Below are 57,671 nucleotides of genomic sequence, written 5' to 3' on the forward strand. Positions count from 1 at the left end.
ACCCGGAAGCTAAGCCTTACAGCGCCGATGGTACTGCAGGGGGGACCCTGTGGGAGAGTAGGACACCGCCGAACAAATATTATAGAAAACCCCCGTACCGTTAATTCGGTACGGGGGTTTTCTGTGTTCCGACGTTGAATTGACGGGCTCTCCTAGGGGGAGCCCGTTTTGCGTTACAGGCGGCCGGCTGCTTTCAGTGCCAGATAGGCGTCTGCCAATGCCGGGGGGAGTTCCTCCGGCATGGCGTCGACGACGGTGACGCCGTGGCGGCGGAGTTGTTCGGCTGTGCGGTGGCGTTCGGTCTGGGCCTGGGCGGCTGCTGCGGCCTCGTACACCGCTTCGACGTTGCCGCGTGAGGTGGCCATGCGGGCGATGTGAGGATCGGCGACCGATGCCACCAGGATCGTATGGCGTTGGGTGAGCTGGGGGAGGACGGGGAGGAGGCCTTCTTGGACCGGGGCGGCGTCGAGTGTGGTCAGTAGGACGATGAGGGAGCGGCGGGGGGCCGTGCGGAGGGCTGCGGCGGTGAGGCCACGGGCGTTCGTTTCGACGAGTTCGGGTTCGAGGGTTGCCATGGCGTTGACCAGGGACGGAAGCACGTCGCGTGCGGTTCGGCCCTGGACCAGGGCGCGTACTCGGCGGTCGTAGGCCAGGAGGTCGACGCGGTCGCCGGCTCGGGATGCCAGGGCTGCGAGGAGCAGTGCGGCGTCCATGGAGGCGTCGAGGCGAGGGGCGTCGTCGACGCGTCCTGCGGAGGTGCGGCCGGTGTCGAGGATTAGGAGGATGTGGCGGTCGCGTTCGGGGCGCCAGGTGCGGACAGCGACCGTCGAGTGGCGGGCGGTGGCTCGCCAGTCGATCGAACGGGTGTCGTCGCCGGGAACGTATTCGCGCAGGCTGTCGAATTCTGTGCCCTCGCCGCGGGTCAGGACGCTGGTGCGGCCGTCCAGTTCGCGCAGGCGGGCCAGTTTCGACGGGAGGTGCTTGCGGCTGGTGAACGGGGGCAGGACGCGTACGGTCCAGGGGACTTTGTGGGTGCCTTGGCGGGAGAAGAGGCCGAGGGGGCCGAAGGAGCGGATCGTGACGCGGTCGGTGTGGTGGTCGCCTCGGCGGGTGGGGCGCAGGCGGGTGGTGATGCGGCGGCGTTCGCCGGGCGGGACCGTCAGACGGTGGCGGGAGGCTTCTGTCTCCGTGCCTGGTTGCCAGCTGCTGGGGGGCCAGGCGTCGCGGAGGTGGGCGCGCAGGGGGCGGCCGGACGGGTTGGTGATGGTGAGGGTGATGTCCGCCGGGTCGCCGAGGCGGGCGGTGGTGTCGCCGGAGCGGGTCAGGCCGAGTCGGCGTACGGGGGCTGCCAGGGCGAAGTCGCAGGCACAGGCGACGGCGAGGGGAGCGTTGACGGCGAGGATGCCGGTCCAGCTGGGGTCCCAGATGCCGATGGGGAGGGAGCCGAGGGCGGCGATGAGTGCGGTGCGTCCGGTGAGTGCCATCAGCGGGGGACGGGGACGTGGGCGAGGATCGCGTTGATGACGGAGTCGGCGGTCACGCCTTCCATCTCGGCTTCCGGGCGGAGCTGCACGCGGTGGCGGAGGGTGGGGAGCGCGAGGGCTTTGACGTCGTCGGGGATGACGTAGTCGCGGCCGGTCAGCCATGCCCAGGCGCGGGCTGTGGCCAGGAGTGCGGTTGCGCCGCGGGGGGAGACGCCCAGGGTGAGGGACGGTGATTCTCGGGTGGCGCGGCAGATGTCGACGACGTAGGCCGTGATCTCGGGGGAGATCGTCGTCTTGGCGACGGCTGCGCGGGCGGCTTCGAGGTCGGCGGGGCCTGCTACGGGGCGTACGCCGGCGGCGCGCAGGTCGCGTGGGTTGAAGCCTTCGGCGTGGCGGGTGAGGACGTCGATCTCCTCCTGGCGGGAGGGGAGGGGGATGGTGAGTTTGAGGAGGAAGCGGTCCAGCTGGGCTTCGGGGAGGGGGTAGGTGCCCTCGTACTCGACGGGGTTCTGGGTCGCGGCGACCAGGAACGGGTCGGGGAGGGGGCGGGCGGTGCCGTCGACGGTGACCTGGCGTTCTTCCATGGCTTCGAGGAGGGACGACTGGGTCTTCGGCGGGGTGCGGTTGATTTCGTCGGCCAGGAGGAGGTTGGTGAAGACCGGGCCGGGCTGGAAGGAGAACTCGGCTGTGCGGGCGTCGTAGACGAGGGAGCCGGTGATGTCGCTCGGCATGAGGTCGGGGGTGAACTGGATGCGCTTGGTGTCGAGTTCGAGTGCGGATGCGAGGGCGCGGACGAGCAACGTTTTGGCCACTCCGGGGACTCCTTCGAGGAGAACGTGTCCGCGGCAGAGGAGAGCGACAACGAGACCGGTCACGGCGGGGTCCTGGCCGACCACGGCCTTGGAGATCTCGGCGCGCAGGGCTTCCAGGGAGGCGCGGGCCCGGCCCGGGTCCCCGGTGTTCCCGGCGTTGTCAGTGGTCGGGTCCATCATGGACGGCGTACCTCTCTTTCGAGGGCGTCGAGTTGGTCGGCGAGTGCGATCAGGGCCGCGTCGTCGCCGGGCGGTGGGCCGAAGAGGAGGGAATGCAGGGACTGTCCGTCGCCGTGGAGGTGGGCGGACAGGGTGGGGACGAGTGCCTCGGGCGCGTGCGCCTGGGTGACGGGGACGCCTAGGAGAGGGGCGAGGCGGGTGCGGGTGGTGGAGCGAAGAGCGGCGGCCGCGCGGTCGCGGGCGTCCGCTTTGCGGTAGAGACGGGCGCGGCCTTCGACGGTTTCGGAGGCGTGGATCGCCACGGGGAGTTTTTCGGGCACGAGCGGGCCGAGTCGGCGTGCCCGCCAGAGGGCGGCGAGGGCTGCCGCGATGAAGAGCTGCAGTGTGCCCCAGAGCCAGCCGGAAGGGAGTAGGTCGAAGAAGCTTTTTTCGTCGTCCGGGTCGGTCGCTGAGGTGTCGGAGAGCGAGGGGAGGTACCAGACGAGATGGGTGCGGGAGCCGAGGAGTTGGAGGGCGAGCGAGGCGTTGCCCTGCTTGTCGAGGCGCTTGTTGTAGAGGATGTCGGGCGCGCCGAGGACGATGGTGTCGCCGTCGCCGGTGGGGTCCGGGATGCGCAGCAGGGTGGCCAGGCGCTCGCTGGGGTAGCACTGGTCGGCGGCGCGGTGGCGGGTGGTGTAGCGGATGCCGCCGGTTTCGGCGGTGCCGGCGCGGCGGGCGGCGGGCAGTGCGCAGTCGGGGGAGAGTGCGGCGCCGCGGCTGTTGGCAGGGTCGGCGCTCACGCCGGGGGCGAGGGTGCTCACGGACCAGCTGCCGGGGGCGACGAGGAGAGTGCGGCCGCCGGAGCCCGCGATCGACGAGCGCAGCTCCCGTTGTTGATGTTTCGTCAGGAGATCGGGGGCGGCGATCAGGAGAGTGGTGTCGGGGCCGGCTGCGGCGCGGGCCGCGGTCAGGGTGGTGACCACGCGGGTGGACACGCCACGGTCGGCGAGGAGTGCGGCGGCGGCGCGGCTGCCGTAGGGGTCGGGGGAGCGGGGGTCGAGGGCGCCGTGGCGGGCGTCGGACCGGAGTGCGGCGAGGGTGACGGCCGCGGTCAGGAGGAGCACGAAGGCGAGGGCGAGTCCTCGCGCGCGGGTCCACAGCCGGCGGGCGGTGGGCGAGGCCGAGGTGGACGGGAGCGTGACCTCGGTCGTCATTCGGCGGCTCCCTGGCGGGCGGGGTGGGCCGCGGTGTGGGTGCTGCTCGCCGTGAGTCGGGGTTTGGTGCGTTCCAGGTCGAGGTCGAGTTCGGCGATGCGTCCGTACGACGGTTCGGTTGCTTGGCGGCCGCCGTATGTGACGTCGTCGAAGTCGCGGGCGGCGGCGCGGAGTCGGTCGGTGTGGGCGGGCAGGGTGCGGCCGGCTTCGGCGGCGGCCTCGTCGGCGGTGCGGCCGGGGCGGGCGTCGAGGAGGGTGCGTTCCTCCAGGGAGCGGACGATGGCGCGCATGCGTTCCTGGACGGCCTGGTTCCAGTGGCCTTGGGCGGCGTGTGCCTCGGCGGCGGCGCGGTGTTCGGCGGCGCTGCGGGGACGGTCGTCGAACAGGGCGGTGGTGGAGGAGGGGGCGCGGCGCGGGGTGCCCAGGCGCCACCACAGGGCCGCGACGACGGCTACGGCGGCGAGGATGACGACCAGTAGGCCGAGTGTGCCACCGGGGGTGGCCGTCGAGGCGGTGCCGAGGAGGCCGCCGATCCAGTCCCAGAGGGTGTCCAGGGCGCGCTGGAGGAGGCCGGGGTCGTTCTGGTGGTACATGTCCTTCGACAGCTCGCGGCGGGCCGCCTCCCGCGCGGGGTCGCGGGGGATGGTGAGCGGCGGTTCGTCGCCCGAGCGGGCCAGTGACAGCATGGTGCCGTTGCCCGCCCGCGCCAGGGCTTCCACGGCCCGGTCGGCGATGCCGGGCAGCGCCCTTGCGGGCAGGCCGCCCGGGAGTGGTGCCGCGGTGAGTGCTCCCCCCGTCAGGCTCACCGCATCAGCTCCCCGGAGTCGTGCCGGGTGCGGGGGAGCCGTAGTCCTGGAGGCCTGCGGCGCGGGCCAGGTCGAGGTCGAGGGCCTCGCGGCGGATGCGCTGGTCGATGTAGAGGAGCACGATGACGCCTGCCGCGATCGGGAAGGTGATCATGGAGCCGATGACGGAGCCGATGCCGCTGACGATCAGGTAGGTCCAGCCGTAGTCGCCGCCGGCTTCGACCATGTTGCCGACGCCTCCGTCGCTGAGGGAGGCGCCGAGGAGGGCGAACGGCACGACGATGATCAAGGCGACGATGTTCGCGATGATCAGGGCGAGCAGTTGGATGCCGAAGACGCGCCACCAGGCGCCGCGGCTGAGTTTCGCGGAGCGGTTGAACGCCTTCCTGATGCTCTGCTTCTCCAGCATCAGCGCGGGCGAGGCGAGGGAGAAGCGGACCAGCAGCCACAGGATGACGACGACCGAGCCGAGGACGCCGAAGGCCTTGAGGGCGGAACCCGCGTCGGCGTTTCCGGTGGCGCTCACCAGGATGCCCGGCAGCAGACACGCGAGGGCGATGCCGGCGGCCATGAGCATCAGCAGGAAGATCAGGCCGAACAGCTTGGGCACCTGGGGGCGGGCGTCGCGCCAGGCCTCCCCGAGGGTGACCGGTTTGCCGAGCACCGCGCGGCTGGTGACGGCGGTGAGGAGGGCGGTCGCCGTGATGGTGCCGAGGAGGGTGATCAGGAGGACGGGGCCGGAGGCGCGCATGGCGTCGCCCATGGCGCTGAGCTGCTCGTCGACGGTGGCGCTCGGGTCGCCGAGGGCGGTCGTGTCCGTGCCGCTGAGGATCAGGCCCTGGAACAGGACGACGAGGATCTCGGTGACGACCGCGACGGTCAGCGAGATGCCCAGGACCGTGCGCCAGTAGGTGCGCATGGTGGCGACGGCGCCGTCGAGGATCTCGCCCACGCCGAGCGGCCGCAGCGGGATCACGCCGGGCTTGGCCGCGGGCGGAGGACCGCCCCAGCCGGCGCCCCAGCCGCCGGGGGCTCCGTAGCCGCCGGGAGGGCCGTAGCCCCCGGGGCCTGCGGGGCCGCCGGGGTGTCCGCCGCCCGGGCCTGCGGGCGGGTAGGGGCCCCAGCCCTGGGCGGGGGCCGGCGGCGGAGGGGGCGGCGGGGACTGGCCCGGGTTCTGGGGGCCTGTCGGCGCGGACCACTGGGCGGGTGGCGGCTGTTCCTTGGACCACTTCGTGCCGGGGCTCTGTGGGTTCGCGCCGGGCTGGTCCGCGGGCTGGGCGCCGGCGGGCCGGTCGGCGGGCTCGGCGGGGTGGGACGCGCCGGGCTCCTGTCCGTCGGACGGGGCGGATCCGGGCGATGCCCAGCCCGGAGTGTCTTTCATCGTCGCTCCTTCACGGTGCCCGTCCGCGGTCGCGGCGGCAGGTTGGGAGCCATCGTGCCATGGGGGGCTCACCGGTGGATGGGCCGCGGTATGGGCTGCACTCCTTCAATTGTCCGCCGGATCGGGGGCAGACTGACGACATGGCTGATCAGTACGCGCAATCCGGCGAGGACAAGCGGCCGACCGGGATACCCGCGATCCGTTGGGAGGAGCCGCCCGAGGGTCCCGTACTGGTTCTTCTCGACCAGACGAGACTGCCGGCCGAGGAAGTCGAACGGGTGTGTACGGATGCGTCTGCGCTGGTGGAGGCGATCCGCTCGCTCGCCGTGCGCGGGGCGCCGCTGCTCGGGATCGCCGGGGCGTACGGCGTCGCGCTCGCCGCCGCGCGCGGATTCGATGTGGACGAGGCCGCGAACGCGCTGGCGGGCGCCCGGCCCACCGCGGTGAATCTGTCCGTCGGCGTGCGCCGGGCCCGGGCCGCGTACCGGGCGGCGCTCGCCGAGGGCGGCGATCCGGGGCAGGGGGCGCGGGCCGCGCTGGCCGCCGCGCGGCAGCTGCACCGGGAGGACGCCGAGGCCAGTGTCCGGATGGCCGGGCACGGGCTGGCGCTGCTCGACGAGCTGCTGCCGGGCGGCGGGCACCGGGTCCTCACGCACTGCAACACCGGGGCGCTGGTGTCGGGCGGGGAGGGGACGGCGTTCGCGGTGGCGCTCGCCGCGCACCGGGCCGGGCGGCTTCGGCGGCTGTGGGTGGACGAGACGCGTCCGCTGCTGCAGGGAGCCCGGCTCACGGCGTACGAAGCGGCGCGCAACGGCATGGCGTACACCCTGCTCACGGACAACGCGGCGGGCTCGCTCTTCGCGGCGGGGGAGGTGGACGCGGTGCTGATCGGGGCGGACCGGATCGCGGCCGACGGATCGGTGGCGAACAAGGTGGGGAGTTATCCGCTCGCGGTGCTCGCCCGGTACCACCATGTGCCGTTCATCGTGGTGGCGCCGGTGACGACGGTGGATCCGCAGACGCCGGACGGGGCGTTGATCGAGGTGGAGCAGCGTCCCGGGTTCGAGGTCACGGAGGTCATGGCGCCGCAGGCGCCGGTCACGGGAGCGGGAGGAGGGATGGCGGTGGCGCCGCTGGGGACTCAGGCGTACAACCCGGCGTTCGACGTGACGCCGCCCGAGTTGGTCACGGCGATCGTCACGGAGGAAGGCGTGGTCTCGCCCGTCACGGCCGGCGCGCTTGCCGGGCTGTGCGGCAGGGCGCGCCAGGACTTGGGCAGGACCTGACAGGACCTGAGCGCCTCCCTGCGCGTTCGTCGGCGGTCCGGGGCGGTGGTTCGGGGCGGTGGTTCGGGTCATGAGCGGGCGGGTTGGTCGGCGATGAGGAGGGTGGTGCCTGTGGGGCGGAAGCCCAGGCGGGCGTAGATGCGGGCGACGGTGTCCTGCGCGTAGGCGAGGAAGATCGTGTCGACGCCGTGGGCGCGGGCGTGGGTGACCAGGGCCGCGGTCAGGGCGGCGGCCAGGCCCTGCCGGCGGGCGGAGGGGAGAGTGCCGACGCCGCCGATCTCCGTGGTGCCGGTCGCCGGGTGGTAGTGGCCGGTGGCCAGGGGGGTGCCGTCCGGGGCGAGGGCGGCGAGGAGTGTCTTGTGCCCGGCGCGGAGTGTGGGGCGCACGGTGGCCACCGTGCCGTCCTCGGTGAGCTCAGCGGCGATTCGCGACAGCTTCGTGCGGTCCGAGGGGCGGTCCGACGGGTCCGTCGCGGGGTCGGGGGCCTCGGCGAAGGCCAGGCGGGGGAGGGCGAGGGCGGCGGGCAGGACGGGGTCGTCCTCGGTCAGGGCGCGCAGTGTCACGCCGTCCGGGAGGGGCTGTGGGGGGAGGGGGTGGTGCGGTGGGATCGCCATCAGCGGGCGGCGCAGCACCTTCAGGCCTGCGGCCTCGATGAGGGGGCGCAGTTCAGGTGCCGACTCGGCCAGCCATTCGAACGCTTCCGGTACGCCGAGCTCGCGCTGCCGGGCGCGCACCCTGGCGATGTCGGCGGCGCCGACGCGGGCCGCGCCCTCCGTGGTGGGCTGGGCGTGACCCGGGCCGCCGTAGTAAGGGGCGCCCGGCTCCTTGCGGACGAACAGGCGCAGCGGGCCGAAGTCCTCGGCGTCGGAGAAGAGGAGGGGGACGGTGGCGTAGTACTCCTGGATGCGGTCGCGCAGCGGGTCACTCATACGGCGTATCCCACCACTGCAGGGTGCCGCACAGCAGCGAGATATGCCGCCGGGATCGGTGCTGACCTCGGCGCTGACATCGACGTCGGGGGACCGGGGCAGACAGTGACGGTCCAGTACGACTATGGTCACAGGCCGGTGACCCTGCTCACCTGCGTGTCCTTCACCGTTATGAGAATGGGATGATGTCGTTTATGAAGGGACGAGTCCTTGTCGTCGACGACGACACCGCACTGGCCGAGATGCTCGGCATTGTGCTGCGTGGTGAAGGTTTTGAGCCGTCTTTCGTAGCCGACGGCGACAAGGCGCTGGCTGCGTTCCGTGAGGCGAAGCCCGATCTGGTGCTGCTGGACCTGATGCTGCCCGGCCGGGACGGCATCGAGGTGTGCCGCCTGATCAGGGCGGAGTCCGGAGTGCCGATCGTGATGCTCACGGCCAAGAGCGACACGGTGGACGTGGTCGTCGGGCTGGAGTCCGGCGCCGACGACTACATCGTGAAGCCGTTCAAGCCGAAGGAGCTGGTCGCCCGGATCCGGGCGCGGCTGCGGAGGTCGGAGGAGCCCGCGCCGGAGCAGCTCGCCATAGGCGACCTGGTCATCGATGTGGCCGGTCACTCCGTGAAGCGGGACGGGCAGTCGATCGCGCTGACCCCGTTGGAGTTCGACCTGCTGGTCGCGCTCGCCCGCAAGCCCTGGCAGGTGTTCACCCGCGAGGTGCTCCTCGAACAGGTGTGGGGCTACCGGCACGCGGCGGACACCCGCCTGGTCAATGTGCATGTACAGCGGCTGCGCTCCAAGGTCGAGAAGGACCCGGAGCGGCCCGAGATCGTGGTGACCGTACGTGGCGTCGGATACAAGGCAGGGCCCAGCTGACATGTCCGGGGACAGTGCCGCTTCGGCTCCCGGCCGGTCCGGGGCCCGTCCGGAGCGGCCTGTCGGCCGTAAGAAGCCGGGTTCACGCTTCGCACGCCTCCTCGAAGGCGGACTGCTGCAGGGCGGGGTGCAGGGCAGCCCCGTCCTGAGGCTGCTGCTGCGCTGGGTGCGCCGGCCGCTGCTGCCCGTGATGCGGTTGTGGCGGCGCAACATCCAGCTCAAGGTCGTCGCCACCACGCTGCTGATGTCGCTGGGCGTCGTCCTGCTGCTCGGTTTCGTCGTCATCGGGCAGGTCCGCAACGGGCTGCTGGACGCCAAGGTCAAGGCGTCCCAGAGTCAGGCCACCGGCGGGTTCGCCGTGGCCAAGCAGAAGGCCGACGAGGCCGCCAGCGCCGTCGCCGACGACGGAACCCCGGCCAACGGCCGCGGCTCGCAGAACGTCATCGAATGGATGAGCGAGCTCGTGCTGTCGCTGTCCAGCGGCGGCCAGGGCGCCTTCGACGTGGTCACCCTGCCCCCCGGCGACGACACCGAGGGCGGCCGCGGGCCGCGCGCCTCCGGGTTCGTCGACCCCAACAAGAGCGTCCCGGAGAACCTCCGCGCGCGCGTCAACACCAGCACCGGCGCGGTCCAGAGCTACTCCCGCATCATCTACCTCAGCGACAAGGACTCCCAGCCGGCCCTCGTCATCGGCAAGCAGGTCAACGACCCCAACGGCGACACCTACGAGCTGTACTACCTCTTCCCGCTCACGCAGGAGGAGAAGTCGCTGAGCCTGGTCAAGGGGACGCTGGCGACCGCCGGGCTCTTCGTCGTCGTACTCCTCGGGGCCATCGCCTGGCTCGTGGTGCGGCAGGTCGTCACCCCGGTGCGGATGGCCGCCGGGATCGCCGAGCGGCTGTCCGCAGGGCGGCTGCAGGAACGGATGAAGATCACCGGCGAGGACGACATCGCACGCCTCGGCGAGGCCTTCAACAAGATGGCGCAGAACCTCCAGCTGAAGATCCAGCAACTGGAGGAACTGTCGCGGATGCAGCGGCGGTTCGTCTCCGACGTCTCGCACGAGCTGCGGACGCCGCTGACGACCGTCCGCATGGCCGCCGACGTCATCCACGACGCACGGGTCGACTTCGACCCCATCACCGCGCGGTCCGCGGAACTGCTCGCCGACCAGCTCGACCGGTTCGAGACGCTCCTCGCCGACCTGCTGGAGATCAGCCGCTTCGACGCCGGCGCCGCCGCCCTGGAGGCCGAGCCGATCGACCTCAGGGAGGTCGTGCGGCGGGTCGTCAGCGGGGCCGCGCCGCTCGCCGAACGCAAGGGGACGAACGTACGCGTCATCGGCGACCAGCAGCCCGTCGTCGCCGAGGCCGACGCCCGGCGGGTGGAGCGGGTGCTGCGCAACCTCGTGGTCAACGCCGTGGAACACGGCGAGGGCAAGGACGTCATCGTCAAACTGGCCGCCGCCGGCGGGGCCGTCGCCATCGCCGTGCGCGACTACGGCGTCGGGCTCAAGCCCGGCGAGGCCACCCGCGTCTTCAGCCGGTTCTGGCGCGCCGACCCGGCACGCGCGCGTACCACGGGCGGCACCGGCCTGGGGCTGTCCATCGCCCTGGAGGACGCGCGACTGCACGGCGGCTGGCTGCAGGCCTGGGGAGAGCCCGGCGGCGGCTCGCAGTTCCGGCTGACGCTGCCCAGGACCGCCGACGAGCCGCTGCGGGGCTCACCGATACCGCTCGAGCCCAAGGACTCCCGCCGCAACCGCGGGGACCTCGACGAGGCCGGTCTGCCGCGCGGCGGAGGCGAGAAGAGCGCGACCGTGCCGGTGCAGCCCGCCGCCGAACAGCTCTCGGCCGCCCGGACCCCGCTCGCGCCCAGGAACGCCGCCGTCCCGCCCACGGCCGACCCGACGGCGCTGCCCGGCAACGGCGCGCGCGTGGTGTCGCGGCCCGCCTCGGGCACGAACGGCGTACGACGACAGGAGGAGGCGCCCGCCGCCGGGACGACGGCAGACGGCGAGCGCCCGCAGCAGCCGGCGCGGACCGGGCGGGCGGGAACCGCTGACACGGGCGACATCGACGGCGCGGGTGACCCGGCGCCGAGGGGGACTGCGGACCGGCCGGGCGCCGGGGCGCAGCGCGCGGACGAGCATGGGGAGGCATTTCGTGGGCGCTGAGCAGCGCGAGGGGGGAACCCGGCGCACGCCGGGGCGTGTGGTGGCGTACGCCGCCGGCGGCGCCGTACTGCTGGCCGGGTGCGCCTCGATGCCCGACAGCGGGGATCTGCGCGACGTCGAAGCCACCCAGCGCCAGGACACCCAGGTACGGGTGTTCGCGATGCCGCCTCGCGACGACGCACCGCCCTCGGAGATCGTCCAGGGCTTCCTCGAGGCGCTCACCAGCGACGACCCGGGCTATTCGACGGCCCGGCAGTACCTGACCGGGAAAGTCGCCCAGAAGTGGGAGCCGGAACGGTCCACGACGGTCCTGGCGGACGGGCCGGCGGCCGAGGTCGGACCCGCCGGGAGCCGGGAGGACGGCAACGACTACTCGGTCGTCCTGACCGGCACCAGGGTCGCCACCGTCGACGCCCAGCAGTCGTACACGCCCGCCTCGGGCAGATACGGGCAGACGGTCCACCTCACGCGCGACAAGAAGACCGACCAGTGGCGCATCGACGCGCTCCCCCCGGGCGTCGTCATGGGCAAGTCGGACTTCCAGCGCAACTTCGTGTCCGTCAACAAGTACTACTTCGCCTCCAACACCGCGGCCGACGACTCCGGCCCGCCCATGGCCGTCGCCGACCCCGTCTACGTGCGGGAACGGGTCGACCCCATGACGCAGGTGGTGCGGTCCGTGCTCAGCGGACCCACCAGCTGGCTCCGCCACGTCGTCAGATCCGGCTTCCCGACGGGAGCCGCACTGCCCAAGGGCGTCACCTCGCTGACGCCCGACGACCAGAACAAGCTCACCGTGCCGCTGAACGACAAGGCCGCCGACATCGGGCACGGCAAGTGCGAGGAGATGGCGGCCCAGCTGCTGTTCTCCCTGCAGAGCCTGACCCCCACCGTCGACGAGGTCGCGCTGCGCGCGGGCGGCACACAGCTGTGCTCCGTCAACGAGGAACGGGCCGCGGCCGTCGCCGCGCGCGGCTCCGAGACCGACCCCGACTTCCTGTACTTCATCGACGGCCAGCACCGCCTCGCCCGCATCTCGAGCGGCGGCAGCACCGGCTACGCCAAGGCCGTCCCGGTGCCCGGAGCGCTCGGCGACGGCGCCAAGCAGCTCAGCTCGGTCGCCGTGGCCCGCGACGAACACAGCGCCGCCGGAGTCGCCCTCGACGGCAAGACGCTCTACGTCACCTCCACCGTGTCGGGCAGTTCCATCGGCGACCCCGTGCTGCAGAGCAAGGGCAAGACCGAGGCCGACCGGCTCACCACCCCCAGCTGGGACGCCCAGGGCAACCTGTGGGTGGCCGACCGCGACCCCGAGGACCCCCGTCTGCTGCTGCTCGAGAAGGGCGGCGGCCAGCCGCTGGAGGTGCTCACGCCGGGTCTGGACGGCCGTATCAACGCCGTGCGCGTGGCCGCCGACGGGGTGCGGATCGCGCTCGTCGTGGACAAGGGCGGCAAGCAGTCCCTGCTGATCGGACGGATCGAGCGCAGCGCGGGCAGCGGCGAGCCGGCCTCCGTGTCGGTCCAGGAACTGCGCTCGGCGACACCGGAGTTGGAACAGGTCACGGCCATGTCGTGGGCCGGGGACAGCCGGCTGGTGGTGGTCGGGCGCGAGTCCGGCGGCGTGCAGCAGGTGCAGTACGTGGAGTGCGACGGCTCGATCCCCGAGGCGGGCACGCTGCCCGGCCTCACCGAGGTCACGAGCATCGCCGCTTCCGAGGACAGCGACACGCCGCTCTTCGCGACCTCCAAGGACGGACTGCTGTGGCTGCCCGGCGGGAGCGGCTGGCGGACGTTGAAGGAGACCGCGTCGGTCGCGTTTTACCCGGGGTGATCTTTTCTCTCCCGGCTGTCGCTGTTCCGGCGCTCCCGGCTGTTCCCGGCATTCCAGGGCGCAGTCCATTGGAACTGCTTTCCGCCTGAACCTTTCTGCGTGCCTTCGCGCGAGTTTTCCACAGGGTGTGGCCGGAGTTCCGGACGGTTTTCCACAGGGGTGGCAGGCCGCTTCGGACCTTGGCAGAGTGATCGACGTGGAAGGCGTTCGCAGGTGGTGGCAGGAACTCGCCGGCCTGGTGCTGCCCGCCGCGTGCGGAGGCTGCGGAAGCGCGCGTACGGTGCTCTGCCCGCAGTGCCGGGCGGCGCTGGGCGGGGCCGTGCCGTTCCGGGTGCGGCCCGTGCTGGAACCGCCAGGGCTGCCCGCCGTGCACGCGGCGGCCCGGTACGCGGACGAGGTACGGGCGGTGCTGCTGGCCCACAAGGAACGCGGCGCGCTGGCGCTCGCACGACCGCTGGGCGAGGCGCTGGCGGGGGCGGTGCGGGCGGGGGTGAGGGAGGCGGGGGAGGGGGTGGGGGTGGGGGAGGGGCCCCAGTCCCCCGGAGGCGTACTGCTCGTCCCCGTCCCGTCCGCCCGCGCCGCCGTACGCGCGCGTGGGCATGATCCGGCGCGGCGGATCGCGCTCGCGGCGGCCGGTGAGCTGCGGCGGGCCGGGGTGCCCGCGCGGGTGGCCGCGGTGCTGCGGCAGCGGCGGGCCGTGGCCGATCAGGCGGGGCTCGACTCCCGGCAGCGGCTCGACAACCTGGTGGGCGCGCTCGGGGTGGTGCCCGGGGGCGCGCGGGTGCTGTGCGGTGCTCCGGTGGTGCTCGTCGACGACCTCGTCACCACGGGCGCTTCGCTGGCGGAGGCGGCGCGCGCGGTGCGGTCGGCGACTGTGGCGGAGCGGGTTCAGCGGGCTGGGCGTGCTGGGCGAGCGGAACGGGTGGGACAGGTGGAAGGTGGGGAGAGGGGGGAACAGGGGGCGGCGTGGGGCGGAGGTGGAGGTGGAGGTGGAGCGGCTGTGTACGGCGGTGTCACTCGGGAAGACGGAGATCACGGAGATTACCGGGACGGCGGAGCAGGCCGTGCGGAGCGGGCGGTGGAACCGTACGGAGCAGATGAGGGAGGCGTGGGCGGGGTGTCGGCGCGCGTGGGCGGTGGCGGTGACGTGCTCTGCGCGGCCGTGGTCGCGGCGGCGCCGGGGTCTTTCGAAATAAACCGGAACTGAGTGAGAACTTGCGTCGTTGCAGGTAATGAGAGGGCCAATTCACCTGGATGGAGGTACGCGGCAGTAGAGGGTGACGACATCCGTCCGGGCGAGATATGTTCGGTTGTGAGGGAAAGCCGCAGGCCACACCTCTCATATCCGAATGCCGTGCTGCGGTTTTCGTAATCTTCCGCGGCACCTGGGGTGTAGATCTCGCCCATGGGGGAGGAGGAGGTGGAAGTCACCGAGTCAGCGGTTCCGGTGCTCACCGGGGCCTGGTGCAAAAGGGAGATGCTCCGCCGTCGAAGCGGAGTGATCCGGGAACGGAGTTCTGCGTGGACATCGTCGTCAAGGGCCGCAAGACCGAGGTGCCCGAGCGGTTCCGCAAGCACGTGGCCGAGAAGCTGAATCTGGAGAAGATCCAGAAGCTCGACGGCAAGGTGATCAGCCTCGACGTCGAGGTGTCCAAGGAGCCCAACCCCCGACAGGCCGACCGGTGTGACCGAGTGGAGATCACTCTGCGTTCCCGCGGCCCCGTGATCCGGGCGGAAGCGGCGGCCAACGACCCGTACGCGGCACTCGACCTGGCGGCGGAGAAGCTGGACGCCCAGCTGCGCAAGCAGCACGACAAGCGATACACGCGCCGCGGCGCCCGCAGGCTCTCCGCGGCAGAGGTTCCCGACCACGTTCCGGGCGTGGCGACGCTCAACGGCAACGGCCGTCCCGTCCCGGCCGGTGAGTCGGACAGCGTGCCGACCAGGAAGATCGGCTCGCTCGAGGTGCAGGGCGACGGCCCCCTCGTGGTCCGCGAGAAGACGCACGTGGCCGCCCCGATGACCCTTGACCAGGCCCTCTACGAGATGGAACTGGTCGGACACGACTTCTACCTGTTCGTCGACTCCGAGACGAAGCAGCCCAGCGTCGTCTACAGGCGGCACGCCTACGACTACGGCGTGATCTACCTCGACACCGACCCGATGGTGGCTCAGGCGCACGCACCCGAGGCGGGTGGTGCGCTGGGCGGCTGACGCTGCCCGGTGACAGCTGAGACCTTGCCCTGGTGACAGCCGGCGGTGTGCCCCTGGAAGCGCTTGTGCGCCCCCAGGGGCACCCTCGTGCGACCCCTTGGGACATCGCTCTGTCATCGCGTTGTCGGTCGGGCATGGAATCATGGCAGGGCGGTTCAACCGGTGGGCCGCTGCCTTGGGTTGGCGATGGCTCAGGACCAGGCCACAGCCTTCAGGGGGAGGAACGATGGCGGACAGCTTCGGACCGATGCGGGACGAGGGCGCCGGCGACGGCGTCGTCGGCATGGGCCCGGACGGGGGCACTGCACGCAAGGAGCCGATCAGAGTCCTTGTCGTGGACGACCACGCCCTGTTCCGCCGGGGACTGGAGATCGTGCTCGCGGCCGAGGAGGACATCCAGGTCGTCGGTGAGGCGGGGGACGGCGCGGAGGCCGTGGACAAGGCGGCCGACCTGCTGCCGGACATCGTGCTGATGGATGTGCGGATGCCCAAGCGCGGCGGTATCGAGGCGTGCACCTCCATCAAGGAGGTGGCCCCCAGCGCGAAGATCATCATGTTGACGATCAGCGATGAGGAGGCCGACCTCTACGAGGCGATCAAGGCGGGCGCGACCGGCTATCTCCTCAAGGAGATCTCCACGGACGAGGTGGCCACCGCGATCCGCGCGGTCGCGGACGGGCAGTCGCAGATCAGCCCCTCCATGGCGTCGAAGCTGCTCACCGAGTTCAAGTCGATGATCCAGCGGACGGACGAGCGGCGGCTCGTGCCCGCGCCGCGGCTGACGGACCGGGAGCTGGAGGTGCTCAAGCTGGTGGCCACGGGGATGAACAACCGTGACATCGCCAAGGAGTTGTTCATCTCCGAGAACACCGTGAAGAACCATGTGCGCAACATCCTGGAGAAGTTGCAGCTGCACTCCAGGATGGAGGCGGTGGTGTACGCGATGCGGGAGAAGATCCTCGAGATCCAGTGACCCGGCGGGCCGGCTTGCCCCGCCGGCTCCGCTCGCCCCGTCGGCCCCGCTCGCTCCAGTGGGACTGCTCGCCCCGGCGGGTCCGGTCAGGCCAGTGCGCGGGCGAGTTCGCGGGTGAGGGGCTCGCGCAGGTCCGGGGCGTCCACGCGCTCCACGCGGACGTCCGTGCAGTCCACCCAGGTCGCGGCTTCCAGGAGGGCCTGTGCGACCGCCGGGACCGCCTTGGGGCCGTCCAGGGTGACCTGTCTGGCGACGAGGGTGCGGCCCTCGCGGGCCGGGTCCACGCGGCCGACGAGCCGTCCGCCGGCCAGGACCGGCATCGCGAAGTAGCCGTACACCCGCTTCGGCTTGGGGACGTAGGCCTCCAGGCGGTGGGTGAAGCCGAAGATCCGCTCGGTGCGCGCTCGTTCCCAGACCAGGGAGTCGAAGGGGGACAGGAGCGTGGTGCGGTGGCGGCCGCGCGGGGGCGTCTCCAGGGCCGTGGGGTCGGCCCAGGCAGGTTTGCCCCAGCCTTCGACCGTGACCGGGACCAGGCCCGAGTCGGCGATCACCGCGTCGACCTGTTCGCCCTTGAGGCGGTGGTAGTCGGCGATGTCCGCGCGCGTGCCGACGCCGAGGGACTGGCCGGCCAGGCGGACGAGGCGGCGCAGGCACTCGGTGTCGTCCAGCTCGTCGTGCAGCAGGGCGGCGGGTACGGCGCGTTCGGCGAGGTCGTAGACGCGCTTCCAGCCGCGGCGCTCGACGCAGACCACCTCGCCGTACATGAGCGCGCGTTCCACGGCGACCTTGGTGCCGGACCAGTCCCACCACTCGCTGGTCTTCTTCGCTCCGCCCAGGTCGGTGGCGGTGAGGGGGCCTTCGGCGCGGAGCTGTTTGACGACCTGGTCGTAGGTGCCGTGCGGGAGGTCGTGGTTCCAGTGCGGTCGGTTGCGGTAGGCGCGGCGGCGGAAGGCGAAGTGGGGCCATTCCTCGATGGGGAGGATGCATGCGGCGTGCGACCAGTACTCGAAGGCGTGCGTGTCCTGCCAGTAGGAGTTCTCGACGGTCTTGCGGCCGACGGCGCCCAGGCGGGCGTAGGGGATCAGCTCGTGGGAGCGGGCGAGGACGGAGATGGTGTCGAGCTGGACGGCGCCGAGGTGGCGCAGGACGCCGCGGACGCCGGCTTTGCGGTCGGGCGTGCCGAGGAAGCCCTGCGCCCGTAGGGCGATGCGGCGGGCTTCGTCTGCGGAGAGCTCGGTGGCGGGGCGCGGGGTCGTCATGGCTCGCACGATAGGGGGTGGGTCTGACACTGCGGGGTGAGCTGGGGGTCTGTGCGGTCGGGGGCCGGTGGAGGCGGGTCTCAGGCGTCGGTGGGGGCCGGGAGGTACGGCGCCGTCGACGGGAGGCCCAGGTCCGAGGGGAGCAGGGAGGCCAGCCAGCAGTCTCTTCGTACGCCCTTGTTGTTGATGGCCGAGCGCAGGGTGCCCTCCAGGGTGAAGCCGGCGTTCTCGGCGACCGCGCGGGAGGCCGTGTTGCCGATTTCCGCCCGCCATTCGACGCGGTCGACGCGCAGGGTGGTGAAGGCCCAGTGGGAGGCGGTGCGGGTCGCCTCGGTGGTGTAACCGCGGCCGCGGTGTTCCTTGGCGGCCCAGAAGCCGACCTCGGCGGTGCCCAGGGAGCGCATGGTGAGGCTGAGGAGGCCGGTGAGGCTTCCGTCGGGGAGGAAGACGCCGAAGGTGAACATCGCGCCGGTGGCCCAGCCTTCCGGGGCGAGTAGTTCGGTGAAGCTCTGCGCGTGTTCGGGCAGGTAGGGGGAGGGGATCGTGGTCCAGCGCTGGATGTCGGGGTCCTGGGCGGCGGTGTACACGGCGTCGGCGTCCTGGGGACCGAGGGGGCGCAGGACGAGGCGTGCGGTGGTGAGGGTGACGGGCTCGGGCTCCATCGGCCGATTCTGCTTCGGGCGTCCGGTGGGCGCCATCGTTTTGCGGTGCGTGAGCGTGTGATCACAATTCGCGCAATTCGTCCGGCGGGCGCGGCACCATCGGCGGGGCCCGGCCGTTGTCCCCTTTGAAGAGATTTTTGGAGCAGGTGCGCAGCAGTGTGCGGTCCTCGTCACGGCAGGCCTCCCGGCGTGGTGGGGTCCTCGCATACGATGGCCGTTGCTCAGTTAAGTCACATGGAAATCGACCGTCCCAGGCCCGACCGGCAAGGAGACCAACCCCCGTGTCCGTCCTCTCGAAGATCATGCGTGCAGGCGAAGGCAAGATCCTGCGCAAGCTGCACCGCATCGCGGACCAGGTCAACTCCATCGAAGAGGACTTCGTCGACCTCTCCGACGCCGAGCTGCGGGCCCTCACCGATGAGTACAAGCAGCGGTACGCCGACGGTGAGAGTCTGGACGACCTGCTTCCCGAGGCCTTCGCCACGGTGCGCGAGGCCGCCAAGCGCGTCCTCGGACAGCGCCACTACGACGTCCAGATGATGGGCGGCGCCGCTCTGCACCTCGGCTATGTGGCCGAGATGAAGACCGGTGAGGGCAAGACCCTGGTCGGCACGCTGCCGGCGTATCTCAACGCCCTGTCCGGCGATGGCGTGCACCTGATCACCGTCAACGACTATCTGGCCGAGCGCGACTCCGAGATGATGGGTCGCGTCCACAAGTTCCTGGGGCTGGAAGTCGGCTGCATCCTGGCCAACATGACGCCGGCCCAGCGCCGCGAGCAGTACCTGTGCGACATCACGTACGGCACGAACAACGAGTTCGGCTTCGACTACCTGCGCGACAACATGGCGTGGGCGCAGGACGAGCTGGTGCAGCGCGGCCACAACTTCGCCATCGTCGACGAGGTGGACTCGATCCTGGTGGACGAGGCCCGTACGCCGCTGATCATCTCCGGCCCGGCGGACCAGGCCACCAAGTGGTACGGCGACTTCGCCAAGCTGGTCACGCGCCTCAAGAAGGGCGAGGTGGGCAACCCCCTCAAGGGTCTTGAGGAGACGGGCGACTACGACGTCGACGAGAAGAAGCGCACGGTCGCCATCCACGAGGCCGGTGTCTCCAAGGTCGAGGACTGGCTGGGGATCGACAACCTCTACGAGTCGGTGAACACGCCGCTCGTCGGCTACTTGAACAACGCCATCAAGGCGAAGGAGTTGTTCAAGAAGGACAAGGACTACGTCGTCATCGACGGCGAGGTCATGATCGTCGACGAGCACACGGGTCGTATCCTCGCGGGCCGCCGCTACAACGAGGGCATGCACCAGGCGATCGAGGCGAAGGAAGGGGTGGACATCAAGGACGAGAACCAGACGCTCGCCACGATCACCCTGCAGAACTTCTTCCGCCTCTACAGCAAGCTCTCGGGCATGACCGGTACGGCGATGACCGAGGCCGCCGAGTTCCACCAGATCTACAAGCTCGGCGTGGTCCCGATCCCCACGAACCGGGCGATGATCCGCAAGGACCAGTCGGACCTGATCTACCGCACCGAGGTCGCGAAGTTCGAGGCGGTCGTCGACGACATCGCCGAGAAGCACGAGAAGGGTCAGCCGATCCTCGTCGGCACGACGTCGGTCGAGAAGTCCGAGTACCTGTCGCAGCAGCTGTCCAAGCGGGGCATCCAGCACGAGGTGCTGAACGCGAAGCAGCACGACCGTGAGGCGACGATCGTCGCCCAGGCCGGCCGCAAGGGCGCGGTGACGGTCGCGACGAACATGGCCGGCCGTGGTACGGACATCAAGCTCGGCGGCAATCCCGACGACCTCGCCGAGGCGGAGCTGCGGCAGCGCGGTCTCGACCCCGAGGAGCACATCGAGGAGTGGGCCGCTGCGCTGCCTGCCGCGCTGGAGAAGGCGGAGAAGGCCGTCAAGGCGGAGTTCGAGGAGGTCAAGGACCTCGGCGGGCTCTATGTCCTCGGCACCGAGCGGCACGAGTCGCGGCGTATCGACAACCAGCTGCGCGGTCGTTCCGGCCGGCAGGGCGACCCGGGCGAGTCCCGTTTCTACCTGTCGCTGGGCGACGACCTGATGCGGCTGTTCAAGGCGCAGATGGTCGAGCGCGTGATGTCGATGGCGAATGTGCCGGACGACGTGCCGATCGAGAACAAGATGGTCACGCGCGCGATCGCGTCGGCGCAGTCGCAGGTGGAGCAGCAGAACTTCGAGACGCGTAAGAACGTCCTGAAGTACGACGAGGTGCTCAACCGGCAGCGTGAGGTCATCTACGGCGAGCGGCGTCGCGTCCTGGAGGGCGAGGACCTGCAGGAGCAGATCCAGCACTTCATGGACGACACGATCGACGCGTACGTCGGCGCGGAGACCGCCGAGGGCTTCCCGGAGGACTGGGACCTGGACCGGCTGTGGGGCGCGTTCAAGCAGCTCTACCCGGTGAAGGTCACGGTGGAGGAGCTGGAGGAGGCGGCCGGTGACCGGGCCGGTCTGACCGCCGAGTTCATCTCCGAGTCCATCAAGGACGACATTCGCGAGCAGTACGAGTCGCGGGAGTCGCACCTCGGCTCCGAGATCATGCGTGAGCTGGAGCGCCGGGTCGTGCTGTCGGTGCTGGACCGCAAGTGGCGTGAGCACCTCTACGAGATGGACTATCTCCAGGAGGGCATCGGCCTGCGTGCGATGGCGCAGAAGGACCCGCTGGTCGAGTACCAGCGCGAGGGCTTCGACATGTTCTCCGCGATGATGGACGGCATCAAGGAGGAGTCCGTCGGCTACCTGTTCAACCTGGAGGTCCAGGTCGAGCAGCAGGTCGAGGAGGTCGAGGTCGCGGACCGCGAGCCGGTCGACATGGAGAAGCAGGACGTGGTGCCGGCGCAGGCGGGTTCGCGTCCGGAGATCCGTGCGAAGGGGCTGGACGCGCCTCAGCGCCGTCAGCTGCACTTCTCGGCGCCGACGGTGGACGGGGAGGGCGGCACGATCGAGGGCGACTTCGAGAGTGACGACGACGAGCCGGTCCGCTCGGAGGCCGACGGTCTCACGCGCGCGGAGCGCCGCAAGCAGGCGAAGGCCGGGCGGCGTCGTAAGAAGTAGGAAGAAGTAGTCACGGTTGCCGGTGGCGCCGTGGGTTGCGCAGCGGCTTGAGGGGCCGGGTCACCTTTGGGTGGCCCGGCCTTTTGCGTGGCGGGTGACGGTGGCGACGGTGGCCGCCTCAGTCGTCCTGGGGGTGGGGCCTGCGGGTGCCGTCGACTTCGACCGCGGTGCAGCGCCAGCGGCGGTCCGTGCCGAGTTCCAGGCGGAAGGCCATCGCGCGGAGGCGGTCGCCGGCGCCGATGCGGGCGAAGGCCTCGATGGCGCCGGGGCGCGGGACGTAGTAGCCGATGTCGCGGACGACGGGGCGGGCGCCGTGGGCGGTGGTGCGCAGCGGGCCGCGTTCGGCGAGGTGGGCGAGGTCGTCGTAGGCGCGGCCGAGGGTGTGCCGGAGCATGAAGTGGACGGGGCGTCGGCCGGTCAGGACGGCCAGGAGGCGGTCGGCGAAGAGGTCGGTGGGGCGGGGCTGGGTGAGGGGGCGGCGGGGGGTCTGCGCGGGGACGGTGGGGGCGGCGGGGGCGTGGGTGAGGGGACGGGGGGTGGTGGGGCGGTTGTCGGTGGGGCGGGCGCGGGTGGGGGAGGTGGTGCCGGGTGCGCCGGGCGGTCGGCTGCCGTTCGGGGGCGTGCGCGGGGCGCCGTTGGCGGTGTTGCGGGGTGGGGCGCCGGCGGGGCGGCGGGTGTCGCGGCGGCCGGGAGGGCGGGTGCCGGGGTGGGCCTGCGTCCTCGTCATGACCTTGTTCATGGGGGTCCCCGTTCGGTGGGCGGCGTGGGTGGGCGACTCCGGTCGGCTACCGCTCGGTAACTTGCCGTTGCGGATCTTGTACGGGGTCGCCGTCCGTGGGGGCAAGCGGGCGCTGCGCCTGTGGTGGGGGCCCGGGAAGTTCACCTATCAGGGGTGGGCGAGGGTGCGGAAAGCCCGGGGTCACAGGGGGTGGCCGTGTGAGTTCCGGGGTGTGGGGTTGACGTCTGCGGGGGTCGGGGCAGGGACCCGAAAGGGGACGTCCGCACGTATCCTGAAGGCCCTCAGGGAGGCGTGGAACCGCCCTCCCGGGGGCCGAGTCCGAGCCTGCGACCACGAAGAGAGCGGCCACCCATGCGTGTCTACGTCCCCCTGACCCTCCCCGCTCTCGCCGAGGCGCACAAGACGGGCGGGCTGACGGGTGAGCCGGGATCCGGGCCGCTCCTCGCGTACGCCGTCACGCCCGCGTTGCGCGAGTGGTATCTCTCCGACGACCTGGAGGAGCTGGAGTACGCGGCGCTCAGCAGGGCCGCGCTGGCCTCGCTGCGACTGCTGGCGGCGGATCCGGGCGCCCCTCGGCGGCGGGTCGTGGTCGCCGTGGACGTACCCGACCGCGCGACCGCCGTGGACCCCGACCGCGGGCTGGATCCGGCGGCGCTGGGCGAGGTGCGGGTGAGCGGCGTCGTGACGCTGGCCAAGGCGGCGGCGGTGCACGTCGACGCCGGGGACGCGCAGGTGGAGGCGGACGTGCGCGCGGGCGCGCGGGCGCTCGCGGCGGCGGACGGCGGGGACGACGACGCGCAGTTCGTCGTGGACGGGGCCGAGGACCATGAGCTGCTGTGGTTCGCCCCGCAGGAGATCGCGGGCCTGGTGGGTTCGGGGGACTGAGCTCGGCGCTGGGCCGGGCCGGGCTGGGCTCGGGCTGAGCTCCAGCGGTGGGGGGTGTCCTGGGCTCGCGTCGAGCTCGTGCTGAGTCTGTGTCGAGTTCGCTCACTTGATTGTCAGTGGCGGCGGGTACGTTTGCAGGCATGGGGAAGCACGAAGCGGCGCATATCGTCTGGGACTGGAACGGGACACTGCTCAACGACAACGACGCGATCATCGGGGCGACGAACGCGGCATTCGCCGAGCTGGGGCTGGAGCCGCTCACGCTGGAGCAATACCGGGCGCTGTACTGCGTGCCGGTGCCGAAGTTCTACGAGCGGCTGATGGGGCGGCTGCCGACGGACGCCGAGTGGGAGGTCATGGACGAGATCTTCCACCGGTACTACGCCGAGCACCGGGTGCGGTGCGGGCTCACCGAGGGCGTGGAGGAACTGCTCGCGGGGTGGCGGTCGGCGGGGCACAGTCAGTCCCTGCTGAGCATGTACGTGCACGAGGAACTCGTGCCGCTGGTCCGGGGCTTCGGGATCGAGCCGCACTTCGTACGGGTCGACGGGCGGACCGGGCCCTCCGGGGGCAGCAAGGCCGAGCACATGGTGCGGCATCTGCGAGCGCTGAACCAGGTCGAGCCGGAGCGCACGGTGGTGATCGGGGACGCGGCGGACGACGCGGTCGCCGCGCTGCATGTGGGGGCGCGGGCCGTGCTGTACACCGGCGGGTCGCACAGCCGGGCCAGCCTGGAGGGGGTGGGGGTGCCGGTGGTGGACACGCTGGGGGAGGCGGTCGAGGTCGCGGGGCGGTTGGCCGCGGCGTAGGACTCCGTCGGTTCGGCCGGGGTTTCCTGGGGTTTCCTGAGGCTTCCTGGGGTTCTCGGGCTTGGGCTCGGGTTCCTTGTGCGGTCGTGGGTGCGGGTCAGGTCGCCGGGGCCTTTGCGCGGAGCACGCTCAGGAACTCGCGCATCCAGGCGGAGTGGTCGGGCCAGGCGCGGGCGGACACGAGGGTGCCGTCGACGACTGCCTCGGCGTCCTGGAAGGTGGCGCCGGCCGACTGCATGTCCAGCTCCAGGGCCGGGTAGGCGGTGACGCGTCGGCCGCGGAGGGCGTCTGCGGCCGCGGTGAGCAGGGGGCCGTGGCAGATCTGGGCGACGGGCTTGTCGGCGTCGAAGAACGACTTGAGGATCTTGCGGAGTTCCGGGTCGTTGCGGAGGTACTCGGGGGCGCGGCCGCCGGGGATGACGATCGCGGCGTACTGACCGGGGTCGACCTCGGAGAAGGCGAGGTCGGCGGGCCAGGTGTAGCCGGGCTTCTCGGTGTAGGTGTCGAAGCCGGGTTCGAAGTCGTGGACGACGAACTGGAGCTTTTTGCGGGTGGGGGCGGCGATGTGGACTTCGTAGCCTTCCTCCTGGAGGCGTTGGTAGGGGTAGAGGACTTCCAGGGACTCTGCTGCGTCGCCGGTGACGATGAGGATTTTCGCGGGCATGGTGGGCGGCTCCTCTCGGGCGTGCGGGGTCGTTTGCAACGTGCCTCTTGGGGGTGCGGTTGCCAAGAGGGGGCGCTCTTTCAGCGTCCCGCGGTGGGAGGGCGGCGTCGACTTTTTCTCGCCCCCGCCGCCCCTACCCGTCCCATCCCAGGGGCGGAGCCCCTGGGACCCGGCAGGGCTTTCCGCCGGTGCCCCCCGTTCTGTGCAGAACGGCAAAGTTTGTGGCCATGTTTTGTACACATACGGCTCATGACGGCGGGGCCGTGGGGGGAGATAGCCTTAGTGGCGTGATCAGCGCGATATCTCGCGGGGGCGTTGTCGCCTCTGCCCTGCGCCCGGTGCTTGCGGACCATCTCCGCGGCCGGGTGGCGGACGCTGGTCGGCGCGGGCGGGGCCGGGGCGCAAGGGGCTCCAGGACGCCGTGCACACCCGGGACGAGAGCGACGCGGAGAGCAGCGTCACACCTCCTGGTGGTGTCGAGAATGGCTGATAAGCCCCCGCTCATCTCACCTTGCGGCATAGCGTCGAAGCAGACCGGAGACCCCGGGCCGTGGCGTCGAGCCGCAGGGGAAGAGACCGTACTTCCTTCTACGTCACGCAACGGCGCGCGACAGGAGTCAGAGGACAATGCAGACCAAGCTGGACGAAGCCAAGGCCGAGCTGCTCGAGAGGGCGGCCCGGGTCGCTGAGAACAGTCCGGTCGGGGGGCACCTACCGACCGGGACGACGGGCGAGGGCACGCCAGGCGGCGCCCCAGGCACGCCAGGTAGTCCGGATCATGATGTTCTTCTTGCGTTCCTCCAGCGCTACTACCTGCACACCGCCCAGGAGGATCTGAGCGACCGCGACCCGGTCGACGTCTTCGGAGCGGCGCTTTCGCATTACCGGCTCGCCGAGAACCGGCCGCAGGGCACCGCCAATGTGCGGGTGCACACGCCCACGGTCGAGGAGAACGGGTGGACCAACAGCCATTCCGTGGTCGAGGTCGTCACCGACGACATGCCGTTCCTCGTCGACTCCGTCACCAACGAGCTGACCCGGCAGGGGCGGGGGATCCACCTCGTCATCCATCCGCAGGTCGTCGTGCGGCGTGATGTGGCCGGCAAGCTCGTCGAGGTGCTGAGCGTTCCGCCCGCCCCCGCGGAGCTGCCGCACGACGGGCATGTCGAGTCGTGGATCCATGTCGAGATCGACCGGGAGACCGACCGCGCCGATCTGAAGCAGATCACCAACGATCTGCTGCGGGTGCTCTCCGACGTCCGGGAGGCCGTCGAGGACTGGGAGAAGATGCGGGACACCGCGCTGCGGGTCGCCGATCACCTCCAGGAGGAGCCCGCGCCCGGCGATCTGGCGCGGCCCGACATCGACGAGGCCGGCGAGCTGCTGCGCTGGCTGGCCGCCGACCACTTCACCTTCCTCGGCTACCGCGAGTACGAGCTGCGGGGCGACGACTGCCTCGCCGCCGTCCCCGGGACCGGGCTCGGCATCCTGCGGTCCGACCCGCACCACTCCGAGGGCGACGGCCACCCCGTCAGCCCGTCCTTCGAGCGGCTCCCGGCCGATGCGCGGGCCAAGGCGCGTGAGCACAAGCTGCTGGTGCTGACCAAGGCCAACAGCCGGGCCACCGTGCACCGGCCGTCGTATCTCGACTACGTGGGCGTGAAGAAGTTCGACGCCGACGGGAACGTCGTCGGCGAGCGGCGCTTCCTCGGGCTGTTCTCCTCCGCCGCCTACACCGAGTCCGTGGTGCGGGTGCCGGTCGTGCGGCGCAAGGTCCAGGACGTGCTCAAGGGCGCCGGCTTCTCGCCCAACAGCCACGACGGGCGCGATCTGCTCCAGATCATGGAGACCTACCCGCGCGACGAGCTGTTCCAGACTCCGGTGGACGAGCTGCGGGCCATCGTCACCTCCGTGCTGTACCTGCAGGAGCGGCGGCGGCTGCGGCTCTATCTGCGGCAGGACGAGTACGGGCGCTACTACTCCGCGCTCGTCTACCTGCCGCGTGACCGGTACACGACCGGGGTGCGGCTGCGGATCATCGACATCCTGAAGGAGGAGCTGGGCGGGACCAGCGTCGACTTCAGCGCCTGGAACACCGAGTCGATCCTGTCCCGGCTGCACTTCGTCGTCCGGGTCCCGCAGGGCACCGAGCTGCCCGAGCTGTCCGACGCCGACAAGGACCGCATCGAGGCGAGGCTCGTCGAGGCCGCCCGGTCCTGGGCCGACGCCTTCGCCGAGGCGATGAACGCCGAGTGCGGCGAGGAGCGGGCCGCCGAGCTGCTGCGGCGCTACAGCAACGCCTTCCCCGAGGGCTACAAGGCCGACCACACCCCGCGCGCGGCGGTCGCCGACCTGGTCCATCTGGAGCGGCTCAGCGGGGAGCAGACCTTCTCGCTCAGCCTGTACGAGCCGGTGGGCGCCGCGCCCGACGAGCGCCGCTTCAAGATCTACCGCAAGGGCGACGCGATCTCCCTGTCGGCGGTGCTGCCGGTGCTCAACCGCCTCGGCGTCGAGGTGATCGACGAGCGGCCGTACGAGCTGCGCTGCGTGGACCGCAGCAACTCGTGGATCTACGACTTCGGTCTGCGCATCCCCAAGTCACTGGCCGGTTCCGGCGGTGACCTCCTCGGCGACGGCGGGCGCGAGCGGTTCCAGGAGGCGTTCTCGGCGACCTGGACCGGCAAGGCGGAGAACGACGGGTTCAACGCGCTGGTGCTGGGCGCCGGGCTGAACTGGCGGCAGGCGATGGTGCTGCGCGCGTACGCCAAGTACCTGCGGCAGGCCGGGTCCACGTTCAGCCAGGACTACATGGAGGACACCCTCCGCACGAACGTGCACACGACCCGGCTGCTGGTGTCGCTGTTCGAGGCGCGGATGTCGCCGGACCGCCAGCGCGCCGGGCACGAGATCGTCGACGCCCTGCTGGAGGAGCTCGAAGCCGCTCTCGACCAGGTGGCCTCGCTCGACGAGGACCGGATCCTGCGCTCGTTCCTGACGGTCATCAAGGCGACGCTGCGCACGAACTTCTTCCAGGAGCGGGTCGGCGGCCTGCCGCACGACTACGTGTCCATGAAGTTCGACCCGCAGGCCATCCCGGACCTGCCGGCGCCCCGGCCCGCGTTCGAGATCTGGGTGTACTCGCCGCAGGTGGAGGGCGTGCACCTGCGGTTCGGGAAGGTCGCGCGCGGTGGCCTGCGCTGGTCGGACCGGCGGGAGGACTTCCGCACCGAGGTCCTCGGCCTGGTCAAGGCGCAGATGGTGAAGAACACCGTCATCGTGCCGGTCGGCGCCAAGGGCGGCTTCGTCGCCAAGCAGCTGCCCGACCCGGCCGAGGACCGTGACGCGTGGCTGGCCGAGGGCATCGCCAGCTACAAGACGTTCATCTCGGCGCTGCTCGACATCACCGACAACATGGTCGGCGGGGAGGTCGTGCCGCCGGCCGACGTCGTGCGGCACGACGAGGACGACACCTATCTGGTGGTCGCGGCCGACAAGGGCACGGCGACGTTCTCCGACATCGCCAACGAGGTCGCGCAGTCGTACGACTTCTGGCTCGGGGACGCCTTCGCCTCCGGCGGCTCGGCCGGCTACGACCACAAGGGCATGGGCATCACCGCCCGCGGCGCCTGGGAGTCCGTGAAGCGGCACTTCCAGGAGCTGGGCGTGAACACGCAGGCCGAGGACTTCACGGTCGTCGGCATCGGCGACATGTCCGGTGACGTGTTCGGCAACGGCATGCTGCTCTCCGAGCACATCCGCCTGGTCGCCGCCTTCGACCACCGGCATATCTTCATCGACCCGACCCCGGACGCGGCGACCTCCTACGCCGAGCGCCGCCGGCTGTTCGAGCTGCCCCGCTCCAGCTGGGCCGACTACGACACCGGCCTGCTGTCGGCGGGCGGCGGCGTCTTCCCGCGCACGGCGAAGTCGATCCCGGTGGGCGGGCACATCCGGGAGGCCCTCGGCATCGAGGCGGGCGTCGCCAAGCTGACCCCGGCCGACCTGATGAAGGCGATCCTGCGGGCGCCGGTGGATCTGCTGTGGAACGGCGGCATCGGCACCTACGTGAAGTCGGGCACCGAGTCGAACGCCGACGTCGGCGACAAGGCCAACGACCCGATCCGGGTGGACGGCGCCGACCTGCGCGTCAAGGTCGTCGGCGAGGGCGGCAACCTGGGCCTGACCCAGCTCGGCCGGATCGAGTTCGCGCTGCGCGGCGGCGGGATCAACTCGGACGCCATCGACAACAGCGCGGGCGTGGACACCTCCGACCACGAGGTGAACATCAAGATCCTGCTCAACGGCCTGGTCGCCGAGGGCGACATGACGGTCAAGCAGCGCAACAAGCTGCTCGCGGAGATGACCGACGAGGTCGGCGCGCTCGTCCTGCGCAACAACTACGCGCAGAACACGGCGATCGCCAACGCGCTCGCCCAGTCCAAGGACATGCTCCATGCCCAGCAGCGCTTCATGCGCCACCTGGTGCGGGCGGGCCATCTGGACCGGGCGCTGGAGTTCCTGCCCACCGACCGGCAGATCCGTGAGCGTCTCGGCTCCGGCCAGGGCCTGACCAGCCCGGAGACGGCCGTCCTGCTCGCCTACACGAAGATCACGGTCTCGGACGAACTGCTGGCCACTTCGCTGCCCGACGACGAGTACCTGCGCAGCCTGCTGCACGCGTACTTCCCGACGGCGCTGCGCGAGCGGTTCGCCGAGGGCATCGACACGCACCCGCTGCGCCGTGAGATCACCACGACCGTGCTGGTCAACGACACGGTCAACACGGGCGGGACGACGTATCTGCACCGGCTGCGCGAGGAGACGGGCGCGTCGCTGGAGGAGATCGTGCGGGCCCAGACCGCGGCCCGGGCGATCTTCCGCTCGGCCCCGGTGTGGGACGGGGTGGAAGGCCTGGACAACCGGGTCGAGGCCGCCGTCCAGACCCGGATCCGGCTGCACTCGCGGCGGCTCGTCGAGCGCGGCACGCGCTGGCTGCTGAACAACCGGCCGCAGCCGTTGCAGCTCGCCGAGACGGTCGACTTCTTCGCCGAGCGCGTCGAGCAGGTGTGGTCGCAGCTGACGAAGCTGCTGCGCGGCGCGGACCTGGAGTGGTGGCAGCGGATCTACGACGAGCTGACCGCCGCCGGGGTCCCGGACGAGCTGGCCACCCGGGTGGCCGGGTTCTCGTCGGCGTTCCCGGCGCTGGACATCGTCTCGGTGGCCGACCGCATGGGCCGCGACCCGCTGGAGGTCGCCGAGGTGTACTACGACCTCGCCGACCGGCTGCACATCACCCAGCTGATGGACCGCATCATCGAGCTGCCGCGCTCGGACCGCTGGCAGTCCATGGCGCGCGCCTCCATCCGCGAGGACCTGTACGCGGCGCACTCGGCGGTGACCGCGGACGTCCTGGCCGTCGGCAACGGCAGCTCGACGCCCGAGCAGCGCTTCAAGGCGTGGGAGGAGAAGAACGCGGCGATCCTGGGCCGCGCGCGGGCCACGCTGGACGAGATCCAGGGCTCGGAGACGTTCGACCTGGCCAACCTGTCGGTGGCCATGCGGACGATGCGCACGCTGCTGCGGTCGCACTCGTAGGCCGCCTTGCCCGGGCCGTGGGCCCGGGCGGCTGACGCCACAAGGGCGCCCCCCGATCCGTCGGGGGGCGCCCTTGTCGTGTGTCGAGCGGTCCGGGCTCACGGCCCGGACGGGCTACTTGGCGGCCGCCGCGGGCTTCTTCTTGGCCTTGGGGTCGGTGAAGGCCTCGTACGCCTTGATGACCTCTTCCGCGGTTCCGTCCATCTGCAGTTCGCCGCGCTCCAGCCACAGGGCCCGCTCGCAGGTGTCGAGGATCGAGCTGTTGCTGTGGCTGACGAGGAACACCGTGCCCGCGTGCTCCCGCATCTGACGGATGCGCTCCGCGGAGCGGTTGCGGAACTTGGCGTCGCCGGTGGCCAGGGCCTCGTCGATGAGCAGGACGTCGTGGTCCTTGGCGGCGGCGATGGAGAAGCGCAGCCGGGAGCCCATGCCGGAGGAATACGTGCGCATCGGCAGGGAGATGAAGTCGCCCTTCTCGTTGATGCCGGAGAAGTCGACGATCTCCTGGTAGCGCTCCTTGATCTGTTCCCGGGTCATGCCCATGGCCAGACCGCCGAGGTAGACGTTGCGCTCGCCCGTCAGATCGCTCATCAGGGCGGCGTTGACGCCGAGGAGGGAGGGCTGTCCGTCGGTGTAGATCCTGCCGCGCTCCACCGGGAGCAGCCCGGCGATGGCCTTGAGCAGGGTCGACTTGCCGGAGCCGTTGGTGCCGATGAGGCCGATCGCCTCGCCCTTGTAGGCGACGAAGGAGACGTTCTTGACGGCGTGCACGGTGCGGACGCCGGACACCTTGTCGGCCTGCTTGCGGCGCACGATCCGGTTGAGGGCGGCGGTCGCGCTGCCCTTGCCGCCGACGGTGCCGTTGACGCGGTAGACGATGTCGACGCTGTCGGCGATGACGGTGGGGGCGCGCTCGGCGGTGATGTCGGCGATGTCCTGCGGGGCGGTGCGGTTTGCGTTGTCAGCCACGGCCGTACGTCTCCTCAGCCTTCCAGAAGTAGATGAACCCGCCGACGCCGGCGAGCAGCGCCCAGCCGGTCGCGACCAGCCACACGTGGGGCGGCAGCTGGCTCGCGGGGAACGTGTCGATCAGGGCGAAGCGCATCAGGTCGATGTAGACGGCGGCGGGGTTGGCCCTGAGCAGGTCGGCGACCCAGGGCGGCATGCCGGCGTGCTTGTCGATCAGGTTGTCGATGCTCCACATCACTCCCGAGATGTACATCCAGGTGCGCAGGAGGAACGGCATCAGCTGGGCGATGTCCGGCGTCTTGGCGCCCAGCCGGGCCATGATCATCGAGACGCCCGCGTTGAAGACGAACTGTAGCGTCAGCGCCGGGACGACGAGGATCCAGGAGGGGGACGGCGGCACGCCGACGGCGAGCAGGATGAACACCAGGGCGGCCATCGAGAACAGCAGTTGCTGCAGCTGCTGCAGACAGAACGAGATCGGCAGCGCGGCCCGCGGGAAGTGCAGGGCCCGGACCAGGCCGATGTTGCTGGAGATGGCCCGGGTGCCGGTCATGATCGAGGTCTGCGTGAAGGTCCACACGAACACGCCGGTGACCAGGAACGGGATGAAGTCGGCCACGCCTCGCTTGGTGTCCAGCAGGACGCCGAAGATGAAGTAGTAGACCGCCGCGTTCAGCAGGGGGGTCATCACCTGCCAGACCTGGCCCAGCTTCGCCTGGCTGTACGTCGTGGTGAGCTTGGCGGTGGCGAAGGCGGTGATGAAGTGGCGGCGCGCCCAGAGCTGGCCGATGTACTCCGGCAGGGTGGGGCGGGCGCCGCTGACCGTGAGGCCGTGACGGGCGGCGAGGGCCGCGAGGTCGCCGTCGGGCACGGCGGCCGTCGTCCGGGGCGGTGTGTGGAGGACCTGACTCACATCCGCTGCTTTCACTCGGGGGGAGGGGGTGCGGGCGTCCGGAGTTCCGTGCTCCCCGACGTTTCCTTACGCTTTTCTTTACGTTTTCTTACGTCGGAACGGGACCGTATCGTCGCAACGTGAGAGTAGGCCGAGTTGACGCCGGAACGCAACCGTTTCGTCGTAACGCCCTATGCTGGTCCGTATGACGACGAACGCGACGAACGCCGATGGACCCCAGGCGCGCCCGCGCCGCCGGGCGCCCGCGGGCGCGGCCGTGCTCCGCGAGGATGTGACGGAGGCCATCCGGGCCGCCGTGTTCGAGGAGCTCGCGACCGTCGGCTATGCCCGGATGTCCATCGAGGGCATCGCCCGTCGGGCCGGTGTGGGCAAGACCGCGGTGTACCGGCGCTGGCGCTCCAAGCTGCACCTCGTCCTCGACATCGTCTCGGTGATCGCCGTGCAGGGGCTGCCGGCCCCGGAGACGGGCAGCCTGGAGGGCGATCTGCGGATGCTCTACGAGGTGAGCTCGCGGGCGCTGCGGCACCCGGTGGCCTCGCAGATCATCCCGGACCTCCAGGCCGAGGCGGCCCGCAACCCCGAGATCGCCGAGGCCCTGCAGAAGGCGCTGCAGGAGGGTCAGGAGGGCGTGGCCCTGAGGATCGTGGCGGCGGCGGTCGAGCGCGGCGAGATCCGCGAGGGGCTGAATCAGGACCTGGCGCTCGATCTGATCTCCGGTCCGCTTTACTGGCGTTCGGTGGTGATCCGCAGTCCGAAGCTGCCCAAGGGGTATCTGGGCGCGCTGGCGCGGGCGACCGCCGAGGCCATCAAGGCGCTGTGAGGGGAGCCGAGTCGGTATGAGAGTCGTCCTGGCCGAGGACAACGCCCTGCTGAGGGAGGGTCTGGTCCTGTTGCTGACGTCGGCCGGGCACGAGGTGGTCGCCGTCGCCGGCTCCGGCCCCGAGGTCCTCCCGGCGCTGCTCGAACACCGGCCGGACGTGGCGGTGCTCGACGTGCGGATGCCGCCGGGCTTTCGCGACGAGGGGCTGCGGGCCGCGCTGGAGGCCCGCGAGAAGCTGCCCGGCCTGCCGGTGCTGGTGCTCTCCCAGTACGTCGAGGAGTCCTACGCCGCCGAGTTGCTGGGCGGGGGCGCGAGCGGGGTCGGCTATCTGCTGAAGGACCGCGTGGGCCGGGTGGACGAGTTCCTCGACGCGCTGGAGCGGGTCGCCTCCGGCGGCACGGCGCTCGACCCCGAGGTCGTCACCGAGTTGCTGACCCGTCGCCGCGACTCGCCGCTGGAATCGCTCACCCCGCGCGAGCGCGAGGTGCTGAAGCTGATGGCGGAGGGCCGCGACAACACGACCATCGCCGACACCCTCGTCATCACCGAGCGGTCCGTCAGCAAGCACATCGGCAATGTGTTCCTGAAGCTGGGCCTCCCGGCGAGCGACACCGGACACCGGCGGGTGCTGGCCGTGCTGGCCTACCTCAACAACGCCTGACCCGCCTCCTCCAACCGCCCGGCCAGCCCGGCGAGTTCGGGCAGCCGCAGCACCCGGCCCCCGAACCCGGGCAGCGGCACGTGCAACGCGTCCGCCCACCCCCGCGAAACACCGCCGACCCCATGAACGGCCCCGGCGAGCGCCCCCGTCACCGCCGCGACGGTATCGGTGTCGCCACCGAGATCGACGGCGGCCCGGAGAGCGCCCTCGAAGCCGGAGGTCGTGCGCAGCGCCCAGACCGCGGAGCCGAGACAGGGCCACACCGCTCCGTTGAACTCGGTGGCGAGGTCGGGATGCCAGTCCGGGGCCAGGACGACCGCGTAGCGCTCCCGGTGGTCGGGGTGGACCTCGGCGAGGATCTCCGGGAGCGCGGGCAGCGGGTCGGCTCCCGTGAGGGCGATCCGCACCAGCTCGTGGAGGACGGCCGTGCCCTCCCAGGCCGCGCGGTCCCCGTGGGTGAGCGCGGCGAGCCTGCGGGCCGCGTCCATGGTCGCCGCGCGGCCCTGGGGCGCGAAGTACACGGCGGAGGTGGCCGCCCTCATCAACGACCCGTTGCCCGCCCCGCGTTGACTCGTCTGGAAGTGCAGGGCGGCGGCCGTGTCCCAGGGGTCGCCGCTGGTCAGGACCGCCTCGGTCTGCAGCCCGATGTCCTTGGGGTCTGCGGCGGCCCAGCGCCGGAACCGCCGGAAGACGTCCGCGGGGTCCAGTCCGCCGCGCTCCAGCAGCGACTCCCCGACGAGGACGGCCATCTGCGTGTCGTCGGTCGCCTCCCCGGGGTCCCAGCCGCCGCCCCCGCACATCTCGCCCCCGTGCCCGGCGGACGGGAAGCGCTCGCGGAACGCGCCCTCCGGCCCGAACTCGAAGGGCGCGCCCAGCGCGTCCCCGACGGCGGAGCCGACGACACAGCCGACGGCTCGGTGCGAGGGGCGCGGGCTCTGACGGTCGGGGCCGGCTGCGGAGTCGATCATGCGGGCAGCCTATGAGGCCGCTCGCGCGCCTGTCCCGCGTCTGTCTGGCGTCTGCCCCGTGCCTGTCTGGCGCCGGTTGCGGCGTTACGCCCGAGCCGCCTGTGGGTGCAGGCGTAGCCAGCCGGACCAGGCTGAGGTGATCATGTCGTGGATGTCGTGGGTGGCCTTCCAGCCCAGTTCGTCGGTGATGCGGTCGGCGGCGGCGACGACGCGGGCCGGGTCGCCGGGGCGGCGGGGGGCGACCGTCGGCGGGCGGTCGTGGCCGGTGACCGCGTTGACCCGGTCGATCATCTCGCGTACCGAGACGCCCTGTCCGCGGCCGATGTTGAGGATCAGCTCACGGCCGGGGCCGGCCGCCAGCGCGCGGGCCGTGGCGACATGGGCCTCCGCCAGGTCGACGACGTGGATGTAGTCGCGGACGCAGGTGCCGTCGGGGGTCGGGTAGTCGTCGCCGAAGATGCGCGGCGGCGCGTTCTCGGTGAGCCTCTCGAAGATCATCGGGATGAGGTTGGACACGCCCGCGTCCGCGAGGTCCGCGCGGGCCGCGCCGGCCACGTTGAAGTAGCGCAGCGCGGCGGTGGACAGGCCCGTGGCCCGGCCGGTCGCCCGGACCAGCCACTCGCCGGCCAGCTTCGTCTCGCCGTACGGCGACATGGGGACGCAGGGGGTGTCCTCGGTGACCAGGTCCACGTCCGGCATGCCGTACACCGCGGCCGAGGAGGAGAACACGAAGGACGGCACGCCGGCGGCGGTCACCGCCTCCAGGAGGACTCTGAGGCCCTCCATGTTCTCCCGGTAGTAGTGCAGCGGCCGCTGCAGCGATTCCCCGACCTGCTTCTTCGCCGCGAGGTGCACGACGCCGCTGACGGAGTGCTCGGCCAGGGCGCGTGCGACCCGCTCCGCGTCCAGCGTCGAGCCCACCACCAGCGGCACGTCGTCCGGCACGCGCTCGGCGATGCCCGTGGACAGGTCGTCGTAGACCACCGCCCGCTCGCCCGCCTCGGTCATCGCGCGCGAGACGTGCGCCCCGATGTAACCGGCGCCGCCCGTGATCAACCAGGTCATGGAAGACCGCCCCCTCGTCGATTGCCCGTGATGGCATGTCTTAGCACCCCATTGCACGCCATGGGGTGGGTTGATGGTCGTTGACGTCTTTTGGTGCCTCAGGTGAGGGGGCCGCCCGCTACCGGCTCTCCGGCGTCTCCTGCGTCACCGCCGCGTCCAGTGCCGCGGTGAGCTGGTCCAGGCGCTCGCGCAGCGCGCCGATCTCGCCGAGTTCGAAGCCGGTGGCGCCCATGATCCGGCGCGGCACCTCCAGGGCCCGGTCGCGCATCGCCGCGCCCTCCTCGGTCAGCCGTACCTCCACCGAGCGCTCGTCGCGGGCGCTGCGTTCGCGTCGGACCAGGCCGGCCGCCTCCAGGCGCTTGAGCAGCGGCGAGAGCGTGCCGGAGTCCAGGCGCAGGTGTTCGCCCAGGCTCTTGACGGGCAGCGGGCCCTCCTCCCACAGGACCAGCATCACCAGGTACTGCGGATAGGTGAGCCCGAGGTCCTTGAGGATCACGCGGTACACGCCGTTGAAGGCGCGCGACGCGGCGTGCAGGGAGAAGCAGATCTGGCGGTCCAGGCGGAGCCAGTTCTCGGTGGCGTTCTCCTGGCCGACGGAGGGCAGCGGGGCGGTCATGTCTCCAGGGTAGCCCTTACGCGCCATTTGATTGTGCGCAATTGAATTGTGTGCTCTAATTATCCCCGTGAGGCGGCCGGACGGGCCGCCGGAACGACCTGAGAGGGATGGTTTTCCATGGACGCGCTCTACACCGCTGTCGCCACCGCCACCCACGGCCGCGAGGGACGCGCCGTCTCCTCCGACGGCAAGATCGACCTCGCGCTGAGCCTCCCGGTGGAGATGGGCGGCAACGGGGAGGGCACCAACCCCGAGCAGCTGTTCGCCGCCGGCTACTCCGCCTGTTTCGGCAGCGCCCTCGGCCTCGTCGGCCGCGCCGCGAAGGTCGACGTCAGCGACGCCGCGGTGACCGCCGAGGTCGGCATCGGCAAGCAGGGCGAGGGCTTCGCCCTCAAGGTGACCCTGCGCGTGGAGCTGCCCGACTCGGTGGACGCGGAGACCGGCCGCAAGCTCGTCGAGCAGGCCCACCAGGTCTGCCCCTACTCCAACGCCACCCGCGGCAACATCGAGGTCGACCTCGTCATCGAGTAGTCCTCATCGCACAGTCGCCATGGAACAGCCGTCAGCAGGCGGAGTTCGATGAGTGGTGCGGCTCGGCCGGAACCGGCCGGGCCGCCGCCCGTCTCGTCCGCCGGGCCCGCAGCCACAGCGCGGGCACCCCGAGCAGCGCCAGCCAGAAGTAGCCGGTCAGGCTTAGGGCACGCCCGGCCAGCTGCGGACGCAGATACAGGACCGCCAGCGGCACCGCCGCGGTGAGCGCCCACCGGCCCAGCACCGCGGCCCGCCGGTCGCGTTCCCACCCGGCGACGAAGGCCGCCGCCCCGACCGCCGCCACACCGAACGTGACGCGGTCCACCAGCAGGATCAGCGCGTACAGCGCGCCGAGCCACGCATACCCCCAGCGGCTTTCGAGGCCGGTCGGCCCGACATGGCGGACCGGGCGGCGCACCGCCCCCGCGCGCGTGCCCGTCGCCGCCCACGCCCAGAAGGTCAGCCCGACGGCGAACGCCGGCCGCTCGCCCAGGTCGCCGGCCCAGAGCAGCGCCACCGCGCACAGACAGCCCAGGACCGGCGCCCACCGGCGGTCCGTCAGCACACGCGTGAAGCGGCCGATCCCGGTCAGCAGCACCAGCAGGCCGACCGGGCCGGCCACCGCGGCGCGGCCCGCCGGGTCGATCCAGTACACGAACGACATCGCCAGCCAGACCAGAGTTCCGCAGAACCGGTACGGCGTCGCCTGCCAGCAGGCGCGGGCGGTGCGGGAGGTGCGGACGGTGCGGGGACAGGGGCGCATTCGTCACGCTTTCCCTGTCACGGCGCCGCGCTCCCGAAAGCTAGGCCGCACGGGTCAGCGGAGCTCGGGCAGCCGCGCCGAGCGGTCGACGGGCGCGGGGATGCGGACGACACCGCCCGCACCGCCCGGCGCGTCCTGCGCGCACGGTTCCGCTTCGCCCAGCAGGATCCGGCGCACCACGCGCTCCGCGGCCCGTCCGTCGTCGTACGCGCAGAAACGCTCCCGGAACGCCGCCCGCAGCCGGGCCGACTCGGCGTCCTGCCACGCGCCGGAGCGGAACACCTGCGCCAGTTCCGCGTCGGAGCGCGTCACATGCCCCGGCGGCTCGGCGGTGATGTCGAAGTACGCACCCCGGCTCGCCCGGTAGGCGGCCCAGTCATCGGCGTGCACGACGATCGGCCGGTCCAGGTTGGCGTAGTCGAACATCAGCGCCGAATAGTCGGTGACCAGCGCGTCGCAGGCCAGCAGGACGTCCTCGACGTGCGGCTCGTCCGTGACGTCGGTCAGCGCACCGCACCGGTGCAGATCACGCAGCACCAGCGCCCGTTCGTGATGGCGGGCCAGACTCGGGTGCAGCCGGACCAGCAGCCGGAACCCGGGGCCCAGCGAACCGGCCAGCGCCTCCAGGTCGACCCGCCACACATGGCGGCCCTTGCGGTAGTCGCGCGGCGTCGGTGCGTACAGCACCGCCGTCTCGGACGGCTCCACGCCCAGCCGCTCGCGCAGCGCGTCGCCGCGCCCGGCCCCGCCCCCCACCAGGACGTCGTTGCGGGGGCTCCCGCTGCGCAGCGACGTGAAGTGGCAGGGGTAGGCCTGCTGCCAGACCTCCTCCGAGTGCCGGTTGGCCACCAGGCTGACGTCCCAGCGGTCGCTGCGCCGCAGCATGCCCCGGAGGTCGGTGCCGTGCCGGGCCCCCGGACGGCTGCGCAGGTCCAGCGCCATGTACTTGAGCGGCGTGCCCCGGTGCGTCTGGACATGCACCGAACCCGGGCGTTTCACCAGGTCACCGGCCCAGTTGCAGTCGTTGACCCAGTGCTTGGCCCGCGCCATCACCCGGTAGTAGCGCCAGGAGCCCGTCGTCACATACTCCGTGCCCGGCGGCACCAGCCCCGCCGCCTCGGGCCGCACCACCCACACGCCCCGCACCTGCGGCGCCAGTTCGGCGGCCCGCAGGCCGATCGCATGGGGGTCGCCGTTCACGGTGCGGCTGTGCCCGGCGGAGTACACGGCGAGATCCGGATCGAGGGGCCGCCGCAGCTGCAGCCGGTACCAGGACCGCTTGAGGCGCCGCACGACCAGGTCGCGCAGCCGCTGCGCCCTGCGCCCGGCCGCCCGGCGGCCGCGGCGCAGCACGCCGAGGGCGAGGTGGGCGCCGTAGGGGGCGGCGGCCAGCAGCCGGATCTCGGTGCGGCGGGACTCCCGGGGCGCGACGAACCCCGGCGGAACGTGCCTGCGGTAGAAGGCCCGGATCCGCCGGTGGAACTCCCTGCGGTCGCCGCGCAGGACGCGTTCCGGGCGGGCCACGGCGAACAGCATGTGGTCCAGCGCCCGTTCGAACAGCAGCGGCCGGGCCCAGTCCAGGCCGGGCCGCTCGGCGAGGAAGGCGAAGAGCCCCTCGTACTGCTCGAAGATGTCGAAGTGCTTGCGGCCGGGGGTGCGGGTGATCGCCCCCTGCCGCCGCTGCCGGTACTCGACGCCCACCCGGTCCAGACAGGCGATCCGCTCCGCCGTGACCATCGTCTGGTAGGTGACGGGCGCGTCCTCGTACAGCCCCGGCCGGTATGCGAAGCCGTGGTCGAGGAAGAAGTCCCGGCGGTACGCCTTGTTCCAGGCGACCAGGAACAGGTGCAGGAACTCGGGGCGCTCGCGCAGCGCGAACGTGTCGGCGCCGGCCTGTTCGAGGAGGTCGGCGGCGTCGCTGCGGCCCGCGCGGCCCCACCAGTGGGTGCGGACGTGGTCGAAGACCAGGATGTCGGGATCGCGGGTCGCCTCCAGCCGGTCGGCGACCGCCCGCAGCAGCCCGGGCGTGTACCGGTCGTCGCTGTCGAGGAACAGGACGTAGTCCCCGGTGGCGTGCGGCAGACCGGCGTTGCGGGCGCGTCCCAGGCCCACGTTCTCGGGCAGATGGACGGCCTTCACGCGCGGGTCGCGGGCCGCGTACTCGTCGAGGATCGCCCCGCAGCCGTCGGGCGAGCAGTCGTCGACGGCGATCACCTCGACGTCGTCGAACGACTGGTCGAGGACGGAGTCGAGGCATTCGCGCAGGAAGCCCTGCACCTTGAAGACGGGGACGATGACGCTGAAGCGGGGCACGAAGGTCAGCTCCTCGTAGCGGCGGCGGCGGTCGGCACGGCGGCGGGTGCGGGTGTGCGGCGGGCGAGCGGCACGGCGGGCTCGATCCGCTCGGCCGGCTCCCCGAGCAGCACCCGGCGTACGACGCGCTCGGCGGCGCGCCCGTCGTCGAACTCGCAGAACCGGGCCCGGAACCGGGCGCGCAGCTCGGCCGCCTCCGCGTCCGCCCAGCGGCCGGAGCGGAAGACGGCGGCCAGCTCGTCGGGGGTACGGGCGACCGGGCCGGGCGGCGCGCCCAGGAAGTCGAAGGTCACTCCGCGCGTCTCGCGGTAGACGTCCCAGTCGTCGGCGTACACGACGATGGGCCGGTCGAGGTTGGCGTAGTCGAAGACGATCGACGAGTAGTCGGTGATGAGGGCGTCCGCGGCCAGACACACGTCCTCGGACGAGCGGTGTCCGGTGACGTCGATGATCCGCTCGTCGCGCGGCCGGTCGCGCTCGTCGTCGTAGAAGTAGTGGGCGCGCAGCAGGAGCACGAAGTCGTCGCCGAGGGCCTCGCACAGTGCCTCCACGTCGAGCCGGGCGTCGAACCCGCTGTGGTGGTCGCGGTGCGTCGGCGCGTACAGCAGCGCGGTGCGGCCCTCGGGGACGCCGAGCCGCTCGCGGACGCGACGGACGTCGTCCGCGGTCGCCGTGTAGTAGACGTCGTTGCGCGGATACCCGTATTCGAGCATCTCGTAGTGGGCCGGGAAGGACCGCTCCCACACCTCGGTGGACAGCCGGTTCGAGCTGAGGTTGTAGTCCCAGCGGTCGACCCGGCCGAGCAGCCGGTCGAAGCTTCCGGTGGCGGCGGCGACCACCGGGTACGCGGCCTGCTCGACGCCCATCCTCTTCAGCGGGGTGCCGTGCTGCGTGGACAGATGCACGCTGCCGGGGCGTTTGACGACGGCCCCCTCGAAGTTGGCGTTGTTGACCAGGTACTTGGCGCGGGCCAGGACCTCCCAGTAGCGGCGGCTGCCGATGACGGCGTGGTCGACGCCGTCGGGCAGCGCGTGCACCTGGTCGGCCGCCACGAGGAACACCGAGCGCAGGTGCGGGGCGAGTTCGGCCGCCTTGGCATGGATCGCGGCCGGGTTGCACGCATAACCGCGGCCCCAGTAGGCGCAGTACACCGCCAGGTCGGGATCGATCGGGCGGCGCAGCTGACGGCGGTAGTACAGGCGGGTGCGCGCCCCCTTGGCGCGCGGGACGCGCCTACCGGCCGCCGACGCCTTCCGGCGGGCGCTGTGCAGCGCGTGGAACGCCGTGTACGCGCCGGCCGCCAGCAGCCGGTGCTGCACCCCCAGACTCCCGCCCGGCCTGCGGAAACCGGCCGGGCGATGCCGCCGGTACAGCCGGCCCGCGCGCCGGAAGAAGGCCCGGCGGCGCAGCCGCGGCAGCCGGGTGGGATGCGCGGCGGTCTTCAGGACGGCCGCGAAGAGCTGCTCGAACAGCGGCCCCGACCGGTCCTCGGACAGCCCGAGCTCGGCCGCCCGGTCCAGCACCAGCTCGGTGCGGTCCAGAAGCTCCGTGTGGTGCGCGCCCGGCCCGTTCTGCGGGTCGCCCTGCCGCCGCAGCAGATGCCGGACGACGACCGAGCGCAGCACCGCGACCCGTTCGGCGTGCACGGTGGCAAGGCCGCCGAAGCCGACGTCCGTGAAGTGCCCGTCGGGGAAGGCGAGCCGGTGCTCGGCGAGGAAGGACCGCCGGTAGAGCGTGCCCCACGCGGGCAGCCGCACCCCGGTCAGCTGCGGGGCCTCGGCGGGGGAGAAGGCGTCCGGCGGGGTCGTCGCCAGCAGCGCCGCCGCGGGGTTGGCCGGCGCGCCGTCCCACCACGGGACGCGCTCGTGCTCGGCGTACAGGACGTCCACGTCGCCGGTCTCGGCGAGCCGGGCGTCCAGCGTCGCGAGCGCGCCCGGGGCCAGCGAGTCGTCGCCGTCGAGGAACAGCAGATACGCACCGGTCGCCGCCCGCAGCCCGGCGTTGCGCGCCCCGGCGGGGCCCGACGACGGCGACGAGCGCACCGGGACCACCCGGGAGTCCCGCACGGCGTCCGCAGCGGGGGCGTCGCCGACCGGGATCAGCTCGAAGTCGCCGAAGGACTGGGCGAGGACGGAGTCCAGCGTGCCCCGCCGGGGCGCCGACGGGACGATGATGCTGAAGCGGGGCATGCTGCTCTTTCTCTTTCAGAGGGTGGTGTCGGCGACCGGCTGGGATTCGGTGGAGGGCCGCGGCCCGACGACGCTCGGGGCGCGCCCCGGCTGCGTCGCGGCCGCCGTCTGCGCCGCCGAGGGCACCGGGCGGCGCTCGGCGAGCGGCACGATCGCCGGCAGCTCCGTCTCGCCCAGCACCACCCGCCGGACGACCCGCTCGGCGGCGCGGCCGTCGTCGTGGGGGCAGAACCGCTCGCGGAACGCGGCGCGCAGCTGGGCCGAGCGGGAGCCGCGCCAGTGGCCGGTCGCGAAGATGTCGATCAGCTCGTCCTCGCTGCGCGCGACCGCGCCGGGCGGGAAGGCCCGCAGGTCGAAGTAGGTGCCGCGGGCCGCCTCGTACGCCTCCCAGTCGTCGGCGTGGATCACGATCGGCCGGTCCAGGTTGGCGTAGTCGAACATCAGGGACGAGTAGTCGGTGACCAGCGCGTCCGAGGCCAGGCACAGGGACTCCACGCTCGGGTGGTCGCTGACGTCGATGACCCCCGGCACCTCCCGGAGGGGCGGGGCCTCCTGCCAGTAGTGGGCGCGGGCCAGGATCACGAACCGCGGGCCCAGCCGGCGCAGCAGCCGCTCCAGGTCGAGGTGGGAGCGCTGGACGCGGCGGTAGTCGCGGTGGGTGGGCGCGTAGAGGACGGCGATCGTGTCGCGGGGGATGCCGAGCGACTCGCGCAGCCGGGTCACGTCCGCCGAAGTCGCCTGCTGGAACACGTCGTTGCGGGGATAGCCGTACTCGAGGGTCTCGTAGCGGCCCGGGTAGACGCGCTCCCAGGTGAGCGTGGTGTGGCGGTTCGCGGACAGCACGTAGTCCCATTTGTCGACGCCGCCCAGCAGCCGGGCGAAGTCCATGTCGCGGGCGGCTGCCGGGCGTTCCTGGAGGTCGAGGCCCATGTGCTTGAGGGGGGTGCCGTGCTGGGTCTGCACGAAGATCTGACCGGGGCGCTTGACCAGCCGCCGGTCGAAGTTGACGTTGTTCACCAGGTACTTGGAGCGGGCCAGCGCCGTCCAGTAGGCGGCCGTGCCGGGGCGCACCCGGCGCGGTCCCGGCGGGATGGCGGGCTGGTGCTCGGGGCGGGCGATCCACGCCGTGCGCACCTGCGGCGCGAAGGTGCGGAACGCGGCCTCCAACGCGCCCGGGTTGCAGGCGTGGCCGCGGCCCCAGTAGGCGGCGAACACGGCCCGGTCGGCGCGCAGCGGCAGCCGCAGCTGGATCCGGTAGTGGGCCTGGAGGAAGCCCGCCCGCAGGGCCCGGGTGAGCTTCGAGGCCGTCTTGTGCCCGCGCCGGAGCAGGGTGATGACCCCCTGCAGCGTCCGGTAGGTGCGGTGCACGCCGAAGTGGACCAGGGTGTGGCGCAGCTGGCAGCGCAGCGAGACCGAGGCGCCCGGGGTGCGGTAGCGGCGGTAGTGGGCGCGGGCCAGGCGCAGGAACTCGGCGCGCGTACCGCGCGGCAGCCGGTCGCGCTTGGTGAACACCGTCGACAGATGGTCGACCATGCGGCGGAACAGCACCGGCCGCCATTCGGCGAGTTCGGGCCGCCGCTCGACGAACGCGAAGACCCGGTCGTACTGCTCGAAGACGTCGAAGTGGCCGCGGCTGGTGGTGGACAGGATGTTGCCCCGGCGGCGCTGGCGGTAGTGCACGCAGACCCGGTCCAGCGTGGCGAGGGTCTCGGCCGCCATCAGCGCCGGGTACGTCCACGGCGTGTCCTCGTAGTAGCCGGGCGGGAAGCGCAGGCCCTCGCGCTCGACGAACTCCCGCCGGTAGGCCTTGTTCCAGGCCACCATCAGCACCCTGAGCAGCCCCGGACGGTCCTTGAGCCGGAACGGCGCCGGGCCGTCCTCGCTGAGCTGCGCCGCGAACTTGTTGGGCACGGTGCGGCCCGTCCAGTACGTGCGCGCGTAGTCGTAGACCAGGACGTCCGGCTCGCCCGTCTCCCGCAGCCGGTCGGCGATCGTGCGCAGCGCGTCCGGGGTGAGCGTGTCGTCGGAGTCGAGGAACAGCAGGTAGTCGCCGGTCGCCGCCTCCATCCCCGCGTTGCGGGCCGGCCCCAGGCCGACGTTCTCCGGCAGATGCACGGCGCGCACCCGCGCGTCCCGGGCCGCGAACTCGTCGATGATCTCGCCGCAGGAGTCCGGCGAACGGTCGTCGACGGCGATCAGCTCGAGATCGGCGTACGACTGGGACAGCACCGATTCGAGGCACTCGTGCAGATAGGCCTGAACCTTGTACGCGGGGACGATGACACTGAACCTGGGCACGGGACATCCATGGGTCGGCGCGGGCGGTAGAGACGGTGGACAGGGCCTTGCCCGGGAACGGCCGATGGAGTGAATCGGTTACGGTTTTCGAGGCATACGGGGGATTTCGGGTGAACGTGAAGGGGCGGGCCGATGACCCGGCCCACCCCTCTTCTCAAGGATCCAGGGCTATTTGACGGCGCCCGCCATCACCCCGGTCACGAACTGCCGCTGGAACGCGAAGAACACGGCCAGCGGGATCACCATCGAGATGAACGCGCCGGGCGCGAGCACGTCGATGTTGTTGCCGAACTGCCGGACCTGGGTCTGCAGGGCGACCGTGATCGGCTGGCTGTCGGCGTTGGTGAACACCAGCGCGACCAGCATGTCGTTCCACACCCACAGGAACTGGAAGATGCCCAGGGACGCGATCGCCGGGCCGCCCAGCGGCAGCACGACCCGGGCGAACAACCGCAGTTCACCGGCCCCGTCGAGCCGGGCCGCCTCCAGCAGTTCGCGCGGGATCTCCGCGAAGAAGTTCCGCAGCAGGAACACCGCGAAGGGCAGCCCGAACCCGACGTGGAACACGATCACGCCCAGGATGTTCCCGAACAGGCCGATCTTGCCGAACAGTTCGGCGATCGGGATCAGCGCCACCTGCACGGGCACGACCAACAGCCCCACCACGCCCAGGAACCACCAGTCCCGGCCCGGGAACTCCATCCACGCGAACGCGTAGCCCGCGAGCGAGCCGATGACGACGACCAGCACCGTCGCCGGCACCGTGATCAGCACGGTGTTGACGAGGGAGTCGGTGATGTCGCCGTTCTCCAGCAGCTTTTGGTAGCTGTCGAAGGTGAGCTGGGAGGGCTTGCTGAACACCTCCCACCAGCCGCTCGCGCTCATGTCCTCCGGGGAGCGCAGCGAGGACACCAGCAGACCGATGGTCGGCACCAGCCAGAACAGCGCGACGACGATGAGGAATGCGCGCACCAGACCGCCGTTGAGCTTCTCCATGACCCAGGCGAGCCGCTTCGTCACCGCCGTGCCCGACGCGCTCATCGCCTGACCTCCCGCCTCAGCCGACGTACGTTGAACCACATCACCGGGATCACCAGGAGCAGCAGGAACACCGCGATCGCGCTGGCGATGCCCGGCTGGTCCTCGGAGAAGCCCTTGCGGTACAGCTCCAGGGCCAGCACGTTCGCGTCGTCCTGCGAGGACCCCGGGGCGATGATGAAGACCAGGTCGAAGACCTTCAGCACGTTGATCATCAGGGTGACGGCGACGACCGCGAGGACCGGCGCGAGCAGCGGCACGGTGACCCTGCGCAACACCTGCCACTCGTTGGCGCCGTCGACGCGCGCCGCTTCGAGGAGCTCTCTGGGCACCCCGGCGAGACCGGCCGCGATCAGCACCATCGCGAAGCCCGCCCACATCCAGATGTACGAGCCGATGATCGCCGGCGTGACCAGCGACGGGCCCAGCCAGTCCAGCCCGTTGTACGCCTCCTTGAAGTTGCTCGCGGGCAGCCGCAGGTGGGCGCCGTCGGCCTGCTCGGGCAGGCTGAAGGTGCCGTCGGCGGCGGCCTTCGTCGACGCGACGACCTTGCCGTCCTTGACCGCCTCGATCCGCATCCCCGCGTACCCGAGTTCGCTCACGTCGGGGGAGCCGAGGAGGCCGACGCCCTTGCCGCGGGTGAAGTCCTGCCAGGCGCTGCCGGTGACCTTCCCGAGCTCGGGCTGCGCCTTCACGGCCCGCTTCGCGCCGTCGGGCAGCTGGTCGGGGGCGACGCCGACCAGCGGGAGGGGGACGCTGTCGCCCAGTTGCACGGGGAACTTGGTGACGAAGCCGCCCCGGTCGTCCGGATCGGGCTCCAGCGGCGAGTCACGGCCCGGGTGCGCCTTCGGGAACGCGGACGACTCGGCGAACGTGTCGTGCACGCCCACCCACACCGCGTTCGCGACGCCCTTGTCCGGGTCCTGGTCGTAGACCAGCCGGAAGATGATGCCGGCGGCGAGCATCGAGATCGCCATCGGCATGAAGACGACCAGCTTGAACGCGGTGCCCCAGCGCACCCGTTCGGTCAGCACCGCGAAGATCAGCCCGAGCGCGGTCGCGATCGTCGGCGCGAACACCACCCAGATCACGTTGTTCTTCAGCGCGGTGCGGATGCTGTCGTCGGTGAAGAGGGCCTGGTAGTTGTCGACGCCGGCGAAACCGTCGCCGGACTGGTCGTAGAAGCTGCGCACGACCGAGTACCCGATCGGGTAGACCACGAGCGCGCCGAGCAGCACCAGGGCGGGCAGCAGGAACAGCGCCGCCACGGTCCTTCGGGTGCCGGTCACGCTCTTGCGCGAACGGGGAGGGGCGGGGGCTCCGGGAGCCCCCGCCGCCGCTGGCGACGTCATCGCCGGATCAGTTCCCGTACGCCGTCGCCGCGTCCGACTCCAGTTTCTGCTGGATGCCGGCCACGTCCGTCGGGTTCTTCAGGAAGTCTTGGAGGTCCTTCCACTCGCCCTTGCCCGGGGTGCCGCCGAACGCCTGCGGGGCCTGGTCGGACATGTCGAAGCGGAAGTCGTCGCCCGCCGCGATCAGCGACTGGGCGATCTTGCGCTGGACGTCGTTCGGGTACGCGGCGAAGTCCACGTTCTTGTTCGGCGAGAGATAGCCGCCCAGCTTGGCCTGGATCTCCGCCGCGTCCGGCGAGGCCAGGAAGGTGGCCAGCGCCTGCGCGCCCTCGGAGTCCTTCAGGACGACGGCCGCGTCGCCGCCGGAGACCACCGGCGCGGTGTCACCGACCTTCGGGAACGGGAACACCTTGGCGTCCGTGCCGATCTTCGCGTCCGTCTGCCCGATGTTGACCTGCACGAAGTCGCCCTCGTAGACCATGGCGGCCTTGGGCTGGTCGCCGCCGGTGAAGACCTGGGTGACCGAGTTCGGGAACTGCGTCTGCAGGGCTCCGTCCGCGCCGCCCGCCACATAGTCCTTCTTGCCCCAGATCTGGGCGAGGGTGGTGAGCGCGGTCGTGACGCTCGGATCCGTCCACTTGATCTCGTGCTTGGCCAGCTGGTCGTACTTCTCCGGGCCCGCCTGGGACAGATACACGTTCTCGAACCAGTCGGTCAGCGGCCAGCCGTCGGCGCCCGGGATGGAGAACGGGGTGACGCCGGAGTCGTAGACGGTCTGCGCGGTCGTCAGCAACTCGTCCCAGGTCTTCGGCTCGGTGGCGCCCGCGTTCTCGAAGACCTGCGCGTTGTACCAGACCAGCGACTTGTTGGCGGCCTTGTAATAGACGCCGTACTGCTTGCCGTCGACCGCGCCGATGTCCTGCCAGCCCTGGGAGTAGTTCTTCTTCAGTTCCGCGAGCGCGGTGGCGCCGAGCGGCTTCGCCCAGTTCTTCTCCACCGCCTGCTTGATCGCGCCCGGCTGCGGAAGCATCGCGACGTCCGGGGGCTGACCGCCCGCGATCTTCGACCCGAGGAAGTTGATGATCGGGTCCTGCGCCGGCACGAAGGTGACCTTCGCGCCGGTGCGCTTCTCGAACTCCGCCAGGACCTTCTTGAAGTTGGCCTGCTCGGGGCCGGTCCAGACGGCCGCGACCTCCAGGCTGGTGCCGTCGAGCTTGGGGAGGGTGAGGGTGCTGCCGGAGTCCTCGGTCCCGGTGCCGCTTCCGGTGCCGCTGCTCTTGTCGTCGTCGCCGCCGCACGCGGTGAGCGAGAGCGTGAGGGCTCCCGCCAGGAGTGCGGCGGCTGCTTTCACGGTCCTGCGTGTCCGGATGGTGTTGCTTGTGCTACGCATCACTGCCCCGTTCTTCGTTCCTCGTCGAACGTGCGAGCGCTGTCCCGTGGGACTGGTCTACGCCGGGTGCTTGGGCTCGGCAAGAGCGCCTGCGCTGTCCGGAGGGGGATCGTGATCGCGTTGTGATCGGTGAGGGGCGTTGGTGTGAGCGTCACTGGGGGCTGCGCCCCCAGGCCCCCGCTTCGGCCCTGAAGGGGCCTCGTCCTCAAGCGCCGGACGGGCTGGAGTGCCCTGAACGGGGCTTGTCAGTGGCCGTCGGGCGGGCTGGAGTGCCCTGAACGGGGCTTGTCGGTGGCCGTCGGGCGGGCTGGAGTGCCCTGAATGGGGCTTGTCGGTGGCCGTCGGGCGGGCTGGAGTGCCCTGAACGGGGCTTGTCAGTTGCCGCCGGACTGGCTGGAGCTGTGTTTTTCGGTGGAGGTTGAGGCTCGGTCCAGGGCGCTGGCCAGGAGGGCCAGGTCGGTGGGGCCGTTGCCCAGTTCTCGTACCGGGCGGCGGGTCGGGGGGTCGCCCATGCGGTGCCATTCCAGGGGGGTCACCGTGGGGCGCTGGGTCGCCGTGCGGGGGATGCGGCCGGTGACACGGCCGCCCTGGAAGGGGGTGAGACGGCCGTCCGCGCCCCGGAGGCGGCCACGGCCCGGCGCCGGTTCGTCCGTGCCGGAGCCCGGTGGGTCGAGGCTGATCCGAACGGTGGACATCCGGGCCGGCTCCGACTCGGCCGTACGGCCTCCCGGGCCGGCCGCCGCCACCAGGTGCACGCCGAGCCGCTCGCCCTCGCGGGCCACCGCCTCCAGCGCGCGCATGACCGAGCCCGCGGCCGGCCGGCCGGGGGAGCCGAGGGCGGGGGAGACCAGGGCGTCCAGGTCGTCGACCACCACGATCAGGCGGGGCAGCGGGGGCTCCGCCGCGGTCCGCTGCCGCGCGGCCGCTCCCGGCCGCAGCCGCAGCGTGGTGCTGGGCGGGGCGTCGAGGTCGGCGGCGCCCGCGCCGGCTCCCGCCGTGGGCGGGGTGCTCGGCGTCCGCTGCGGGACCATACGGCCCGACACCGCGCGGTGCGTGTGCCACTCCGCGAAGCCGGCGCGGCCCAGCAGTTCGGCTCGCCGCTTCAGCTCGGCGCTCAGCGACTGCGCGAACTCCCGCATACGGACCGGGTCGTTGGCGGTGAGATGGGTGGCGACATGCGGGACGTCCGTACAGACCCGCAGTCCCTCGCCGTGACCGTCGCCGTGGCCGCCGCCCTTGCCGACGGTGTCGCGGCCGTCCAGCAGGATGATGCTCAGCCGGTCCGGTCGTTCGGCGGCGGCCAGCGAGGCGACGACCGCCCGCAGCAGCTCCGAACGCCCGCTGCCGGGCGGGCCCTCGATCAGCAGATGGGGTCCCTCGGCGACGAGGTCCACCCCGACCGGACCCCGCGGACCGGCGCCCAGCACCGCCCACGCCCGGCCGCCGAGCGCCTCGGCGTCGTCGGCCGCGTCCGCCCAGCGGGCCAGCAGGGAGGCGGGGGTGGCGCGGGCCAGACCCAGTTCGTCCAGCAGGCGGGCCGACTGGGGCAGCGGTGCGGACACGCGCGTGTGCCGCTCCCCGCCGCCCGCGCCGTCCGGCCGCAGGGGGGCGAGCGCCCGCGCGAAGCGTTCCGCCCAGGCGAGCGAGACGGCGTCCACCGCGCCCAGCGTGCCCGGTCCCACCGGGCCGGGCCGCTGCTCGGGCTCCGCCCCGGCCGACGCGACCCGCACCAGCCGCAGCGCCGTCGCCACGTCCCCGCTGAGCAGCGCGACCGCCCCGCACGCGCGGAACGCGGGCGCCGCCGCACAGGCCGCCTCGTACGTCTCCGTCACCGGTGCGGCGGGGGCGGCGGCGGGCGTCTCGGCCAGGCAGACGACATGTATCCCGGCCCGCGGACCGGCCACCGCCAGCCGGGCCACCGCGGTGCGCAGATCGGCGCCGCCGGGGTCGCCGTCCACGACGACCACCGTGTACGGGCCGGGGAAACCGCCGTCGGCGGAGTCCTCCGCCATCGCCCAGGAGGGGCGGTGGACGGAGCCTCGGGGCGCCGGGATCCGTACCGGATCCGTCGTGGTGTCGCCCGTGCCGCTCGCGCCGTCGGTCAGGTGGTCCTCCAGGCGGCGCAGGAGCTCGTCCGCGCGCGCGGCGGCCTGCTCGCGGTCGTAGGCCAGGAGGAGTCGGCAGTCCTGGCCGTGTCCCGGGCGCAGATGGGGGAGCCAGCCCAGCCAGGACCACTCGGCGATCCGCTCCGCCTCGGAACGCGCGCGGTCCGCGCTGATCAGGACGATTTCCAGGGCGTCGGGGGAGTGCAGCGCGGCGAGCTGGGCCAGCACCGCGCGCGCCAGCCCGGCCAGCCGGGGGCGCGGCCCGGCCAGACCGAGCGCGCCGACCTCGCGCAGCCCCGCCGTCACCGGCACGGCGGGCAGCAGGCCCGAGCCGTCGGGCGCCGCCCGGTCGGCCGTGCCGAGCCGCACGGTGAGCGCCTCCGGGTGTCCGGGGGCGCGCTCCCACAGCCGGGGGCCCGGGCCCAGCGCCGTGAGCAGCAGCGCCGCCGGGTCCGGCCAGGTCTCGGGTGCGGCGGGCGGGCAGACGAGCGGCTGCGCCTCGGCGCCGACGGCCTCTTCGTCGTGGGCCCCGGGGACGACCATGTCCTCGGCGCCGCCGCGTCCGCCGGCCAGCCGCCGCGCCCACGCGGACAGACCGCCGCGTTTGCGCACGCCCGGGGGTACGTCGGTGCCGCGCAGGGGGGTGCCTTTGCGGCGGGCGGACGACTCGTAGGGGGCCGGCTCGTAGGGGGAGTCGTCGTCCTGCGCGGCAGGTGAGGTGTGCGGGCCGCGGACGTCCTCGTCGTGCGGCGCGGTGAACGAGCCGAGGCCCGAGCGGCCGGCATGGGTGTTCCCGGCCCGCGCGTTCCCGGCATGGGTGCTCATGGAGTCCGCGCCCGAGCTCGTACGCGTACCGGTGCCGGGGGTGCTCTCGATGCGCGGTGCCGTGCCCTGGCCGGGGACCACGGGAGGCGGCAGCGGGAGGTCCCTGGATCCGCGCAACCGCTCGCCCCGGGGCTGCGCCGCGCCGCTCCGGTCGGCGGTGCCGTAGGCATGGCCGGTGGGGCCGTGCGGCCCGTTCGGCTCGGCGCCCGTCACACGCGCGTGGTCCGTGTCCTGCTCCGGGGCCGGGCCGGCGTCGGAGTCCGGCTCCGGGTCCTGGGCCGTCGTCCCCCCGCAGGGCACCCGTACATGGCCCTCGCCGTCCGGGGTCGTCGGCACCCGGGGGCCCGGGCCGCCGGGCGGGGCCAGCCGCAGGGCCGACTCGCCGACGCGCAGGAGGGCGCCGGGGGCGAGGCGGACGGGGCGGGTCTGCACGCGCGTGCCGTCGAGCGTGGTGCCGTTGGTGGAGCCGAGGTCGGCGACCGTGACGCGGCCCTCGGGGGTGAGCGTCACCGCGCAGTGCAGCCGGGAGACGTCCGGGTCGTCGAGCGGCACGTCGGCGTCGGCGGAGCGGCCCACGCGGACCTGGCCGCCGTGCAGCAGATGGACCCCGCCCGCGTCGGGCCCGGCCACCACGTGCAGCCGGGCCGGGGCCTCGTCGACCTCAGGGTGCGGCTCGGGGTCGGCCGGGGCGCCCAGGGACAGCACCGCGCCGTCGATCAGCGGGGGTTCGCCGAGGGTGCAGCGCTGGGCGTCGAGCCGCTCCACGCCCGCGTAGAGCACGATCGCCGCGGCGGACGAGGACGACGGGGCGCCCTCCCCGGAGACGGCCGCGGCCAGCGCGGAGGCCACCGCGGCCAGGGCGGTGCCGGCGGGGGCCGTGACCAGCACGTCGCAAGCCGCGGCGCGGGTGCGCGCGTCGGGGTGCGCACCCTGCGGGTCTACGACGGTCAGCCGGATCTGCATCGCCGTCAGCGGTCCCTTCTGCACGGGCGCGGACTTCCCCCCACCCCACACGAGTACAGCGGCCAGTACTGAAGGCATCCTCGCACCTGTCACTGACAACGCGCCCCACACCCGGTGACAAGTGATCTTGATTGGTCGGCTCTGCCCGCAAAAGTGCCGGACAACAGCGTCGCCGGTGATCAGTTGAGATCGGTCACGTCCGGCTCCCGGCAACCAAGAGGACCGGGCGAAGCGTCTTTCCTTCGAATAAGGACGACAGCCCGGTGTCCGCACCGCGGCACTACAGTGGGTCGGAACATTCGGACAGGAACAGGCAAGCAAGCAGCAGGGAGCGCGTGACGTGCGGCCAGTCGGCAGCAAGTACCTGCTCGAGGAGCCGCTCGGACGCGGCGCCACGGGCACCGTCTGGCGAGCCCGCCAGCGCGAGACCGCGGGCGCCGAGGCGGCCGTGCCCGGTCAGCCCGGAGAGACCGTCGCGATCAAGGTCCTCAAGGAAGAGCTCGCGGGCGACCCCGACGTCGTCATGCGGTTCCTGCGCGAGCGGTCCGTGCTGCTGCGCCTGACCCACCCGAACATCGTCCGGGTCCGCGACCTGGTCGTCGAGGGCGATCTGCTGGCGCTGGTCATGGACCTCGTCGAAGGCCCCGACCTGCATCGCTACCTGCGCGAGAACGGCCCCCTCACGCCGGTCGCCGCCGCCCTGCTCACCGCGCAGATCGCCGACGCGCTCGCCGCCAGCCACGCCGACGGCGTCGTGCACCGCGACCTGAAGCCGGCCAACGTCCTGCTCATGCAGGAGGGCGGGCAGATGCACCCGCTGCTCACCGACTTCGGCATCGCGCGCCTCGCCGACTCCCCGGGCCTGACCCGGACCAGCGAATTCGTCGGCACGCCCGCGTACATCGCGCCGGAGTCCGCCGAGGGCCGCCCGCAGACCTCGGCCGTGGACATCTACGGGGCCGGCATCCTGCTCTACGAGCTGGTCACCGGCCGTCCGCCGTTCTCCGGCGGCTCCGCCCTGGAGGTCCTCCACCAGCACCTCAGCGCCGAGCCCCGCCGCCCGTCCACGGTCCCCGACCCGCTGTGGACGGTCATCGAGCGCTGCCTGCGCAAGAACCCCGACGAACGGCCCAGCGCCGAGAACCTCGCGCGCGGGCTGCGGATCGTCGCCGAGGGCATCGGGGTGCACGCGAACTCGATGCAGATCGCCGCCGCGGACGGCGTCGGCCATCTGCTCGCGCCCGACCCGTCGCCCGCGACCGTGCCGGGCGGCGCCTTCGACCCGAACGCCGCGACCAGCGTCCTGCCGCACACCTCCGGCCCGGCGGGCGCCGCCGACCCCACCGCCGTCCTGCCGCACACGGGCGCTCCGGGCGTTCCGGGCGCGGCCGACGCGACGGCCGTCCTGCCGCCGGTGCCGCCGCACCAGCCGGGACACCAGGGGCAGCAGCCCGAGCAGCCGCATCCCTGGGCGACCCAGATGCAGGGCGCCCGCGACCGCAACGAGCAGACCCAGGTCCAGCAGTTCCTGGACCCCGGCGAGGACCCGCTGCGCCGCCGCCCCCAGCGGCAGGTCGCCCGCCCGCAGCAGCAGCCGCCGCAGCAACAGCAGCCGTACCCGCCGCAGCACCAGCAGCGTCCGCAACAGCGCCCTCCGCAGCGTCAGCAGCCCCAGCAGCAGCCCGGATACGGGTATCAGGGGCCGCCACCGCCGCAGCAACAGCAGTACGCGCCGCCGCAGCCCCAGCAGCCGCAGCGGTACACGCCGCCGCCCCAGCAGCAGCCGAGCCAGCGGCCCGCGCCGGAGCCCCGGCAGCCGCGCGAGCCGAGGCAGCGCACCGCCAACCCGATGCGGATCCCCGGCCTCGGCTGTCTGAAGGGCTGCCTGTTCACGGTCGTCATCCTGTTCGTGGCCGGGTGGCTGATCTGGGAGTTCAGCCCGCTCCAGGGGTGGATCGGCACCGGCAAGAGCTACTGGGACCTGGTCACCGGCTGGATCGGGGACGTCACCGGCTGGATCAGCGACCTCGGCGGCGACTCGGGCAGCGGCTCGGGCACCCCCGGGAACTGACCCGCCGACCGTTCCGCCGCGAGGCACGCTGCGAGGCATGCTGCGAGGCCCGCGGACCGGCCAGGACGACCGCTGGTTTATGGACTTGTCGACATCTGGCGGGTGATTTCCGTCTCCGCGGTGAAGGTTGGCTCTTCGGACGCGTACTTTGATGGGCAACACGCGTCTGTAGGAGCAGTCTTGGCACGGAAGATCGGCAGCCGGTACACCGCCCACCAGATCCTGGGACGGGGCAGCGCCGGCACGGTGTGGCTGGGCGAGGGACCGGACGGGCCCGTCGCGGTCAAGCTGCTGCGCGAGGACCTCGCCTCCGACGAGGAGCTCGTGGGCCGCTTCGTGCAGGAGCGCACGGCCCTGCTCGGCCTGGAGCACCCGCACGTGGTGTCCGTCCGGGACCTGGTGGTGGACGGCAACGACCTGGCGCTGGTCATGGACCTGGTCCGCGGCACGGACCTGCGCACCCGGCTCGAACGGGACCGGCGGCTCGCGCCCGAGGCCGCCGTGGCGATCGTCGCGGACGTCGCCGAGGGACTGGCCGCCGCGCACGCGGCCGGGGTCGTGCACCGCGACGTCAAGCCGGAGAACGTCCTCCTCGACATGCAGGGCCCGCTCGGCCCCGGCGGCTCGCACCGCGCCCTGCTGACCGACTTCGGCATCGCGAAACTGATCGACACCCCCAAGCGGACCCGCGCCACGAAGATCATCGGCACCCCCGACTACCTGGCGCCGGAGATCGTGGAGGGCCTGCCGCCGCGCGCCTCGGTCGACATCTACGCCCTGGCGACGGTGCTCTACGAGCTGCTCGCGGGCTTCACGCCGTTCGGCGGCGGCCACCCGGGCGCGGTGCTGCGCCGCCATGTCACGGAGTCCGTCGCGCCGCTGCCCGGCATCCCGGACGAGCTGTGGCAGCTGATCGTGCAGTGCCTGGCGAAGGCCCCGGCGTCCCGGCTGCGGGCCTCCGAGCTGGCCGCCCGGCTGCGCGAGCAGCTGCCGACGCTCGCGGGCATGCCGCCGCTGGACGTGGACGAGCCCGACCCCGAGGGAGAGGGGGGCGAGCCGACCGAGGCCGCGCCCGCCGCCTCCGCCCCGGCGGCCCCCGCCGGGCGGGTACGGCGCGGCTCGGTCCCGCTGGTGCCCGGCGCCAAGCCGGACTCCAACCGGGACACCCACACCTCGATGCGGGTGCCCGCGCCGGACGAGCTCGCGGGCGGCGCGCACGGCACCGCGCGGGTCCCCCGGGCGGCCGGCGCCCCGCGCCCCGGCTCGGCACGGAACCGTTCCGCCACCCGCCGCCGCCGCATCACGCTCGGCGTGGCGGCGGCGGCCCTGGTCGCCGCGGTGGGCGCCGGGACCTGGGCGGCCACGTCGGGCGACGACCCGGGGGCGACCCCGCAGGACACGAAGAACTCGGCGCCTGCTACGCCCTGACCCCCCCCCGGCGAGGCCGGTGAGCAGGCAAGGAGCGGTCACCGGCACTCCCCGGTTGGCGGAGCCGTTACGCTGGAGGCGTGGCAGTCGTCGATGTATCCGAAGAGCTCAAGTCCCTCTCCTCGACCATGGAGTCGATCGAGGCCGTTCTGGACCTCGACAAGCTGAGGGCAGACATCGCCGTGCTCGAGGAGCAGGCGGCCGCGCCGTCCCTGTGGGACAACCCGGACGAGGCGCAGAAGATCACCAGCAAGCTGTCCCACCTCCAGGCCGAGGTCAGGAAGGCGGACGCGCTGCGCGGCCGGATCGACGATCTCGCCGTGCTGTTCGAGATGGCCGAGGAGGAGGACGACCCGGACACCCGTGCCGAGGCCGAGTCCGAGCTGACGGCCGTCCGCAAGGCGCTGGACGAGATGGAGGTCCGCACGCTGCTCAGCGGGGAGTACGACTCCCGCGAGGCGCTCGTGAACATCCGTGCCGAGGCCGGCGGCGTCGACGCCGCGGACTTCGCGGAGAAGCTGCAGCGGATGTACCTGCGGTGGGCGGAGCAGAAGGGCTACAAGACCGAGGTCTACGAGACGTCGTACGCCGAAGAGGCCGGCATCAAGTCGACCACCTTCGCCGTGCAGGTGCCGTACGCCTACGGGACGCTCTCCGTGGAGCAGGGCACGCACCGACTCGTGCGCATCTCGCCCTTCGACAACCAGGGGCGTCGGCAGACCTCGTTCGCGGGCGTCGAGATCCTTCCCGTGGTCGAGCAGACCGACCACATCGAGATCGACGAGTCCGAGCTGCGGGTGGACGTCTACCGGTCCTCCGGGCCCGGCGGTCAGGGCGTCAACACCACCGACTCGGCGGTGCGCCTCACCCACCTCCCCACCGGCATCGTCGTCTCCTGCCAGAACGAGCGGTCGCAGATCCAGAACAAGGCGTCCGCGATGAACGTCCTCCAGGCGAAGCTGCTCGACCGGCGCCGGCAGGAGGAGCAGGCCAAGATGGACGCCCTCAAGGGCGACGGCGGCAACTCCTGGGGCAACCAGATGCGTTCGTACGTCCTGCACCCGTACCAGATGGTGAAGGACCTGCGCACCGAGTTCGAAGTGGGCAACCCCGAGGCCGTGTTCAACGGTGAGATCGACGGGTTCCTCGAAGCCGGAATTCGCTGGCGCAAGCAGCAGGAGAAGTAGGTTTGTCGACAAGGCAACCGCCCCTGAATCGGGGGCGGTTGCTTTTTACATCACATTCACAGCATCGCCGTCTCGCAAAGCCCCCCGACCTGGACATTGCGCCCGCAACGACCTTGACGTTGCTTTGAAAAATGGGGAGGGTGCAGTGTGGCATGCGTATCTCCGGGACGCATGTGAACCGGGGGACTTGGCTTTCAGCAGCATCTCCAGCTGCGTCTCAGCTGCCTCCGTCGATCACAGTCCCGAGCGCGGCCTCATCGACGATCAGCTACTGGGGGTAGCAACCATATGACCAAGAAGACGCGGATCAGGGTCGCGCGCATAGCCGCCGGCGCCGTGATCGCCGCGGGCGCCTCGCTGACGGTGGCCGGGGTCGCCTCGGCGGCCGGCGACGAGGGTGGCCTGAGCGGCCTGGTGTCCACCGAGACCGAAGTCAGCGTACAGACGGGCGACGAGCCCGAGCCCTGCCCGGTCGCGGTCTGCACCGACGGCGGCACGGAGAACGGCGGTACCGAGAACGGCGGCACGGAGAACGGCGGTACCGAGAACGGCGGTACCGAGAACGGCGGCACGGAGAACGGCGGCACCGAGAACGGCGGTACCGAGAACGGCGGCACGGAGAACGGCGGTACCGAGAACGGCGGTACCGAGAACGGCGGTACCGAGAACGGCGGTACCGAGAACGGCGGCACCGAGAACGGCGGCAGCCAGAACGGCGGCACCGAGAACGGCGGCACCGAGAACGGCGGCAGCCAGAACGGCGGCAGCCAGAACGGCGGCTCCGGCAACGGCGGCTCCGGCAACGGCGGCAACACGTCCTCCGGCTCGTCCTCGGAGGGCAGCACCACGGCCGGGTCGTCCTCGTCCGGCAGCAGCTCCGCCGGTACCGGTACCGACACCGACGGGACCTCCACCCAGGAGGTCGGCAGCTCCGCGCTGACCGACACCTCGTCCGACGCGGTCGCCCAGGGCGGAGGCGAGGAGCTGGCCGAGACCGGCGCCGGTCAGACCATGTTCCTGATCATCGGCGCCGCCACGATGATCGCCGGCGGCGTCGGCTTCCGCGTGCTCCCGCGTCTCGTCGTGGGCCGCGGCGGAGCCACTGCCTGACGGTAGGCAGTCGTACCTGTGCGTGACGTACGCAGACGGGGGCCCGGAGCTGTTCGCTCCGGGCCCCTCGTCGTACGTGCCGTGCGGTTACGCGGTCTGGTGGGCGAGCAGCGCCACCGCCGCCACCAGCACCACCAGCAGCGCGATCAGCGTCATCGGGTTCAGGCCCGCGAAGAAGTTCTCCTGCTGCAGCCGCTCGCGGTTGGCGCGGCACACATGGCACCGGCCCTCGCTCACGGGCGCCGCGC

At 71.9% G+C, this 57,671-nt stretch carries 42 protein-coding genes and 1 rRNA gene (1 of these 43 running past the window's edge); 19 read left to right on the plus strand and 24 right to left on the minus strand.

Features of this window, described 5'->3' with window-relative positions:
- Nucleotides 1-74, plus strand: a 5S ribosomal RNA gene (gene rrf, locus ACWCPF_RS02570); the annotation flags it as partial.
- Between the two features lie 99 nt (nt 75-173).
- Here rrf and ACWCPF_RS02575 read toward each other — a convergent pair.
- From ACWCPF_RS02575 to ACWCPF_RS02595, 5 genes are read right to left on the minus strand one after another with little or no spacing between them, the layout of a single operon-like run.
- Nucleotides 174-1,484, minus strand: a complete 1,311-nt coding sequence (locus tag ACWCPF_RS02575; RefSeq protein WP_451043126.1) for a DUF58 domain-containing protein — start codon at nt 1,482-1,484, stop codon at nt 174-176.
- Nucleotides 1,484-2,473, minus strand: a complete 990-nt coding sequence (locus ACWCPF_RS02580; RefSeq protein WP_451043127.1) for an AAA family ATPase — start codon at nt 2,471-2,473, stop codon at nt 1,484-1,486. Before ACWCPF_RS02580 ends, ACWCPF_RS02575 begins: the two co-directional genes overlap by 1 nt.
- Complete coding sequence (locus ACWCPF_RS02585; protein ID WP_451043128.1) at nt 2,473-3,669, minus strand: DUF4350 domain-containing protein; 1,197 nt, start codon at nt 3,667-3,669, stop codon at nt 2,473-2,475. Before ACWCPF_RS02585 ends, ACWCPF_RS02580 begins: the two co-directional genes overlap by 1 nt.
- The gene (locus ACWCPF_RS02590; protein ID WP_451043129.1) at nt 3,666-4,475 is read right to left on the minus strand and encodes a DUF4129 domain-containing protein; all 810 of its coding nucleotides are present in this window, start codon (nt 4,473-4,475) and stop codon (nt 3,666-3,668) included. Before ACWCPF_RS02590 ends, ACWCPF_RS02585 begins: the two co-directional genes overlap by 4 nt.
- A 4-nt stretch (nt 4,476-4,479) precedes the next feature.
- The gene (locus tag ACWCPF_RS02595; protein WP_451043130.1) at nt 4,480-5,856 is read right to left on the minus strand and encodes a hypothetical protein; all 1,377 of its coding nucleotides are present in this window, start codon (nt 5,854-5,856) and stop codon (nt 4,480-4,482) included.
- Nucleotides 5,857-5,996: 140 nt separating this feature from the next.
- On the opposite strand from ACWCPF_RS02595, the gene mtnA reads away from it, so the two are divergent.
- Nucleotides 5,997-7,142 carry an S-methyl-5-thioribose-1-phosphate isomerase gene (gene mtnA / locus ACWCPF_RS02600; protein ID WP_451043131.1) on the plus strand — a complete coding sequence of 382 codons (1,146 nt, stop codon included), beginning with the start codon at nt 5,997-5,999 and terminating at the stop codon, nt 7,140-7,142.
- A gap of 68 nt (nt 7,143-7,210) precedes the next feature.
- On the opposite strand, the gene ACWCPF_RS02605 is transcribed toward mtnA, so the two are convergent.
- A complete protein-coding gene (locus ACWCPF_RS02605; protein WP_451043132.1) occupies nt 7,211-8,071 on the minus strand; it encodes a GNAT family N-acetyltransferase in 861 nt (286 codons plus the stop codon).
- Nucleotides 8,072-8,253: 182 nt separating this feature from the next.
- Here ACWCPF_RS02605 and mtrA point away from each other — a divergent pair, with 182 nt between their 5' ends.
- The 6 genes from mtrA (at nt 8,254) to ACWCPF_RS02635 (ending at nt 16,137) form a co-directional block, all read left to right on the plus strand.
- Complete coding sequence (mtrA, locus tag ACWCPF_RS02610; RefSeq protein WP_187283109.1) at nt 8,254-8,943, plus strand: two-component system response regulator MtrA; 690 nt, start codon at nt 8,254-8,256, stop codon at nt 8,941-8,943.
- Between the two features lies 1 nt (nt 8,944).
- Nucleotides 8,945-11,119 carry an MtrAB system histidine kinase MtrB gene (gene mtrB, locus ACWCPF_RS02615; protein ID WP_451043133.1) on the plus strand — a complete coding sequence of 725 codons (2,175 nt, stop codon included), beginning with the start codon at nt 8,945-8,947 and terminating at the stop codon, nt 11,117-11,119.
- Nucleotides 11,109-12,950 (plus strand): LpqB family beta-propeller domain-containing protein, encoded by a 1,842-nt coding sequence (locus ACWCPF_RS02620; RefSeq protein WP_451043134.1) that lies wholly within the window; start codon nt 11,109-11,111, stop codon nt 12,948-12,950. Before mtrB ends, ACWCPF_RS02620 begins: the two co-directional genes overlap by 11 nt.
- A 187-nt stretch (nt 12,951-13,137) precedes the next feature.
- A complete protein-coding gene (locus ACWCPF_RS02625) occupies nt 13,138-14,157 on the plus strand; it encodes a ComF family protein (RefSeq protein WP_451043135.1) in 1,020 nt (339 codons plus the stop codon).
- Between the two features lie 314 nt (nt 14,158-14,471).
- A complete protein-coding gene (hpf, locus tag ACWCPF_RS02630; RefSeq protein WP_450945561.1) occupies nt 14,472-15,164 on the plus strand; it encodes a ribosome hibernation-promoting factor, HPF/YfiA family in 693 nt (230 codons plus the stop codon).
- Nucleotides 15,165-15,390: 226 nt separating this feature from the next.
- Nucleotides 15,391-16,137 (plus strand): response regulator transcription factor, encoded by a 747-nt coding sequence (locus tag ACWCPF_RS02635; protein ID WP_351919171.1) that lies wholly within the window; start codon nt 15,391-15,393, stop codon nt 16,135-16,137.
- 86 nt (nt 16,138-16,223) lie between these two features.
- Here ACWCPF_RS02635 and ACWCPF_RS02640 read toward each other — a convergent pair whose 3' ends face one another.
- A complete protein-coding gene (locus ACWCPF_RS02640; RefSeq protein WP_451043136.1) occupies nt 16,224-17,396 on the minus strand; it encodes a winged helix-turn-helix domain-containing protein in 1,173 nt (390 codons plus the stop codon).
- Nucleotides 17,397-17,476: 80 nt separating this feature from the next.
- Nucleotides 17,477-18,058, minus strand: coding sequence for a GNAT family N-acetyltransferase (locus tag ACWCPF_RS02645; RefSeq protein ID WP_451043137.1), 582 nt, complete (start codon nt 18,056-18,058; stop codon nt 17,477-17,479).
- A gap of 281 nt (nt 18,059-18,339) precedes the next feature.
- On the opposite strand from ACWCPF_RS02645, the gene secA reads away from it, so the two are divergent.
- Nucleotides 18,340-21,156: a preprotein translocase subunit SecA gene (gene secA / locus ACWCPF_RS02650; protein WP_451043138.1), complete on the plus strand. Its 2,817-nt coding sequence runs from the start codon at nt 18,340-18,342 to the stop codon at nt 21,154-21,156.
- Between the two features lie 118 nt (nt 21,157-21,274).
- On the opposite strand, the gene ACWCPF_RS02655 is transcribed toward secA, so the two are convergent.
- On the minus strand, nt 21,275-21,895 hold the full coding sequence (locus ACWCPF_RS02655) for an Rv3235 family protein (protein WP_451043139.1): 621 nt from the start codon (nt 21,893-21,895) through the stop codon (nt 21,275-21,277).
- A 351-nt stretch (nt 21,896-22,246) separates the two neighbouring features.
- Between ACWCPF_RS02655 and ACWCPF_RS02660 the strand changes: the two genes are divergently transcribed.
- Nucleotides 22,247-22,780, plus strand: a complete 534-nt coding sequence (locus tag ACWCPF_RS02660) for a DUF6912 family protein (RefSeq protein WP_451043140.1) — start codon at nt 22,247-22,249, stop codon at nt 22,778-22,780.
- Between the two features lie 140 nt (nt 22,781-22,920).
- Nucleotides 22,921-23,589, plus strand: a complete 669-nt coding sequence (locus ACWCPF_RS02665; RefSeq protein ID WP_451043141.1) for an HAD family hydrolase — start codon at nt 22,921-22,923, stop codon at nt 23,587-23,589.
- A 97-nt stretch (nt 23,590-23,686) separates the two neighbouring features.
- On the opposite strand, the gene ACWCPF_RS02670 is transcribed toward ACWCPF_RS02665, so the two are convergent.
- Nucleotides 23,687-24,253, minus strand: a complete 567-nt coding sequence (locus ACWCPF_RS02670; protein WP_451043142.1) for a DJ-1/PfpI family protein — start codon at nt 24,251-24,253, stop codon at nt 23,687-23,689.
- A 627-nt stretch (nt 24,254-24,880) separates the two neighbouring features.
- On the opposite strand from ACWCPF_RS02670, the gene ACWCPF_RS02675 reads away from it, so the two are divergent.
- Nucleotides 24,881-29,848 (plus strand): NAD-glutamate dehydrogenase, encoded by a 4,968-nt coding sequence (locus ACWCPF_RS02675; protein ID WP_451043143.1) that lies wholly within the window; start codon nt 24,881-24,883, stop codon nt 29,846-29,848.
- 114 nt (nt 29,849-29,962) lie between these two features.
- Here ACWCPF_RS02675 and ACWCPF_RS02680 read toward each other — a convergent pair whose 3' ends face one another.
- The gene (locus tag ACWCPF_RS02680; RefSeq protein WP_451043144.1) at nt 29,963-30,817 is read right to left on the minus strand and encodes an ABC transporter ATP-binding protein; all 855 of its coding nucleotides are present in this window, start codon (nt 30,815-30,817) and stop codon (nt 29,963-29,965) included.
- Nucleotides 30,810-31,730 carry an ABC transporter permease gene (locus ACWCPF_RS02685; RefSeq protein ID WP_451043145.1) on the minus strand — a complete coding sequence of 307 codons (921 nt, stop codon included), beginning with the start codon at nt 31,728-31,730 and terminating at the stop codon, nt 30,810-30,812. The genes ACWCPF_RS02680 and ACWCPF_RS02685 overlap by 8 nt, the downstream gene beginning before the upstream one ends.
- 172 nt (nt 31,731-31,902) lie before the next feature.
- Between ACWCPF_RS02685 and ACWCPF_RS02690 the strand changes: the two genes are divergently transcribed.
- Nucleotides 31,903-32,550 carry a TetR/AcrR family transcriptional regulator gene (locus ACWCPF_RS02690; protein ID WP_451043146.1) on the plus strand — a complete coding sequence of 216 codons (648 nt, stop codon included), beginning with the start codon at nt 31,903-31,905 and terminating at the stop codon, nt 32,548-32,550.
- A 16-nt stretch (nt 32,551-32,566) separates the two neighbouring features.
- Nucleotides 32,567-33,211: a LuxR C-terminal-related transcriptional regulator gene (locus ACWCPF_RS02695; RefSeq protein WP_451043147.1), complete on the plus strand. Its 645-nt coding sequence runs from the start codon at nt 32,567-32,569 to the stop codon at nt 33,209-33,211.
- Here the strand turns inward: ACWCPF_RS02695 and ACWCPF_RS02700 are convergent.
- The 3 genes from ACWCPF_RS02700 to ACWCPF_RS02710 all read right to left on the minus strand — a co-directional run bounded on the left by ACWCPF_RS02700 (nt 33,193) and on the right by ACWCPF_RS02710 (nt 35,860).
- Nucleotides 33,193-34,179 carry an ADP-ribosylglycohydrolase family protein gene (locus tag ACWCPF_RS02700; RefSeq protein WP_451043148.1) on the minus strand — a complete coding sequence of 329 codons (987 nt, stop codon included), beginning with the start codon at nt 34,177-34,179 and terminating at the stop codon, nt 33,193-33,195. The genes ACWCPF_RS02695 and ACWCPF_RS02700 overlap by 19 nt on opposite strands.
- 84 nt (nt 34,180-34,263) lie before the next feature.
- Complete coding sequence (galE, locus tag ACWCPF_RS02705; protein ID WP_451043149.1) at nt 34,264-35,244, minus strand: UDP-glucose 4-epimerase GalE; 981 nt, start codon at nt 35,242-35,244, stop codon at nt 34,264-34,266.
- Between the two features lie 118 nt (nt 35,245-35,362).
- On the minus strand, nt 35,363-35,860 hold the full coding sequence (locus ACWCPF_RS02710) for a MarR family winged helix-turn-helix transcriptional regulator (protein WP_451043150.1): 498 nt from the start codon (nt 35,858-35,860) through the stop codon (nt 35,363-35,365).
- Between the two features lie 117 nt (nt 35,861-35,977).
- On the opposite strand from ACWCPF_RS02710, the gene ACWCPF_RS02715 reads away from it, so the two are divergent.
- On the plus strand, nt 35,978-36,391 hold the full coding sequence (locus ACWCPF_RS02715) for an organic hydroperoxide resistance protein (protein ID WP_451043151.1): 414 nt from the start codon (nt 35,978-35,980) through the stop codon (nt 36,389-36,391).
- Between the two features lie 31 nt (nt 36,392-36,422).
- Here the strand turns inward: ACWCPF_RS02715 and ACWCPF_RS02720 are convergent, their stop codons facing one another.
- From ACWCPF_RS02720 to ACWCPF_RS02755, 8 genes are all read right to left on the minus strand, one after another.
- Nucleotides 36,423-37,154 carry a hypothetical protein gene (locus ACWCPF_RS02720; RefSeq protein WP_451043152.1) on the minus strand — a complete coding sequence of 244 codons (732 nt, stop codon included), beginning with the start codon at nt 37,152-37,154 and terminating at the stop codon, nt 36,423-36,425.
- 54 nt (nt 37,155-37,208) lie between these two features.
- Nucleotides 37,209-39,467 carry a bifunctional glycosyltransferase/CDP-glycerol:glycerophosphate glycerophosphotransferase gene (locus tag ACWCPF_RS02725; protein ID WP_451043153.1) on the minus strand — a complete coding sequence of 753 codons (2,259 nt, stop codon included), beginning with the start codon at nt 39,465-39,467 and terminating at the stop codon, nt 37,209-37,211.
- Between the two features lie 5 nt (nt 39,468-39,472).
- On the minus strand, nt 39,473-41,656 hold the full coding sequence (locus ACWCPF_RS02730; protein WP_451043154.1) for a bifunctional glycosyltransferase/CDP-glycerol:glycerophosphate glycerophosphotransferase: 2,184 nt from the start codon (nt 41,654-41,656) through the stop codon (nt 39,473-39,475).
- A 15-nt stretch (nt 41,657-41,671) separates the two neighbouring features.
- Nucleotides 41,672-43,954 carry a bifunctional glycosyltransferase/CDP-glycerol:glycerophosphate glycerophosphotransferase gene (locus ACWCPF_RS02735; protein WP_451043155.1) on the minus strand — a complete coding sequence of 761 codons (2,283 nt, stop codon included), beginning with the start codon at nt 43,952-43,954 and terminating at the stop codon, nt 41,672-41,674.
- Nucleotides 43,955-44,122: 168 nt separating this feature from the next.
- Nucleotides 44,123-44,995 carry a carbohydrate ABC transporter permease gene (locus tag ACWCPF_RS02740; RefSeq protein WP_451043156.1) on the minus strand — a complete coding sequence of 291 codons (873 nt, stop codon included), beginning with the start codon at nt 44,993-44,995 and terminating at the stop codon, nt 44,123-44,125.
- On the minus strand, nt 44,992-46,344 hold the full coding sequence (locus ACWCPF_RS02745; RefSeq protein ID WP_451043157.1) for a carbohydrate ABC transporter permease: 1,353 nt from the start codon (nt 46,342-46,344) through the stop codon (nt 44,992-44,994). The genes ACWCPF_RS02740 and ACWCPF_RS02745 overlap by 4 nt, the downstream gene beginning before the upstream one ends.
- 7 nt (nt 46,345-46,351) lie before the next feature.
- On the minus strand, nt 46,352-47,734 hold the full coding sequence (locus ACWCPF_RS02750) for an ABC transporter substrate-binding protein (RefSeq protein WP_451043158.1): 1,383 nt from the start codon (nt 47,732-47,734) through the stop codon (nt 46,352-46,354).
- 374 nt (nt 47,735-48,108) lie between these two features.
- The gene (locus ACWCPF_RS02755; protein ID WP_451043472.1) at nt 48,109-51,627 is read right to left on the minus strand and encodes an FHA domain-containing protein; all 3,519 of its coding nucleotides are present in this window, start codon (nt 51,625-51,627) and stop codon (nt 48,109-48,111) included.
- A 340-nt stretch (nt 51,628-51,967) separates the two neighbouring features.
- On the opposite strand from ACWCPF_RS02755, the gene ACWCPF_RS02760 reads away from it, so the two are divergent.
- The 4 genes from ACWCPF_RS02760 (at nt 51,968) to ACWCPF_RS02775 (ending at nt 57,423) form a co-directional block, all read left to right on the plus strand.
- A complete protein-coding gene (locus ACWCPF_RS02760) occupies nt 51,968-53,698 on the plus strand; it encodes a protein kinase domain-containing protein (protein ID WP_451043159.1) in 1,731 nt (576 codons plus the stop codon).
- Between the two features lie 180 nt (nt 53,699-53,878).
- Nucleotides 53,879-55,126, plus strand: coding sequence for a serine/threonine-protein kinase (locus ACWCPF_RS02765; protein WP_451043160.1), 1,248 nt, complete (start codon nt 53,879-53,881; stop codon nt 55,124-55,126).
- Nucleotides 55,127-55,206: 80 nt separating this feature from the next.
- Complete coding sequence (prfB, locus tag ACWCPF_RS02770; RefSeq protein WP_451043161.1) at nt 55,207-56,313, plus strand: peptide chain release factor 2; 1,107 nt, start codon at nt 55,207-55,209, stop codon at nt 56,311-56,313.
- A gap of 288 nt (nt 56,314-56,601) precedes the next feature.
- On the plus strand, nt 56,602-57,423 hold the full coding sequence (locus tag ACWCPF_RS02775) for a hypothetical protein (RefSeq protein ID WP_451043162.1): 822 nt from the start codon (nt 56,602-56,604) through the stop codon (nt 57,421-57,423).
- Nucleotides 57,424-57,510: 87 nt separating this feature from the next.
- On the opposite strand, the gene ACWCPF_RS02780 is transcribed toward ACWCPF_RS02775, so the two are convergent.
- Nucleotides 57,511-57,671: the 3' portion of a hypothetical protein gene (locus ACWCPF_RS02780; protein ID WP_351917132.1), read on the minus strand. 31 nt of this gene lie beyond the right edge of the window; the window shows 161 of its 192 coding nt (coding positions 32-192); its start codon lies off the right edge, out of view — the gene reads right to left on this strand; its stop codon occupies nt 57,511-57,513.

This window comes from Streptomyces sp. NPDC001858 (assembly GCF_053594615.1).

Bases quoted from the DNA above. Each gene is read 5' to 3' on its own strand.
- ACWCPF_RS02645 (WP_451043137.1), bottom strand. From the start codon at position 18,058: ATGGAGCCCGAGCCCGTCACCCTCACCACCGCACGCCTCGTCCTGCGC.
- galE (WP_451043149.1), bottom strand. From the start codon at position 35,244: ATGACCTGGTTGATCACGGGCGGCGCCGGTTACATCGGGGCGCACGTC.
- ACWCPF_RS02750 (WP_451043158.1), bottom strand. From the start codon at position 47,734: ATGCGTAGCACAAGCAACACCATCCGGACACGCAGGACCGTGAAAGCA.
- mtrA (WP_187283109.1), top strand. From the start codon at position 8,254: ATGATGTCGTTTATGAAGGGACGAGTCCTTGTCGTCGACGACGACACC.
- ACWCPF_RS02745 (WP_451043157.1), bottom strand. From the start codon at position 46,344: ATGACGTCGCCAGCGGCGGCGGGGGCTCCCGGAGCCCCCGCCCCTCCC.
- mtnA (WP_451043131.1), top strand. From the start codon at position 5,997: ATGGCTGATCAGTACGCGCAATCCGGCGAGGACAAGCGGCCGACCGGG.
- ACWCPF_RS02700 (WP_451043148.1), bottom strand. From the start codon at position 34,179: ATGATCGACTCCGCAGCCGGCCCCGACCGTCAGAGCCCGCGCCCCTCG.
- ACWCPF_RS02665 (WP_451043141.1), top strand. From the start codon at position 22,921: ATGGGGAAGCACGAAGCGGCGCATATCGTCTGGGACTGGAACGGGACA.
- ACWCPF_RS02720 (WP_451043152.1), bottom strand. From the start codon at position 37,154: ATGCGCCCCTGTCCCCGCACCGTCCGCACCTCCCGCACCGCCCGCGCC.
- ACWCPF_RS02675 (WP_451043143.1), top strand. From the start codon at position 24,881: ATGCAGACCAAGCTGGACGAAGCCAAGGCCGAGCTGCTCGAGAGGGCG.
- ACWCPF_RS02605 (WP_451043132.1), bottom strand. From the start codon at position 8,071: ATGAGTGACCCGCTGCGCGACCGCATCCAGGAGTACTACGCCACCGTC.
- ACWCPF_RS02775 (WP_451043162.1), top strand. From the start codon at position 56,602: ATGACCAAGAAGACGCGGATCAGGGTCGCGCGCATAGCCGCCGGCGCC.
- ACWCPF_RS02695 (WP_451043147.1), top strand. From the start codon at position 32,567: ATGAGAGTCGTCCTGGCCGAGGACAACGCCCTGCTGAGGGAGGGTCTG.
- ACWCPF_RS02730 (WP_451043154.1), bottom strand. From the start codon at position 41,656: ATGCCCCGCTTCAGCATCATCGTCCCGTCGGCGCCCCGGCGGGGCACG.
- ACWCPF_RS02575 (WP_451043126.1), bottom strand. From the start codon at position 1,484: ATGGCACTCACCGGACGCACCGCACTCATCGCCGCCCTCGGCTCCCTC.
- ACWCPF_RS02655 (WP_451043139.1), bottom strand. From the start codon at position 21,895: ATGAACAAGGTCATGACGAGGACGCAGGCCCACCCCGGCACCCGCCCT.
- ACWCPF_RS02660 (WP_451043140.1), top strand. From the start codon at position 22,247: ATGCGTGTCTACGTCCCCCTGACCCTCCCCGCTCTCGCCGAGGCGCAC.
- ACWCPF_RS02595 (WP_451043130.1), bottom strand. From the start codon at position 5,856: ATGAAAGACACTCCGGGCTGGGCATCGCCCGGATCCGCCCCGTCCGAC.
- ACWCPF_RS02670 (WP_451043142.1), bottom strand. From the start codon at position 24,253: ATGCCCGCGAAAATCCTCATCGTCACCGGCGACGCAGCAGAGTCCCTG.
- ACWCPF_RS02640 (WP_451043136.1), bottom strand. From the start codon at position 17,396: ATGACGACCCCGCGCCCCGCCACCGAGCTCTCCGCAGACGAAGCCCGC.
- ACWCPF_RS02635 (WP_351919171.1), top strand. From the start codon at position 15,391: ATGGCGGACAGCTTCGGACCGATGCGGGACGAGGGCGCCGGCGACGGC.
- ACWCPF_RS02755 (WP_451043472.1), bottom strand. From the start codon at position 51,627: ATGCAGATCCGGCTGACCGTCGTAGACCCGCAGGGTGCGCACCCCGAC.
- ACWCPF_RS02690 (WP_451043146.1), top strand. From the start codon at position 31,903: ATGCTGGTCCGTATGACGACGAACGCGACGAACGCCGATGGACCCCAG.
- ACWCPF_RS02710 (WP_451043150.1), bottom strand. From the start codon at position 35,860: ATGACCGCCCCGCTGCCCTCCGTCGGCCAGGAGAACGCCACCGAGAAC.
- ACWCPF_RS02715 (WP_451043151.1), top strand. From the start codon at position 35,978: ATGGACGCGCTCTACACCGCTGTCGCCACCGCCACCCACGGCCGCGAG.
- ACWCPF_RS02580 (WP_451043127.1), bottom strand. From the start codon at position 2,473: ATGGACCCGACCACTGACAACGCCGGGAACACCGGGGACCCGGGCCGG.
- ACWCPF_RS02585 (WP_451043128.1), bottom strand. From the start codon at position 3,669: ATGACGACCGAGGTCACGCTCCCGTCCACCTCGGCCTCGCCCACCGCC.
- ACWCPF_RS02740 (WP_451043156.1), bottom strand. From the start codon at position 44,995: ATGAGCGCGTCGGGCACGGCGGTGACGAAGCGGCTCGCCTGGGTCATG.
- mtrB (WP_451043133.1), top strand. From the start codon at position 8,945: ATGTCCGGGGACAGTGCCGCTTCGGCTCCCGGCCGGTCCGGGGCCCGT.